Annotated in this window: 49 protein-coding genes and 3 pseudogenes (1 of these 52 cut by a window edge); 9 read left to right on the top strand and 43 right to left on the bottom strand. The window is 59.7% G+C overall.

The window, feature by feature from the left end:
* From ASC74_RS15130 to ASC74_RS15325, 40 genes and pseudogenes are all read right to left on the bottom strand, one after another.
* Positions 1–1156 carry the 5' portion of an ATP-binding SpoIIE family protein phosphatase gene (locus ASC74_RS15130; protein ID WP_056742082.1) on the bottom strand. The gene continues 551 nt to the left of window position 1, outside the view, so the window shows 1156 of its 1707 coding nt (coding positions 1–1156); its start codon is at positions 1154–1156; its stop codon lies off the left edge, out of view.
* A gap of 5 nt (positions 1157–1161) precedes the next feature.
* The gene (locus ASC74_RS15135) at positions 1162–1461 is read right to left on the bottom strand and encodes an STAS domain-containing protein (protein WP_046046382.1); all 300 of its coding nucleotides are present in this window, start codon (positions 1459–1461) and stop codon (positions 1162–1164) included.
* Between the two features lie 96 nt (positions 1462–1557).
* A complete protein-coding gene (gene fliJ, locus ASC74_RS15140; RefSeq protein WP_056742083.1) occupies positions 1558–2007 on the bottom strand; it encodes a flagellar export protein FliJ in 450 nt (149 codons plus the stop codon).
* A 6-nt stretch (positions 2008–2013) separates the two neighbouring features.
* Positions 2014–3372 carry a flagellar protein export ATPase FliI gene (gene fliI / locus ASC74_RS15145; protein WP_056742084.1) on the bottom strand — a complete coding sequence of 453 codons (1359 nt, stop codon included), beginning with the start codon at positions 3370–3372 and terminating at the stop codon, positions 2014–2016.
* Positions 3362–4171 (bottom strand): flagellar assembly protein FliH, encoded by an 810-nt coding sequence (fliH, locus tag ASC74_RS15150; RefSeq protein ID WP_056742085.1) that lies wholly within the window; start codon positions 4169–4171, stop codon positions 3362–3364. The genes fliI and fliH overlap by 11 nt, the downstream gene beginning before the upstream one ends.
* 7 nt (positions 4172–4178) lie before the next feature.
* The gene (gene fliG / locus ASC74_RS15155) at positions 4179–5198 is read right to left on the bottom strand and encodes a flagellar motor switch protein FliG (RefSeq protein ID WP_007948903.1); all 1020 of its coding nucleotides are present in this window, start codon (positions 5196–5198) and stop codon (positions 4179–4181) included.
* Complete coding sequence (gene fliF, locus ASC74_RS15160) at positions 5191–6978, bottom strand: flagellar basal-body MS-ring/collar protein FliF (RefSeq protein WP_056742086.1); 1788 nt, start codon at positions 6976–6978, stop codon at positions 5191–5193. The genes fliG and fliF overlap by 8 nt, the downstream gene beginning before the upstream one ends.
* 14 nt (positions 6979–6992) lie before the next feature.
* Positions 6993–7322, bottom strand: coding sequence for a flagellar hook-basal body complex protein FliE (gene fliE, locus ASC74_RS15165; protein ID WP_056742087.1), 330 nt, complete (start codon positions 7320–7322; stop codon positions 6993–6995).
* 250 nt (positions 7323–7572) lie between these two features.
* Entirely contained in the window at positions 7573–8958 is a 1386-nt protein-coding gene (gene fleR / locus ASC74_RS15170; protein WP_056742088.1) for a sigma-54-dependent response regulator transcription factor FleR, read from the bottom strand.
* A 5-nt stretch (positions 8959–8963) separates the two neighbouring features.
* Positions 8964–10169 (bottom strand): sensor histidine kinase, encoded by a 1206-nt coding sequence (locus ASC74_RS15175; protein ID WP_162247443.1) that lies wholly within the window; start codon positions 10167–10169, stop codon positions 8964–8966.
* A 128-nt stretch (positions 10170–10297) separates the two neighbouring features.
* Positions 10298–11773 (bottom strand): sigma-54 dependent transcriptional regulator, encoded by a 1476-nt coding sequence (locus tag ASC74_RS15180; protein WP_056742090.1) that lies wholly within the window; start codon positions 11771–11773, stop codon positions 10298–10300.
* A gap of 173 nt (positions 11774–11946) precedes the next feature.
* Positions 11947–12243 carry a hypothetical protein gene (locus ASC74_RS15185; protein ID WP_056742091.1) on the bottom strand — a complete coding sequence of 99 codons (297 nt, stop codon included), beginning with the start codon at positions 12241–12243 and terminating at the stop codon, positions 11947–11949.
* A gap of 10 nt (positions 12244–12253) precedes the next feature.
* Positions 12254–12649: a flagellar export chaperone FliS gene (gene fliS, locus ASC74_RS15190; protein WP_056742092.1), complete on the bottom strand. Its 396-nt coding sequence runs from the start codon at positions 12647–12649 to the stop codon at positions 12254–12256.
* Positions 12650–12779: 130 nt separating this feature from the next.
* On the bottom strand, positions 12780–14177 hold the full coding sequence (gene fliD, locus ASC74_RS15195; RefSeq protein ID WP_056742094.1) for a flagellar filament capping protein FliD: 1398 nt from the start codon (positions 14175–14177) through the stop codon (positions 12780–12782).
* 83 nt (positions 14178–14260) lie between these two features.
* The gene (locus tag ASC74_RS15200; RefSeq protein WP_056742096.1) at positions 14261–14626 is read right to left on the bottom strand and encodes a flagellar protein FlaG; all 366 of its coding nucleotides are present in this window, start codon (positions 14624–14626) and stop codon (positions 14261–14263) included.
* Between the two features lie 73 nt (positions 14627–14699).
* A pseudogene (locus ASC74_RS15205) lies at positions 14700–15541 on the bottom strand (flagellin domain-containing protein).
* A gap of 272 nt (positions 15542–15813) precedes the next feature.
* Positions 15814–16083 (bottom strand): hypothetical protein, encoded by a 270-nt coding sequence (locus ASC74_RS15210; RefSeq protein WP_056742098.1) that lies wholly within the window; start codon positions 16081–16083, stop codon positions 15814–15816.
* Positions 16080–17372: a motility associated factor glycosyltransferase family protein gene (locus tag ASC74_RS15215; RefSeq protein ID WP_056742099.1), complete on the bottom strand. Its 1293-nt coding sequence runs from the start codon at positions 17370–17372 to the stop codon at positions 16080–16082. Before ASC74_RS15215 ends, ASC74_RS15210 begins: the two co-directional genes overlap by 4 nt.
* 97 nt (positions 17373–17469) lie before the next feature.
* Entirely contained in the window at positions 17470–18396 is a 927-nt protein-coding gene (locus ASC74_RS15220; RefSeq protein WP_056742101.1) for a ketoacyl-ACP synthase III, read from the bottom strand.
* A 229-nt stretch (positions 18397–18625) separates the two neighbouring features.
* Positions 18626–19678, bottom strand: coding sequence for a pseudaminic acid synthase (gene pseI / locus ASC74_RS15225; protein WP_056742103.1), 1053 nt, complete (start codon positions 19676–19678; stop codon positions 18626–18628).
* Positions 19679–19748: 70 nt separating this feature from the next.
* Positions 19749–20837, bottom strand: a pseudogene (pseG, locus tag ASC74_RS15230) (UDP-2,4-diacetamido-2,4,6-trideoxy-beta-L-altropyranose hydrolase); the annotation flags it as partial.
* A complete protein-coding gene (pseF, locus tag ASC74_RS15235; RefSeq protein ID WP_056742215.1) occupies positions 20834–21529 on the bottom strand; it encodes a pseudaminic acid cytidylyltransferase in 696 nt (231 codons plus the stop codon). The gene pseF and the pseudogene pseG, both read right to left, overlap by 4 nt.
* 4 nt (positions 21530–21533) lie before the next feature.
* Complete coding sequence (pseC, locus tag ASC74_RS15240) at positions 21534–22697, bottom strand: UDP-4-amino-4,6-dideoxy-N-acetyl-beta-L-altrosamine transaminase (protein ID WP_056742106.1); 1164 nt, start codon at positions 22695–22697, stop codon at positions 21534–21536.
* The gene (gene pseB / locus ASC74_RS15245) at positions 22694–23695 is read right to left on the bottom strand and encodes a UDP-N-acetylglucosamine 4,6-dehydratase (inverting) (protein ID WP_056742107.1); all 1002 of its coding nucleotides are present in this window, start codon (positions 23693–23695) and stop codon (positions 22694–22696) included. The genes pseC and pseB overlap by 4 nt, the downstream gene beginning before the upstream one ends.
* A 30-nt stretch (positions 23696–23725) precedes the next feature.
* Positions 23726–26659 (bottom strand): TIGR00180 family glycosyltransferase, encoded by a 2934-nt coding sequence (locus ASC74_RS15250; RefSeq protein ID WP_056742109.1) that lies wholly within the window; start codon positions 26657–26659, stop codon positions 23726–23728.
* Positions 26660–26712: 53 nt separating this feature from the next.
* Positions 26713–27450 carry a cephalosporin hydroxylase family protein gene (locus tag ASC74_RS15255; RefSeq protein ID WP_056742111.1) on the bottom strand — a complete coding sequence of 246 codons (738 nt, stop codon included), beginning with the start codon at positions 27448–27450 and terminating at the stop codon, positions 26713–26715.
* Between the two features lie 17 nt (positions 27451–27467).
* Positions 27468–28538, bottom strand: coding sequence for a class I SAM-dependent methyltransferase (locus ASC74_RS15260; protein ID WP_056742112.1), 1071 nt, complete (start codon positions 28536–28538; stop codon positions 27468–27470).
* Positions 28528–29385, bottom strand: a complete 858-nt coding sequence (locus ASC74_RS15265) for an NAD-dependent epimerase/dehydratase family protein (RefSeq protein WP_056742114.1) — start codon at positions 29383–29385, stop codon at positions 28528–28530. The genes ASC74_RS15260 and ASC74_RS15265 overlap by 11 nt, the downstream gene beginning before the upstream one ends.
* Positions 29382–30608 (bottom strand): class I SAM-dependent methyltransferase, encoded by a 1227-nt coding sequence (locus ASC74_RS15270; protein ID WP_056742116.1) that lies wholly within the window; start codon positions 30606–30608, stop codon positions 29382–29384. Before ASC74_RS15270 ends, ASC74_RS15265 begins: the two co-directional genes overlap by 4 nt.
* Positions 30605–31165, bottom strand: coding sequence for a dTDP-4-dehydrorhamnose 3,5-epimerase family protein (locus ASC74_RS15275; protein ID WP_056742118.1), 561 nt, complete (start codon positions 31163–31165; stop codon positions 30605–30607). Before ASC74_RS15275 ends, ASC74_RS15270 begins: the two co-directional genes overlap by 4 nt.
* Entirely contained in the window at positions 31162–32244 is a 1083-nt protein-coding gene (gene rfbG, locus ASC74_RS15280) for a CDP-glucose 4,6-dehydratase (protein ID WP_056742120.1), read from the bottom strand. The genes ASC74_RS15275 and rfbG overlap by 4 nt, the downstream gene beginning before the upstream one ends.
* Complete coding sequence (gene rfbF, locus ASC74_RS15285) at positions 32226–32999, bottom strand: glucose-1-phosphate cytidylyltransferase (RefSeq protein ID WP_056742122.1); 774 nt, start codon at positions 32997–32999, stop codon at positions 32226–32228. Before rfbF ends, rfbG begins: the two co-directional genes overlap by 19 nt.
* 1096 nt (positions 33000–34095) lie before the next feature.
* The gene (locus tag ASC74_RS15290; protein ID WP_056742124.1) at positions 34096–37686 is read right to left on the bottom strand and encodes a glycosyltransferase; all 3591 of its coding nucleotides are present in this window, start codon (positions 37684–37686) and stop codon (positions 34096–34098) included.
* Between the two features lie 124 nt (positions 37687–37810).
* Entirely contained in the window at positions 37811–39379 is a 1569-nt protein-coding gene (locus tag ASC74_RS15295) for a flagellar hook-associated protein 3 (RefSeq protein WP_056742125.1), read from the bottom strand.
* 13 nt (positions 39380–39392) lie between these two features.
* Positions 39393–41444 (bottom strand): flagellar hook-associated protein FlgK, encoded by a 2052-nt coding sequence (flgK, locus tag ASC74_RS15300; RefSeq protein WP_056742127.1) that lies wholly within the window; start codon positions 41442–41444, stop codon positions 39393–39395.
* A gap of 23 nt (positions 41445–41467) precedes the next feature.
* Positions 41468–42769: a flagellar assembly peptidoglycan hydrolase FlgJ gene (gene flgJ, locus ASC74_RS15305; RefSeq protein ID WP_056742129.1), complete on the bottom strand. Its 1302-nt coding sequence runs from the start codon at positions 42767–42769 to the stop codon at positions 41468–41470.
* An 11-nt stretch (positions 42770–42780) separates the two neighbouring features.
* Positions 42781–43869, bottom strand: coding sequence for a flagellar basal body P-ring protein FlgI (locus tag ASC74_RS15310; protein ID WP_056742131.1), 1089 nt, complete (start codon positions 43867–43869; stop codon positions 42781–42783).
* 27 nt (positions 43870–43896) lie between these two features.
* A complete protein-coding gene (gene flgH / locus ASC74_RS15315; RefSeq protein ID WP_056742133.1) occupies positions 43897–44592 on the bottom strand; it encodes a flagellar basal body L-ring protein FlgH in 696 nt (231 codons plus the stop codon).
* Between the two features lie 52 nt (positions 44593–44644).
* Entirely contained in the window at positions 44645–45430 is a 786-nt protein-coding gene (flgG, locus tag ASC74_RS15320) for a flagellar basal-body rod protein FlgG (protein ID WP_056742138.1), read from the bottom strand.
* A gap of 45 nt (positions 45431–45475) precedes the next feature.
* Positions 45476–46216, bottom strand: a complete 741-nt coding sequence (locus ASC74_RS15325) for a flagellar basal body rod protein FlgF (protein ID WP_056742140.1) — start codon at positions 46214–46216, stop codon at positions 45476–45478.
* Positions 46217–46697: 481 nt separating this feature from the next.
* Here ASC74_RS15325 and ASC74_RS15330 point away from each other — a divergent pair, with 481 nt between their 5' ends.
* From ASC74_RS15330 to ASC74_RS32685, 3 genes and pseudogenes are all read left to right on the top strand, one after another.
* Positions 46698–47816 carry a DegT/DnrJ/EryC1/StrS family aminotransferase gene (locus tag ASC74_RS15330; RefSeq protein ID WP_056742142.1) on the top strand — a complete coding sequence of 373 codons (1119 nt, stop codon included), beginning with the start codon at positions 46698–46700 and terminating at the stop codon, positions 47814–47816.
* Complete coding sequence (locus tag ASC74_RS15335; protein ID WP_056742144.1) at positions 47813–48571, top strand: WbqC family protein; 759 nt, start codon at positions 47813–47815, stop codon at positions 48569–48571. The genes ASC74_RS15330 and ASC74_RS15335 overlap by 4 nt, the downstream gene beginning before the upstream one ends.
* Before the next feature lie 129 nt (positions 48572–48700).
* Positions 48701–48799: pseudogene (locus tag ASC74_RS32685) on the top strand (hypothetical protein); the annotation flags it as partial.
* 44 nt (positions 48800–48843) lie between these two features.
* On the opposite strand, the gene ASC74_RS15340 reads toward ASC74_RS32685, so the two are convergent.
* Positions 48844–50403 carry a sigma-54-dependent transcriptional regulator gene (locus tag ASC74_RS15340; RefSeq protein ID WP_056742147.1) on the bottom strand — a complete coding sequence of 520 codons (1560 nt, stop codon included), beginning with the start codon at positions 50401–50403 and terminating at the stop codon, positions 48844–48846.
* Positions 50404–50683: 280 nt separating this feature from the next.
* Between ASC74_RS15340 and phhA the strand changes: the two genes are divergently transcribed.
* From phhA to ASC74_RS15370, 6 genes are all read left to right on the top strand, one after another.
* Positions 50684–51469: a phenylalanine 4-monooxygenase gene (phhA, locus tag ASC74_RS15345; RefSeq protein ID WP_056742149.1), complete on the top strand. Its 786-nt coding sequence runs from the start codon at positions 50684–50686 to the stop codon at positions 51467–51469.
* 103 nt (positions 51470–51572) lie between these two features.
* Positions 51573–51929 carry a 4a-hydroxytetrahydrobiopterin dehydratase gene (locus ASC74_RS15350; RefSeq protein ID WP_008030478.1) on the top strand — a complete coding sequence of 119 codons (357 nt, stop codon included), beginning with the start codon at positions 51573–51575 and terminating at the stop codon, positions 51927–51929.
* Positions 51929–53122, top strand: a complete 1194-nt coding sequence (locus tag ASC74_RS15355; protein ID WP_056742151.1) for an amino acid aminotransferase — start codon at positions 51929–51931, stop codon at positions 53120–53122. Before ASC74_RS15350 ends, ASC74_RS15355 begins: the two co-directional genes overlap by 1 nt.
* A 277-nt stretch (positions 53123–53399) precedes the next feature.
* The gene (locus ASC74_RS32395; RefSeq protein ID WP_008156098.1) at positions 53400–53531 is read left to right on the top strand and encodes a hypothetical protein; all 132 of its coding nucleotides are present in this window, start codon (positions 53400–53402) and stop codon (positions 53529–53531) included.
* A 75-nt stretch (positions 53532–53606) separates the two neighbouring features.
* Positions 53607–53804 (top strand): hypothetical protein, encoded by a 198-nt coding sequence (locus ASC74_RS15365; protein WP_056742154.1) that lies wholly within the window; start codon positions 53607–53609, stop codon positions 53802–53804.
* Between the two features lie 105 nt (positions 53805–53909).
* Positions 53910–55124 (top strand): MFS transporter, encoded by a 1215-nt coding sequence (locus ASC74_RS15370; RefSeq protein ID WP_056742156.1) that lies wholly within the window; start codon positions 53910–53912, stop codon positions 55122–55124.
* On the opposite strand, the gene arfB is transcribed toward ASC74_RS15370, so the two are convergent.
* Complete coding sequence (gene arfB, locus ASC74_RS15375) at positions 55121–55534, bottom strand: alternative ribosome rescue aminoacyl-tRNA hydrolase ArfB (RefSeq protein ID WP_008010994.1); 414 nt, start codon at positions 55532–55534, stop codon at positions 55121–55123. The genes ASC74_RS15370 and arfB overlap by 4 nt on opposite strands.
* A gap of 167 nt (positions 55535–55701) precedes the next feature.
* Positions 55702–57123, bottom strand: coding sequence for an amino acid permease (locus tag ASC74_RS15380; RefSeq protein ID WP_056742158.1), 1422 nt, complete (start codon positions 57121–57123; stop codon positions 55702–55704).
* Positions 57124–57671 lie beyond the last annotated feature (548 nt).

Here is a 57671-nt window from a genome sequence, read left to right on the forward strand (position 1 = left end):
CCTCCAGCAGACTGACCTCGACCATGCTCACGTCATCACGGGCCTCGCCGCGAAAGTCCCGCAACGCCTGCTCGATCTCTTCGAACAACTCATCAGGCTGACGATTGGCCACAAACACCTGCTGCAATCGCTCCACACCAAACAACTGTTCGTTGGCATCGCAGGTATCGATCACCCCGTCGGACAACAGGAAGATCCGATCCCCGACCGCCATCGGAAACACCTCGGTGCGGTCATCAAAGGATTGCGGGCTCAGCACGCCGAGCGGCAAATGCCGAGCCGTCAGGGGCGTGCGCTCACCGCTGGCGATGCTGTGCAGATATCCGTCCGGCATTCCGCCGTTCCAGACCTCCACCGAGCGTCGCTGAAAACTCAGGCACAGCAGCGCTGCACAACAGAACATGTCCACCGGCAGGATGCGCTTGAGCTTGGCATTCATCTCGCGCAGGGTTTCGGACAGGCCGTAACCCTTGGCGGTCATGCCATAGAAAACTTCGGCCAAGGGCATGGCACCGACCGCGGCCGGCAAACCGTGACCGGTAAAATCGCCGAGCAGCACGTGCATGTCGCCGGCCGGGGTGAACGCGGCCAACAGCAGATCGCCGTTGAACAACGCATAAGGCGATTGCAGGTAGCGGATATTGGGTGCATTCAGGCAGCCGGAGTGGGCCACCTTGTCGAACACGGCTTTGGCCACCCGCTGCTCGTTGAGCAGGTAGTCGTGGTGCCTGGCGATCTGGTCGCGCTGTTGCAACACCGTGGCCTGCAACCGCCGTAAGCGATCCATCGCCTTGATCTTGGCGGCGAGGATCACCTGGTTGTAGGGCTTGGCCAGAAAGTCGTCGCCCCCAGCCTCCAGACAGCGGGCCAGCGCTTCGCTTTCGGTCAGCGACGTTAGGAAGATGATCGGCACCAGGGTTTCCCCTGCCAATACCTTGATCTGCCGCGCCGCCTCGAAACCGTCCATCACGGGCATCATCGCGTCCATAAGCACCAGTTGCGGCCGTTGCTGGCGAAACGCTTCAACGGCTTCGGCACCGTTGGCGGCCGTCAGCACCTCATGCCCCTGACGACGGACGATGGTCGACAGCAGCATGCGATCGGCCGCGCTGTCTTCGGCGATCAGGATCGTCAGCGGTTCGAACGGCGACTGCATGCCGTTCAACTGATGTCGAACAGTTTGTCGAAATTGGAAATGGCGAGGATCTTCTTCACGTCGGTGCTGCTGTTGACGACACGAATATCGGAATTGTCGCCACCAGCGTGATCACGCAGCAAGAGCAACATGCCCAGCGCCGAACTGTCGAGGTAGGTCGCTTCTTTCAAGTCGACGACAACTGCGGAGAGCTTCTTGTCCTCATAGGACTCACGAAATTCCTGATGCTTGGCGAAATCGAATCGTCCCTTGACCGATATCGTCAGCTTTTGACCATCTTGGGAGACTTCTGTAACAACTGGCATTTAACGGCTTCCTTGTCATTGGTGAACGTACGTGTACAAGGTTTAGCACTTGGCGAGGGCAGGAGCAAGGCGGGAAAACGGTTGAACCCTGCCTGATCAATAAGGATCCTGACGCGGCAACCGCTGGGACAACTCATCCAGCAGCTTTTGCTCGCGCCGGTCTTCCAGCCGCCGCGCCTCATCCCTGTAGCGCAACACCAGTTTGCGCAAGCCTTCGACCCGGGCAAACGCCTGCTGCCAGGATTCCCGCGCCTTGTTCAGGTTGTTTTGATGCCATACCAGGCTTTGTCGCTGCTGGTCGATGGCGGTACCCAGTTGCGCCAGGAAGCCTTGATAACCCAGCAGCCATTGGCCAGACACGCCACTGCTGCCGCGCACGATCCACTGCTCTTGATAGTCGAGACGAAAGGCTTCGAGGTCGGCGAGTTTGCTTTCGGCCAGACGGACTTGCCCCTGAAAGTGCCCCAGACGCAGGACCGCGGTTTTCTCGGCCTTTTCGGCCATTTCGACCACGGGGGCCAGGCGCGAGGCTCGGCTCTGGGCCATGGCCGGTTAGCCGCCGGCCGCGGGAGCGAAAATCGTGCCGAGATAGGCTTCGCTTTCGCCCAGGCTGATGCTGTCGTTCAGGCCCTGGCGCAGGTATTTCACCAACTGCGGTTGCAGGGAGATCGCCAGGTCGGTTTCCCGATCACCACCGGCCACATAGGCGCCGACGCTGATCAAGTCACGACTCTGCTGATAACGCGACCACAGTTGCTTGAAATACTGGGCGCGCATCATGTGTTCCGGCGTAACCACCGACGGCATGACCCGGCTGATGGACGCTTCGATATCGATGGCCGGGTAATGACCTTCCTCGGCCAGGCGCCGGGACAGCACGATGTGCCCGTCGAGCACGCCTCGCGCGGCGTCGGCAATCGGGTCCTGCTGGTCATCGCCTTCGGACAGTACGGTGTAGAACGCGGTGATCGAACCGCCGCCCTTCTCCGCGTTACCGGCCCGCTCCACCAGTTTCGGCAGTTTGGCGAACACCGATGGCGGATAACCCTTGGTCGCTGGCGGCTCGCCGATGGCCAGGGCGATTTCCCGCTGGGCCTGGGCGAAACGGGTCAGGGAGTCCATGAGCAACAGGACGTTCTTGCCCTTGTCGCGGAAATACTCGGCGATTCGCGTGCAATACATCGCCGCGCGCAGACGCATCAGCGGCGCATCGTCCGCCGGGGACGCCACCACCACCGAACGCTTGAGGCCTTCTTCACCGAGGATGTGCTCGATGAATTCTTTAACTTCACGACCTCGTTCACCGATCAGCCCGACGACGATGATGTCGGCCTCGGTGAAGCGGGTCATCATGCCCAGCAACACACTCTTGCCCACGCCCGTACCGGCGAACAGGCCAAGACGCTGACCGCGACCGACCGTCAACAAACCGTTGATGCTGCGAATGCCCACGTCCAGCGGCTCGCTGATCGGTTCACGCTTGAGCGGGTTGATGGTCGGGCCGTCCATCGGCACCCAATCTTCGGCCTTCATCCCGCCCTTGCCGTCCAGCGCGCGACCGGCGCCATCGAGCACCCGCCCGAGCATGCTCATGCCCATCGGCAGACGACCGGTATCAGCCAGAGGAACCACACGGGCACCGGGCGCGATGCCGGCAACGCTGCCGACCGGCATCAGAAACACCTTGCTGCCGGAGAAGCCCATGACTTCGGCTTCGACCTGCACCGGATGATAACTGTCGTCGTTGATGACCATGCAGCGGCTGCCCATGGCGGCGCGCAAGCCCTCGGCCTCGAGGGTCAGGCCGACCATGCGCAGCAAGCGGCCTTCAAGGATCGGCGCGCCTTCCAGCGCCGTGGCCTCGGCGTAGCTGCCGAGGCGCTTGGCGAAGCTGGTGCGATCAAGGCGCATCGGGAACGTCCAGATCTGGTTCGACCGGCGCGACCGCTGGCTTGTCGCTGATCGGCAGTTCCAGGCTCAGATCCGGCTCGGCCGGGTGCAAAGCCTGTTCGTGCAATTGATCGAACAGCTTGTCCATAACCCGCGCAACACGGGTTTCGACCGTGGCGTCGATACGGCTGTGTTCAGTCTCGACCCGGCAACCGCCGGGCAACAACGCCTCATCCTCGACGATGCGCCAGGTTTCTTCATGGCGTTCGCGCAGGGCTTTGACCTGTTCGAAATCTTGCGGATTGATGTACAGCCGCACATTGCCCACGCCCAGCGGCAAGAGCTTGAGGGCTTCACGCATGACGTGTTCGATCTGCGTCGAGTCGATGGCAAGTTCGCGCTGAATCACCTGTTTGGTGATGTGCTGCACCAGGTCGACCAAGGACTTTTCGATCAAGGTGTCCTGCTCGGCGATAGGCTCGAACAAATGCCCCATCAACTGCTCCAGAGCAGCAATCTTGGCGGCCAGGGCCACCTCGGCTTCCTGACGGACCTTGAGCGTGGCGCTGTGGAAACCTTCCTTTTCGCCCGTGGCGAAGCCTTCGTTGTAGGCCTCCTGGCGAATGCTTTCGAGTTCTTCGAGGGTCAGTGGCTGGACTTCATCCAGTGGCACTTCTTCCATTTCCGGCGGCTCGGGCTCAGGTTCCGGCTCGGGTTCCGGCACGAACGGATCGAAACTGGGCAACGACCAGACGTCGAAACCAGCGACGTCCTTGCCGCGGATCAGGTCGGTGTTGGACTCATCATGTTTGGACGACATAGTGACCTTAGATCATCTCTTCGCCGCCCTTCCCGCCGAGAACGATTTCTCCGGCTTCGGCCATACGGCGGGCAATGGTGAGGATTTCTTTCTGCGCGGTTTCCACGTCGCTGACGCGCACCGGGCCTTTGGCCTCGAGGTCGTCGCGCAACAGTTCGGCCGCCCGTTTGGACATGTTCTTGAAGATCTTCTCTTTGACGCCTTCGTCCGAACCCTTGAGGGCCAGCACCAACACGTCGGAGGACACTTCGCGCAGCAGCGCCTGAATACCGCGATCGTCGACATCGGACAGGTTGTTGAACACGAACATGAGGTCTTCGATCTGACCGGACAGGTCTTCGTCGACTTCGCGAATCGAGTCCATCAGCTGACCTTCGATCGAGCTGTCGAGGAAGTTCATGATATCCGCCGCGCGCTTGATGCCACCCAAGGTGGTGCGCGAGGCATTCGAGTTGCCGGAGAACTGCTTCTCGAGAATCTGGTTGAGTTCTTTCAGGGCCGCAGGCTGCACGGTATTCAGCGAGGAAACCCGCAGAATGATGTCCAGACGCACCTTGTGGTCGAAGTTACCCAGCACTTCGCCCGCCTGGTCCGGATCGAGATACGCCACCACGATCGCCTGGATCTGCGGGTGCTCGTAACGGATCACGTCGGCGACGGCGCGCGGCTCCATCCACTTCAGGCTGTCGAGGCCACTGGTGTTGCCGCCCAGCAGGATGCGGTCGATCAGGCCGTTGGCCTTGTCTTCGCCCAGGGCCTGGGTGAGCATTTTGCGCACGTAGTCGTCGGAGCCGACGCCGAGGCTGGTCTGGTCGCCGACGATGTCGACGAACTCGCTCATCACCTGCTCGACCTGCTCGCGGTGCACGTTACCCATTTGGGCCATGGCCACACCCACACGCTGGACCTCCTTAGGCCCCATGTGGCGCAGCACTTGGGCGGCGTCGGTAGAACCCAGGGACAGCAGCAGAATCGCGGCTTTGTCGACCTTGGACAGTTTGGCGGCAACGGCTCGGTTATCACTCATCTGCGTTAATCCACTCTTTCACGACCTGGGCCACGCGACCCGGATCTTCTGCCACCAGACTCTTGATTGCGTTCAACTGTGCGTCATAGCCTTCGCTCGGGCTCGGCAGCAGAATGCTGGTCGGGCCACCGAGACTGACGCGGTCGTTGGCCAGTTCGCCGTCCAGGCCGCCCATGCCACCCAGCTCGACGTCACTGCCCAAGCCTGCAAACTGCTTGCCTTTGCCACCACCGGTGATGTTGTTGAGCACCGGACGCAGCACACCGAACACCAGCACCAGGATGAACAAGACACCCAGCACTTGCTTGACGATGTCCCAGAACCACGGCTGGGAGTAGAACGGAATTTCGGCAATCACTTCACCGCGCTCGGCGGAGAACGGCATGTTGATCACGCTGACGCTGTCGCCACGGCTGGCGTCGAAGCCGACGGCATCCTGTACCAGGCGAGTGAAGCGCGCCAATTCATCGGCGGTCCACGGCGCACGAGTGGTTTCACCGTTGGCCGCGTTGATCTTGACCTGGTCATCCACCACCACCGACACCGACAGGCGATTCAAGCGGCCCTGCTGCTGTTTGGTGTGGCTGATGGAACGGTCAAGCTCGAAGTTCTTGGTGGATTGTTGACGCTTGTCCGCCGGGTACGGTGCAAGCATAGGCTGGCCGGTGGCCGGGTCCATGATTTGCTGACCGTTGGCATCCAGCAGTGGCTGGCCCGGCTGCACCATGCCGGCCGACGCGGTAGCGCCACCGGTGGTTTGCGGAGCGGAGGCAGGCGACGGCGGCTGGTTGCTCAGGGCTCCCGGCACACCTTGCGGGCCATTGCTGGCGGTACGTTGTTCGTTGACCGACTGCTCGCTGCGCAACGCCGGTTGGTCCGGGTTGAATTGCTCGGAGGTCGACTCGACGGCACTGAAATCCACATCGGCCGAGACTTCGGCTTTATAGCGATCGTTGCCCAGCACCGGTTGCAGAATGTTGTGCACGCGCTGAGTCAGCATGCTTTCCATGCGACGGCTGTAATCGAATTGCTTGCCGGCCATGGTCAGTTCGGAATTTTCCGCCTGATCCGACAGCAGGTTGCCCTTCTGGTCGACGACAGTGATCTGGGATTTGCTGAGTTCGGGAACGCTGGTGGCCACCAGGTTGATGATCGCCAGTACCTGGCCAGGCTCCAGCGAGCGACCGGAGTACAGTTCCACCAGAATCGAAGCGCTCGGCTTGCGCTCGTCGCGCACGAACACCGAACTTTTCGGAATCGCCAGGTGCACGCGGGCACCCTTGACGTTGTTCAGGCTGGAAATGGTGCGGGCCAGTTCGCCTTCGAGACCACGACGATAACGGGTCGCTTCCATGAACTGGCTGGTGCCCAGGCCCTGGTCCTTGTCGAGAATTTCAAAACCGATGTTGCCGTCGCTGGGAGTGACACCAGCGCCCGCGAGTTTGATTCGCGCACGGGAAAGGTCATCGGCCTTGACCAGCAAGGCACCGGAGTTCGGTTCAACGGTATAGGGAATGTCGGCTGCGGCCAGGGTATCCATGACCTGTTTGGCGTCCATACCGGCAAGGCTGCCGTACAGAGGCCGGTAGTCCGGCTGCTGGGACCACAACACCACGGCAAAGCCAATCGCCACGCTCGCAGCCAGGCCGACCAACAGGCCCACCTGACGCAACATGGTCATCTCGGAGAGGTTTTCCAGGAAAGACAACCCGAACAGCGGCGGCTTGCCGTCTATTGGAGTGGCCTTGGCCGGAACATTATCGGCGACTGCTTCTGCCATGACTCAAATCGTCCTTAAACCGGCATCTGCATGATGTCTTGGTATGCCTGAACCAGCTTGTTGCGTACTTGGGTCAACGCTTGAAAAGACACGCTGGCCTTCTGCGAGGAAATCATCACGTCCGTCAGGTCGACACCGCTCTTGCCGATCTCGAAGGCACTGGCCAACTGACTGGACGCCTGCTGCGTCTCGCTCACTTTATTGACGGCCTGACCGAGCATGTCGGAAAAGCTGCTGCCACCCATTTCAGGAACAGCGGCAGTCGATTTCGACGCAGACATGGCATCCATTTGCATGGAACGCATGTCCAACATCAATCGATTGAATTCAATACCTTGGCTCATGGTCTACTCTCTCTGGCGACCCGCAATTTTTTGACACTCACTCGGCGGGTAGTGAGGTGTTAGCAACAAGGGTGCCAGCTCCGTGGCCGCTCCAAACAAAAGCCTATCGGTCCATGATTCACCACAAAACCATTGTGGGAGCGAGCCTGCTCGCGATGAGGGTGTGTCAGTCGACATTTATGTGCCTGATACGCCGCCTTCGCGAGCAGGCTCGCTCCCACATTTAGATCGGCGTTACTTGCGTCAACTTTCAGGTGGCGAACAGGTACGCTTCCACGTCCATGCCGGCGTCGCGCATCTGCGCCAGCTTGTAACGCAGGGTGCGCGGACTGATGCCCAAGCGCTCGGCGGCTTCTTTGCGACGGCCGCGTTCGGAGCGCAAGGTGTCGATGATCATCTGGAACTCACGGCGACGCAGGTCATCACCCAGCGCCCCGCCTGACTCGGACTCGACCTCCACGGTTCGCACGGACGCAGGCACCAAGGCTGGCAACGGCGCACAGGCGACCGGCCCGGCCAGACAGAAATCCTCAGGCTGTATCAATCCGCCCTGCTGCAGGATCAGCGCCCTCTGAATCGCGTTATCCAGTTCACGCACATTACCCGGCCACGGATAACCGATCAGGCACGCCTGAGCCTCAGGCGACAGCCTTGCCGCGGCATGCTTCATTTTATTGACGTACTTGGCCAGAAGACGCTCGGCCAATGGCAGGATGTCGGCGGTACGTTCGCGTAGCGGACGCCAGGCCAACGGAAACACCGACAGGCGATAGTAAAGGTCTTCGCGAAAACGCCCCGCTGCCACTTCACCGGCCAAGTCACGGTTGGTGGTTGCCACGACCCGAATATCCAGCGTGATCGGCTTGCGGGCGCCGACTCGCTCAACTTCGCGCTCCTGCAATACTCGCAGCAACTTGGCCTGGAGCCCGAGGGGTATTTCGGAAATTTCATCGAGCAGGATGGTCCCGCCATCAGCCTGTTCAAACTTGCCGGCCTGCGCCGCGATGGCGCCGGTGAACGAGCCCTTTTCATGACCAAACAACGTGGCTTCGAGCATGTTGTCGGGGATGGCTGCGCAGTTGATCGCAATGAACGGCTGACTGGCGCGGTGAGAGTGCTGATGGATGTAACGCGCCAGCACTTCTTTACCGGTCCCGGACTCACCGGAGATCAACACCGTGGAATCACTGCGCGCCACCCGAGCGGCCAATTCCAGCAATTGCGCACTGGCCGGCTCGAACGCTACAGGGCCCTCACCCTCGGCCGCACCGAGACTGCCCAGCGCATGACGCGCCACCAGATCGAGCAATGCCTTGGGCTCGAACGGTTTGACCAGGTAATCCGCCGCGCCCTGGCGCATCGCATCGACCGCCCGCTCCACGGCACCGTGAGCTGTCATCAGCAACACCGGCAACTGCGGCTGACGAGTGCGCAGCAATCCGAGCAGTTGATGGCCGTCCATGCCCGGCATGTTGACGTCACTCAGCACCAGGTTGAACGCCTCATTACCAACCGCCGCCAGCGCTTCTTCTGCCGAGCCTACCGCCGTGTAGTCGTGCCCCGCGAGCAGCAGCGTATCCGCCAGTGCTTCGCGTAGCGCGCGGTCATCCTCGACCAGTAAAACCTTGATTGCCATGTCCTTCACTCCGCTCTCTGAGCGTGGGGCTTTTCACCGGAAAAAAGCGGCAGTATGACCTGCGCGCAAGTGCCGCGACCCAGCCGCGAGCGCAGCTGCAATTCTCCCTGATGGGCACGGGCCACTGCCTTGACCACGGTCAGGCCAAGGCCGGTCCCGGTGGTTTTAGTGGTAAAAAACGGCTCGCCGAGTCGTGCCAGCACTTTCGTGTCGATGCCACTACCGCTGTCACTGACAGAGACGCGCAAATTGTCGTCACGGGTATAGAGGTGAACCTTCAAGCGGACGTCACCGGCACTGGCCTGGATGGCGTTCTCAATCAGGTTCAGGATCGCCCCGACCAGGGTGTCACGATTGCACAGCAATTCACCTGCGTGACTGTCGCACTGCCAGCGAATCGGCAGGTCCTGCACATGGGTCAATGCTGCCGCCTGCAGCGACTGCATCAGCATTTTGGGCGTGACGCGATCGGTCAGCGGCAGCTCGCCGCGCGCAAACACCAGCATGTCGCGAACCTGATGCTCCAACTCATGCAGACGCTCTTTCAGGCGCCCGGCAAAACGCTGCTGGGTCTCGACCGGCAACGCTTGCTCGGTCAAATGACTGGCGTAGAGCAAGGCAGCGGACAAGGGCGTACGAATCTGATGGGCCAGCGAAGCGACCATTCGGCCGAGAGACGAGAGCCGTTCATGGCGGGCCAACTGATCTTGCAGATGGCGGGTTTCAGTCAGGTCGTTGAGCAACACCAACTGGCCGGGCTCGGCATCCAGTGAGCGAGTGGAGATCGACAATCGCCGACCGTCCTTGAGCGAGATTTCGTGACCGTCGTCTTCACGGGGCGCAAAGCAGCGGGCAATGACATGACGCCACAGCTCGCCTTCGAGGGGCAGACCGAGCAGTTCGCAGGCAGCGGGGTTGGCTTCGCGCACGATGCCTTGGGCGTCGATGACGATGACGCCGCCGGGCAACAGATCGAGGAGGTTTTGCAGCCGGTTGGCCAGGCGTTCTTTTTCCGCCAGTTCCTGCATGCGCTGAGCGCTGACCACCGCCAGCTCACCCTTGAGCTCGGTGACCCGGGCTTCGAGCATGCTGTAGGAATCGGTCAATTGGCTCGACATCTGGTTGAACAGTGCAAACGCCTGCTCAAGGCCAAGCCGGCTCGCCTGCTCTACGGACGACGGTTGTCCCGAAGCGTCAGGGACAGGAGACATCTGGGCGGCTTGGGGCATCGTGCTCTCTCGCTTGGCTGACCGTCAGTTAAACGGAACGTTGCGAGGGATGTAGCAATACCCGTGCCTAAAAAAAACCGCCTACAAATGAAGGACTTGAAAAACAGGCGTCAATCATCCGCCTGTTCATCACCGTCACGACGGCTCATCCCGTACTTGCGCATCTTTTCCACCAGCGTGGTGCGACGAATGCGCAGGCGTTCGGCGGCACGCGCAACGATGCCATTGGCATCATCCAGCGCCTGCTGAATCAGCCCTTGTTCCAGACCACCGAGGTAGTCCTTCAGGTCCAGACCTTCCGGCGGCAGCATGGCGCCGGCAGAGAAGTCAGGAGCATGACCGTTGATGGCCACGCGCTCTTCTAGATCGCTACGCAGGCTGTCGACCAACTGCTCGTCTTCATCGTCGACGTAACGGAATTTCTTCGGCAGCTCGACCACGCCGATCACCCCGTATGGATGCATGATCGCCATGCGTTCCACCAGGTTGGCGAGCTCGCGGACGTTGCCCGGCCAGCCATGACGGCACAGCGACATGATCGCCGCGGAGTTGAAACGGATCGACCCACGCTTCTCGTGCTCCATGCGCGAGATCAACTCGTTCATCAGCAGTGGAATGTCTTCGACACGTTCGCGCAGTGGCGCCATCTCGATCGGGAACACGTTCAGGCGGTAGTACAAGTCTTCGCGAAAGGTACCGACCTCGATCATGCTTTCGAGATTCTTGTGGGTCGCGGCAATGATCCGCACATCGACGCTCTGGGTCTTGTTGCTGCCCACGCGCTCGAAGGTGCGCTCCTGCAATACGCGCAGCAGCTTGACCTGCATTGGCAACGGCATGTCACCGATTTCATCGAGGAACAGCGTGCCGCCATTGGCCAGTTCGAAACGCCCGGCGCGGCTGGTGATTGCCCCGGTGAAGGCGCCCTTCTCGTGGCCAAACAGTTCGCTTTCCAGCAACTCGGCCGGGATCGCCCCGCAGTTGACCGGTACGAACGGCGCGTCACGACGCTTGGAGTGATAGTGCAGGTTGCGCGCGACCACTTCCTTGCCGGTCCCGGACTCACCGAGGATCAGCACACTGGCGTCGGTGTCGGCGACTTGCTGCATCATCTGACGGACGTGTTGAATCGCCCGGCTGGTACCGACAAGACTGCGGAAAAGATTGGGTTCACGGTGACGGCCGCGCTCGCGCGCCTGGTCGTACATCTCGCGATAGACCTGGGCACGGTGCAGGGAGTCGAGCAGTTTGCTGTAGCTGGGTGGCATTTCGAGGGTCGAAAGCACTCGGCGACGCTGGTCTTCAGGCAAGTCAACGGAAGAATTATCGCCCATTAACAAAACCGGAAGGAACTCATCCCAGGTTGAGAGTGTCTTTAACAAGCCCACGAGTGCACCAGGAGCATTGACCGTCCCGATGAGGACACAGATTACTTCACGACTTGATGACAATGAGCCGACAGCCTGCTGCCAGTCATGGCTACCGCAGGGTAAATTTTCTTCGCCAAGAAAATTTAAAATCACCGCCAAGTCGCGGCGGCGGACGCTATCGTCATCAATCAGCAGAATTTTGGTTTCACGCCACATGCAATAGCAACTTCCCTAGTCAACTCAATGCCCAAAATGATGGGGCAAGCTAGACGCTTGCAGACACGTTGTGCCTGTAGACGCCTGAAATCTGGAACCAGCCACTAGTTAAGTCAAAAAACCGTGCACAGTCAAATTTATGGCGCACTATGTTTGGATTAACCGAGGATTAATTAACCAAACAGATGGTAAACCTTTGCCGCGTTCTGTGCTTGGTGGATCTGCGACATCTCGTCAACTATCGCTTGCCGCTCCCCTGTCGCCGCCTCAAGAAGCTGTTTATACACCCCCAACAACTCCTCAAGATTGTCGCGCAACGCGGCCTCGTCCACCGAAGCTTCACTCAAGACGTCTTCCATGCAGGAACGGCAAGCCAGGTCCAATTCACCAATGGCTTCCCAGTTACGCTCGGCCAAAGCACCGACCAGGCCTTCACGGGTTTGTTCGATTCGCTGCAATACAAGACTCATGGTGATCTCCTTAAAACTGCGGACCCGGCTCGGCGATAGCATCCCAGCCTTCTTTGACCGTGCGAAGCAAATCGGCGACCTCATCCAGAATCGTTGAGTCATTCCGGATATTGGCGTCTGTCAGGCGCTTGATCATGTAGACATACAAATTGTCCAGGCTGCCGATCGAATCGGCAGCGTTCTCACGATCCAGACCTTCGCGCAGACCACCAACAATTCCAATAGCCTTGCCGATGGCCAGACCTTTGTTGGCGATTTCCTTGCGCTCCATCGCGCCTTTGGCCTGAGCGATACGATCCAGGCCACCTTCCATCAACATCTGCACCAGACGATGAGGGCTGGCTTCGGAAGTCTGAGCCTGGGCACCGATCTTCTGATACTGCCGAAGGGCTAACATCGGGTTCATGCTGTACCTCGTCACAACTCAAAAGTTTGTATAACCAGTGTATCGACGTCGCGTCAAAAAACTTTAGGCCAAAGCAAAAAAGCCCGGCACGCTTGAAAAAGCTGCCGGGCTTTTGTCGCTTTGACGTTTATTAACCGCTTTTTTGCGCGTTCATGGCTTCAAACATCGACTTGATGTTGTCCGCAGTCGCCTTGAGCTTGCCAACCAGGGTATCCATCGCGTTGTACTTTTTGCTCAATGCCTCAGTCAGCGAGGCGATGCGCGAGTCCAGGGCAATTTGCTGGTTGGACAGGTTACTCGTCACGTTGTTGAGGCTTTTCGTGCGCTTGTCCAGCAAACCGTCCGTGGTGACGTAAGGATCAACCGCGGCGTTCATGCGCGCCAGCAGACCCGTGTCCCCGTTAAACAGTGACTGAATTTCCCCGCCCAGCTTCTTGTCATTCATGGCAGCGGAGAACTTGGTGGCGCTGAACTCCAGGGTTCCGTCGGCCTGCAGGGTATTGATGCCCAACTGCGAAAGTACCGACAATTTGCTGCTGGAGCCCGCCGGCACCGTCACCAATTCGTTGCGCACCGCCGACAGCAAAGCACGCGCCGTGGCATCGCCGGTCAACGGCGCCGTCACGGTCAGGTTGCCATCGGCATCCTTGGTGGTCTTGGTCAGCGAGTTAACGGTTTTGACCAGATTGTTGTAAGAATCGACAAACGTCTGCAACGAGGCCTTGAGGCCATCCGTATTGGTTGCCACCGACACTGTGGACTTGCCGACACCCACCAGCGAGAAACTCAAACCACTGACAGCCTGGCCAACGGTGTTGGACTTGCTGGTCATGCTCATGCCATCGACCGTGAAGGCCGCATCATCCGCCAGCGCGGAAACATATCCGCCGCTGCCGGCAGTCATCGGCAGCTTGCCATCGGCAGCCAGCGAGGCAATCCCGCTGACGACAATGTCCGAGCCCTTGCCGGTGGTGGTCGAGCCGATAACCATGCGCGAACCACTGCCATCGTTGACGATGTTGGCACTGATACCATTGGCTTGCAGCTTGCTGTTGATGGCATCCCGGACGGTCTGCAGCGTGGAGTTCGCAGGTACGTCAACGGTGTAGTCAGTGCCATTCTGATTGATGGTCAACGTACCCACCGCAATTGCACTGCTAGCGCCACCGGCGAAGGTAGCCGTGGCGACTTTGGAACTGGTGGCCAGCTTGGTGACGTCAATAGCATAGTTGCCGGTGACGGCACTGTTGTCCGAAACAGCCGTGACAAATTTGGTATCGGACGAGGTCGCAGCAAAACCCAGAAACGCCGGGGTAGTTTTGCTGTTGAGGTTATTCATTGCGGTCTGATAGGCCTGCAGCGCAGACTTCAACTGACCCACTGCGGAAATCGAAGCCGTGTTGGCGGTCACCTGTTTGGTGATCTGGTTCTGCTTTGGCTCTTTATCTGCAGCCACCAGCGCCTTGACGATCGCTGCCGTATCAATACCGGAGCCCAGACCCAGACCCGGTAGAATTGGACTTGCCATGTGCTTCTCCCTTTCAGTTTGTCGCCGGTCTTTTGACCACTACAAAGCCCAAAAGAACGTAGCAACAAGTTTCATGCCAGTTGTCAGGCTTTAGTGCTGAACAACAGACTGCTCGCATCATTCAAACTATTGGCCAGCCTAAGGACTTCTTCGTTGGGGATCTGACGAACCACTTCACCGGAGTCACTGGCAATCACTTTGACCACTACTTTTCCAGAAGGCTCGTCAATCGAGAATTCCAGATTGCGCTTGACCGACTGAACAAATTTTTCAATTTCCTGGACGGCCATTTTCAGTTGGTCCCGTTCGGTTACCGCGTCCTTCTTTTCATCCTTGACCGGTGCCACGACAGCAGCATCGGCTCGAGGCTTCTGCGCTGGAGTATCAGCAACAGTCGTCGCTGGCTTCACCGCCGGATAAGACAAGTTCAGCTTCACGCTCATATCCATGTCCATCACCTCTTAAAGTAAAAAAGCGAGAGAGCACGACCAGCGCACTCCCCCGCCAAAACTCACCCAGCTATTACTGAAGCAGTTTCAGTACAGCGGATGGCAGTTGGTTGGCCTGGGCCAGAACTGCGGTGGAAGCTTGTTGCAGAGTTTGCTGCTTGGTCAGCTGAGCGGTTTCTGCTGCGAAGTCGGTATCCTGGATACGACCTTGAGCGGCAACGGAGTTCTCAGACATGTTCTGCAGGTTGTTGGTGGTGCTCTGGAAGCGGTTTTGTACAGCACCCAGGTCAGCACGAGTGTTGTTGATTGTCTGCAGGGCGGTATCGATTTTGTCGATGGCGGCCAGAGCAGCAGTGTGAGCAGCTGCGTCGCTGGTGCCGGAGATAGCGATGGTACCGGTACCCACACCCAGAGCACTGGCGGCGAAGCTGCTGCTCATTACAACGCTGATCTGCTGGTCTGCACCGGTCATTGCGCCAACCTGGAACTGCATGGTACCGGCGGAGCCGTCCAGCAGGTGCTTGTTGGTGCCGAAAGTGGTGGAAGTAGCGATACGAGTCAGTTCGTCGGACTTCGCAGAGAATTCCTTGTTCAGCGCAGCACGTTCAGAGGTGCTGTTCGAGTCGTTCGTGGCTTGCAGAGCCAGTTCACGCATACGCTGCAGGATGTTGGTCGATTCAGCCAGTGCGCCTTCAGCGGTCTGGGTGATCGAAACACCGTCGTTGGCGTTTTTGATCGCTACGGCAGAACCGGTGATCATGGTTTGCAGTTTGGTAGCGATTTGCAGGCCAGCAGCGTCGTCTTTAGCGCTGTTGATACGCAGGCCGGAAGACAGGCGAGTCATCGAAGTGCTGAGTGCATCGGRAGAGCGGTTCAGGTTCTTCAAGTAGTGTTGGTGTTTACGGTTAAAGCCATGACGAAATCCTCGTTGGTTGGGTACTGCGGCTTCCGGCCCTGGCAACCGCCGGGTGTGGCCTAGAGAACCTTCGTAATAGTTATCGTCGGGTTTGGGTGTTGCTTGAGGGGATTTTTGAAAATATTTGCCATCACACTGCCACCCCTCAGTAAACAAGGGGTTAGCGGGCGCAAGGAATGGAAAAGTGACGCCAGAAAAGCACCGCAGACTGTGAACTGGCTCACAGTCGCGGTGTAGAGAGCGGGGAAAAAGCAGAATCGACAGTTCGGGTTTAGCGCCCTTCAACCATTCTCAACAGCTCGACCACTTCATATTCCAGAAAGTCGGCCAGGCTCAACCAATCCTGACGCTCCTGACAGTCGAGCATGCTCATGAGTGTCTGCGCCCACTGTTGTTGCACTGAGGCCGTCGCCCCATCGAAGGTCGACATGCATTGGGCAAACAGATCAACCATCGCCACAGCGGCCTCGACATCGCGCCCCAGCCGAAACAATGAAGCGCACTGACCGGCGCTTGTACTGAACTCGACGACCTGACTCATTGCACGAACTCTGGATTGAACGTCGTACCGGCGATCATTGCGCCCGCCCGACTGCTATTGAAGAAACGCACCTGAGGATGCCCGCCGATGTAACGCTCCACCTCACACAGGTAACTCCGGAAGTTGAGCTGTGTCTTTATTCGCTGCCCATTGCCGTCCAGTACCCAATTCTTGGCAACACCCAGCTGCGGCCCCAGTTGGCCGTCGCTCCAGCCAGCGTGGGTCTTGTTCATCGGAAAGGCGAAGTCGGCACCGAACAGGGTAATGCGCGAGCCGCCCATCTTGACCGCCAGATCGATGGCCGGATGAATCACGCTGCCACCGACAAACAACTCGGCTCGCAGGATCTGCTGGCGTATCTGGTTATAGATCGGACTGGCGGAGTAACCCACATAACGCTTGCCCTGCCAGGCTTCCAGCACTGAAGTATCGGTCATCGGCAAGTACACCAGCCGGGTGCCGGCCGAGTCCTGGGCAGGTAAATGGTAGGCGCTGATTTTCACATCGATGGTGACCACCACATCGGGCTTGATGCCCCGCTCCAGCAAAGGCCGATAGGCCGTGTCGACGCAGATGAACAACGGGCGATCGGCTTGCCCGCGGATTTCCCGCAGGCGCTGGAAATGCTGCTCCAGGCTCGGCCCCGTCGCGATGACGTAGATTTCCTCACCCACCCGTGTATCAAACAGCTCGGCGACATCGCTATCCGTGCGTAGCAACGGGAGACTGACTTGCAAGCGTTCGACGATCTGCGGATCGTCGGCCTTGAAGTCACGATTGTTAAAGCTCAGGTGTATTTCGCTGATCAGGCGATCGCGAATTTTTGCGTTGAAATCATCGGCCAGCACCAACTCCGACGGCAAGGCGAAAAACGGTAACTGGATTTCCGCCAGATCGCCGGCATACAGCAACTCAACTCTCGGATCGCCAAGCCACGGCTGTTGATCAAGCAATTGCAGCACCAGCGCAAACACCGCGCCGTTGAGGATGTGCACGTACAAACGCTCAAGCCCGGCGCGCGCCAGCAGCTCCATTTGCAGATCGCCAAGCCCGGTGCCGTAGACATGCACCACCGGACTGTCGGCGGGCAGGCTGTCGGCCTGAAGCCTGGCCTCACGGGTGCGGTCATGGCGACTGGTCAGCTGAATGCCATTGATACTCAGCGTCGAGCCCAGGCCTTCCACCAGCTCAGCCTGCAACAGGCTTGTGTTCTCAACCTGCAAGCGCGCAGACAGCATTGGCCAGCGATGCTGTATGACTTCGACGTTGCGCTCAAAGAACTCACTCATGGAGCCTCGCTTTTCGTTCAGGCAAAAAAATAGCGCTCAAGGTTACACCTTGAACGCTTTTTTTGTGCCTGGCTTTCTTTGATTAAAGAGCCTGGAATCAAGGGCGATAGATGATCGCCGAGCCCCAGGACAATCCAACGCCGAAACCGCTCAACGCGACGCGCTTCCAGTCAGAGTCCAGGACATGTTTTTCCAACAGCAACGGAATGCTCGATGACACCGTGTTGCCGGTCTCGACCATGTCCTTGATGAACTTCTCCGGTTCACCTTCAAAGCGTCGTGCCACCGCGTCGACAATCGCGGCACTGCCCTGGTGAATGCAGAATGCGTCGATATCGTCGGCCGTCAGGCCCGAGTCGCCCAGCAGCTCATGCAAATGCGCCGGGACTTTAAGCAGCGCAAAATTGAACACCTGACGGCCGTTCATGAAGAACACGCCATCGGTCACCTTCAGGTGCGGTGCGCCGGAACCGTCGGTGCCGAACTTGGCCTTGCCCAACTGCCATGGCGCGTCTTCGCCCATCCAGGTGGCGGTAGCCGCATCACCGAAGAGCATGGTGGTGTTGCGGTCTTCCGGATCGACGATTTTCGAGTACGGATCGGCAGTCACCAACAGGCCATTCTTGAGGCCGGCGGCTTCCATGAACCCCTTGATCGCATAGATGCCGTAGACATAGCCGGAGCAGCCCAGGGAAATATCGAACGCGGCGACGGTGGTCGGCAGTCCGAGTTTGTCCTGAACGATGGCAGCCGTGTGCGGCAGGCCTTCTTCGTCGCCGTTCTGAGTGACGACGATCAGTACGTCGATGGATTCACGTTTCAAATCGGGATTGTTGGCGAACAGCGCGTTGACTGCTTCGACACACAGGTCCGAAGTTTCCTGCCCGGCGTCTTTGCGCGGCAGAAAGGCCGAACCGATTTTGCCCAGGATGAATTCTTCATCCTTTTCGAATTTTGCACCTTGCGCGTAATTGTCCACGCCGGCTACAGGAACGTAGCTCGCAATGCTTTTTATGCCAATCATTACGGCTTCCCAATAATAAACAGCCCAATACCACCGCTCGCAACGAATCGAGGGGCGCCGACAAACAGAGAAAAATGTCGCCCCGAAGGAGCGACAGACGGGAAGAATAAAAGGCTATCACTGGGTCAAAAAGACACCAGGCGCCACCTCCCCAATTAATACAATACAGTGAAGATGCGCGTTATGACTCGCAGGTCACGCTATTTTGCCGAATCTGGCCGATAAGGCGTTATTCGACCAACGACCAATCCAGCGGCGTTCCGCGCTTGATGGCCTGGCGGGCGCGGCGGCCCAGAAGGCTTTCAGTGTGTTTGGGGGCTAACCCCTGACCAGGACGAATGGCCCGCAGATTGGCGGCGGTGAAGGGCTCGCCGGCCGCCATGTCCTGAGTCACATACAGCGAACGGCGATACACCACCGACTTGCGCTCGGCTTCCGTCACGCCGTAATGCACATGGCCCATGGCCTGCCAGGCGCGTTCGGTTTCGATCACCAGACTGGCCAGCTCCGCAGGCTCCAGAGAGAAACTGGCATCCACACCACCCGCCGCACGATCAAGGGTGAAATGTTTTTCCACCACCGTCGCCCCCAGTGCCACCGCGGCGACAGACACTCCGACTCCCATGGAGTGATCGGACAGGCCAACTTCACAGCCAAACAATTCGCGCAGGTGAGGAATCGTCCGCACGTTGCTGTTGGCGGGTGTCGCTGGGTAAGTGCTGGTGCACTTGAGCAACACCAGATCCCGGCAGCCGGCCTCACGAGCGGCACGCACGGTTTCGTCGAGTTCAGCGATGCTGGCCATGCCGGTCGAAATGATCAAAGGCTTGCCGGTGGCGGCGACCCGCCGAATCAGTGGCAGGTCGGTGTTTTCGAAACTGGCGATCTTGTAGGCCGGTACGTCGAGGCTTTCGAGGAAGTCCACCGCCGTGTCATCAAAGGGAGTCGAGAAGGCGAGAATGCCCAGCTCCTTTGCGCGGGCAAATATTGGCGCGTGCCATTCCCAGGGTGTATGAGCCTTCTCGTACAACGCGTACAGCGAAGAACCGGCCCAGAGGCTGTTCGGGTCCTTGATGAAGAACTCACCTTCGGACAGGTCCAGGGTCATGGTCTCGGCGGTGTAGGTTTGCAGCTTCAAGGCATGTGCCCCGGCCTTGGCTGCGGCCTCGACGATCTGCAGCGCCACGTCAAGGGACTGGTTATGATTGCCACTCATCTCGGCAATGATGAACGGTGGCGCATCGGCACCGATGGTGCGATGGCCAATCTTGAAGTTAGTCATTGCGGTGATCCTTTGAAACGCGCGTGAACGCGCAATTACTCTGAGTGAAACCGGCCCCGAACAGCCGTCAGGCATCGTCCAGGGACGCCTTGCGAACCTGCAGTACCGCACCGGCGAGCGCTGCCGCAACCCGCTGCGCACCACGCCCATCGACCAGCTGCCGCGAGTGTTCGGCCAGACTCTGGCGTAACCCCTGATTGCCCGCGAGAAAAGCGATGGCCTGACGCAACTGCTCGACACTGACGTGCTCGCGGTTGCCTAGATACACATGGGAACCCAAGGCCGCCATGATTTCACCGTTGGCTTGCTGATTGTTCGAGACCGCAATGCAGATCGTCGGCAACCCCATGGCCGCCCGCTCCCAACTGGTGCCGCCACCGGCACCGACAAACAGGTCAGCCTCGGTCATCAAACGATAAAAGTCGCTGACAAAACGGTGTAATCGCCAGTTTGGACGACTGGCTGCAAGTGCCTGCATCTGCGTCCAGGCCGGGTTGTCGACACCGGCGACGAAATCGACTTCCAGATCATGCAAATCCGCCAGCGCCAGCATCGCGTGGTGGGTCTGCATCGCCGCATCGAAGCCGCCAAAGTTCACCAGCACCCGTTTGGCCTGAGGTTTGATCGGGATCGCCGGGCAACAAAACTCGTCGCGCAACATCGCGAAACGTGGCCCCAGCAACGTCTGGCAATTGGGCGCCACCCGCGAAGCATAGGCCTGCGGTGTACCCGAAAGATTCTGATTGAGCAGCAAGTCAACGCTGTACGTGCGAGTGGCGAGGTCGTCCACCGCGGCAATCCGTGGCGCCCAGCGGCGGGCTGCGGTTTGCCAGTGATGATCGAGGCCGTAGTGATCGACGACAATCCAGTCGAAGGCTGGATGGCTTTCCAATGCTTGCCCTAACGCAGCAATGTCCGCCTGCCATGGCAGCATGGATTCGATCGCCTGTTGCGGGTCTTCATCGGGATAGCGATCCGGTAGCGCGAAGGTCTCGAAGCCCTCGGCGGCGAGACTGTCCAGCCGATGCCCAGGCAGCAGGCGACACGCGAAAGCAACGTGCGCGCCCTGCTTGCGCAGCGCTCTGGCCAGGGTCAGGCACCGGGCGATATGGCCGCTGCCAATGGTCGGCGACGCGTCGGCGCGGATCAACACTCTCATTGCAGCTCCCCCCCGGCCCTCAACGCGGCGTAGAGGTATTCGGCACGTTTCCAGTCTTGCGGGGTATCGATGTCCTGCACCAGATGCCGTGGCAGAATCACCGGCAGGCTCGCCGGGGAGAACATGACATCGCCGCGCAACCAGGCTTCGCTGCGGCCCCAGTAGAACTGGCCGGCGTCCTGAAAGGCTTCGGCCAAATCCTGGGAGCGGGTGTTGCGAAATTCCGGGTAGAGCGAGGTCAATGCGCCCTGCGCATCGAGGACCAAGGCACGCTGCACCGCAAAGCCGAAACTGCTGACAGAAAACGCGAAAGACTTGTCCGGATGCTGCTCCAGCAACTCACGACCGTGACGCAAATAACGCGCCTGCAACAAGGGGGCGGTGGCGTAGATGCAGCAGGCATAGTCGAACGCTTGCAATTCATTCAAGGCATGAACGATGACCGCTGAGGTCCCGGTGAAATCATCCGCCAATGAAGCAGGACGCATGAACGGTACCTGAGCGCCGTTGGCCCGCGCGACGTCAGCGATTTCTTCATCGTCGGTACTGACGATTACCTCGTCGAACAGGTTCGAATCCAGCGCCGTGCGGATCGAGCGGACAATCATCGGCACGCCGTCGAACGGCTTGAGGTTCTTGCGCGGAATTCGCTTGCTGCCACCACGGGCAGGAATAATCGCAACACTGCTCAGGACACTACTCCTCAAGGACCAGCCGCCGCAGTTGCTCGACGATATAGTCCTGTTGTTCATCGCTCAGCAGAGGAAACAGCGGCAGGCTGATCGCCTCGGCGTAATAGCGTTCGGCCTGAGGAAAATCCCCCTCGACAAAACCCAGTTCACGATAGTAGGGCTGCAAATGCAGCGGAATATAGTGCAGGTTTACACCGACACCGGCCGCTCGCAAGCCTTCGAATATTTGTCGATGGCTGAGGTTGATACGATCCGTCTGCAACCGCACCACGTACAGATGCCACGCCGATTCCGCCTCTGGTTGAGGGCTGGGCAAGGTCAGCGGCAAGTACGCCAGCAATCGGTCATAACGGGCCGCCAGTTCACGCCGACGCTCGATGAAGCCATCAAGCTTGTTCAGCTGTGACAGACCGAGGGCTGCCTGCAAATCGGTGATCCGGTAGTTAAAGCCCAATTCCACTTGCTGGTAGTACCAGGGACCATGGCTGGGTTCGGTCATCTGCGCCGGATCGCGGGTCATGCCGTGGCTGCGCAGGCGCTGTAAACGCTCGGCCAGCTCCGGGCGATTGGTCAGGACCATGCCGCCCTCGGCGCTGGTGATGATTTTCACCGGGTGGAAACTGAACACGGTCATCGCCGCGAATTCACCGCAACCCACCGGACGCCCGGCATAGGATGCGCCGACCGCATGGGACGCATCCTCAATCACCGTAAAGCCATAGCGCTCGGCCAGCTCGGCGATCATGCGCATGTCACAGCTCTGACCGGAAAACGCCACGGCCACCAGAACCTTCGGCAGCGTGCCGTCGCGCTCGGCAGCTTCGAGCTTCGCCGCCAGGGTAAAGGCATCAAGGTTCCAGGTCAGCGGATCGATGTCGACGAAGTCCACGTCGGCGCCGCAATAGCGACCGCAGTTGGCCGAGGCCAGAAAGGTGTTCGGCGTGGTCCACAAGCGGTCACCCGGCCCAAGTCCGGCTGCCAGGCAAGCAATGTGCAGCGCGGCGGTCGCGTTGCACACCGCCACCGCGAAATCGGCCTGACAACGCTCGGCCATGGCCTGTTCGAAGCGTTCAATGGTCGGCCCTTGTGTCAGCCAGTCGGACTGCAACACGGCAACTACCGCATCGATGTCTGTCTGATCGAGGCTTTGCCGACCATAGGGAATCATACCGACAGCTCCGCGTGCAGGTCTGCGATCTGGCCGATCGACAAGAAGTGCGGATTAGTGTCGGAGCGGTATTCGAAATCTTCGCTCACCGGCTTGCCCTGCTCGCCCAATTTGTCCACGGCGAAATCCACGTCGACGCTGGTGAAACGGATCGACGGTTGAATCGTGTAGTGATCGGCGAACTCCAGGGTCATGCGTGCGTCGTCCAGCGGCACCATCAGCTCATGGAGTTTTTCGCCCGGACGAATCCCGACGTTCTTGTGCGGCAAATGCTCGGCCATGCCCAGCGCCAGATCGACGATGCGAATCGACGGGATCTTGGGCACAAAAACTTCGCCGCCGTGCATGCGGGCGAAGCTGTCGAGTACGAACTGCACGCCGTGATCGAGGGTGATCCAGAAGCGCGTCATGCGTTCATCGGTGATCGGCAACTCTGTCGCGCCCTCGGCCATCAGCTTTCTGAAAAACGGCACTACCGAACCGCGCGAGCCGGCCACATTACCGTAGCGAACCACGGAAAAACGGGTTTGCTGTTCGCCGGCAATATTGTTGGCGGCCACGAACAATTTGTCCGACAGCAGCTTGGTCGCACCGTACAGGTTGATCGGGCTGGCGGCTTTGTCGGTGGAGAGCGCTACGACTTTCTTCACGCCATTATCGATGGCCGCCGCGATGATGTTTTCCGCGCCGTTGACGTTGGTGCGAATGCATTCGGTGGGGTTGTATTCCGCCGCCGGCACGTGTTTCAGCGCCGCGGCGTGTACCACGTAATCAATGCCGCGCATGGCCTGACGCAAACGCTCGGCATCGCGCACGTCGCCCAGAAAATAGCGCATGCACGGTGCGTTGAACGTCTGCTGCATCTCGTACTGCTTGAGTTCATCGCGCGAGAACACCACCACCCGCTTCGGCTGATATTGCTCCAGCAACCGACGAATGAATTTGCGCCCGAACGAGCCGGTGCCGCCAGAGATGAAAATCGATTTACCGTTGAACATGCCTTGAGTCCTTTTACCTGTCAGCCAGGCTTATGCGAGCAACTGCGCCCAGTTCACACTGCAGGCGTCGCCGAGGGTAAAGCCCTTGCCGGTCAAGGCCAGGTTGATGTTATAGGCCGGGTCTTGCGCGAAGCGTGACTGCCACTTGTCGCGCAGCGCCGCACTGACCTGTGGCGCCTGCGCCAGGGTACCCGGATGGAGAATCTGCACTTGCGGTGTCCAGACCGTCAGGAACCCGGCATCGGCGACTTTCAGGCACAGATCGATATCGCCCAGTGTCTCGTCGAAATGCTCTTCATCCAGACCGCCAACGGTTTCATAGAGATCTTTGCGAACCATCAGGCAGGCCCCGGAAACTGCCGAGTAATTCTGCTCGACCACAAGGCGCTGCATATAACCGGTGGCCTCTTTCTTTTCACCCATGAACGCAGAACCCACGTAGCCATTCAACCCCAGGATCATCCCGGCGCCTGTCACCTTGCCTTCATCGTCCACCAGTTTGCCACCCACCACGCCGACTTCCGGACGCTGTGCCTGATTGAGCAGCGATTCGACCCAGTTGGCATTGACCACCTGCGCGTCGGCCGCCAGCAGCACCAGGAACGCTCCCTGCGCTTGGCGACTGGCGAGATTGTGCAAGGCAGACACGCTCAACCGTTGCTCGGCCCGGATGACCCGAATCCGGCCGCGACCGTTTTGTTCCAGATTGTCGAGCCACGCGAGCAACTCAGGGGACTGACTGTGGTTGTCGGCGATCAGCAACTCATGATTCTGGTAACGCGTACGTTGCAACACGCTGACGACGCACCGCTGCAAATCAGCCACGTTGTCTTGGGCGGCAATGATGATCGACACACGAGGGCGGTCACTGTGACGGTAATCCACGCGGTACACGCCAGATGATTCGCTGCTGACCTGAGCCTGATAGCCACGGGTAGCAAGATGGCGAACCAGGGTCTGACGCTCATGCTCGTTGGCTGCCAGCGCGGGTGCCTGACAGATCAGCAAGGGTTCAGAGAGGTGGGCGAGGCCTGCCAGGCCACCGCTCTCGATCAGGCGCAACAGCAGATCGAACTCCGCAGCCTGACTGAATTCGCGGCTGTAGCCACCGGCTTCGACCCACACGTCGCGCCGAATCAACCAATGTCGCGCCATCAACGAAGGAACGCTTTGCAGCAGGTCCAGGTTGAAGTCCGGGCGGAAAACCGGTGTCAGGGTCCCGCTGGCCTGACGATGGACTTCATCGGCGCAGACGGCCCGACACTCAGGCGCGGCGAGCAATTCGACGCTGGCCTGAATCAGACCGCTGGAGGTAAACTCATCGCCCGCCTCAGCCAGTAACAGCCAGTCGCAACGGGTGTTCGGCACCACCTGATTGATCTTTTCGATGTAGTTGTCAGCACTGACCTTGACGAAATGCAGGGTATTTTCAACGCGGGTGGCCGAGGTGATTTCGCCTGTGGTGAACACCACGATCTGGAACGCGCGGAAATGGCTGTCCAACAGACTGTCGAAAGTCGTCTGTAATTTGTCGGCATCGTTGTTCAGGTCCAGCAACAAAATGCAGAACCGCGGACTCCCCCCCTTCGCGGCCAGATGACGGGCAATAGACGCGGCCTGCTCTTTATCAGGTCCTCGCGCCTCCAGCCAGTTCAGCAATTGCCCGGTAGGCATTTTGTCCAGCAACACTCGGCTGTCCTGGGTCGATACCGCATCCAGACGTCCAGCCCAGGCCGAGAGCACGTCGGCCTCATCGCTCTCGCCATCGTTACGCAGCGCCAGCGCCAGGCGCTTGACGACCTTGCGGTTGAACGCATTGCACGACAGCGCCTTCCACAGGCGAGCCTTGATTGTTCGCTCGGTGTCGTTGCCATGGGTGCGCAGCAGTTGTTCCTGCTCCAGCAGCACCGCTTCGAGGCGTTCAAGCTGCAGCTTGCCCGCGGGCATGGCGTGCAAGAGGAATTCGAACTCGGTCAGGCGATCGAAAAAGGGCTGGTTGTAGAACGGCATTTCGACGAACTGAGTCGGGCCGAATTCGCGGACCGGGCCCTTGAACGGATCACTCCAGGTCGAATGAAAAATCGGCTCGGTGGTCAGTGAACGTCGCTGCAACAAGCACTGCGACATGGCCGCAAAACTGTCCAGCGCGAATGCGCGGGTCTGCGCCTGATCGCGACCGGCAATCGCGGTCGGCACGGTGGACAGAAAGTCGGCAAACTTCTCCCGCTCGGCCACGGATTTGGCATCGGTGAAACTGAGCACAAACACCACCTCGGTGTTGTGTTCCGAAGCGCCATAGTTGGCTTCGCGCACCACGTAAGGGATCGGCAGAATCCGGGCCTTGGCCGACGCCAGCAAGTAATACACATGGCCGATTTCCTGCCATTCGAAGCTCAGCTCTTCAGGCATCAGGTCGTACCACTGACGCAGCAGCGCCGTGCGCGTGACGGCGAAGAACGGCGGAATGAACTGGCCCATGTAATCGAGCACCCGATCTTCGGCGCGCTCGCTGGCGTAGTCTTCCTGAACTTTCTTGTCGCGACGGTAGTAGGTCACTCGGGTCGCGTCGGTCAGGTACATCATGCAGTAGCCATGACACATGCCGTAGTCCGGGTTCGCCTCCAGAAATTCCACCGACTCGGTCAACGCACCGTGCAGCAGGAAATCGTCGTCGGCGGCAAAGGCCATGTACGGTGTGGTGACCAGGCCAATGCCGTGCTTGAGCTTGGCCTGGAAACCCAGGTAGGAAAATTGCGGCAAGTGCTGGTACTGAACGTGCGGATAGGCCTCGGCGACCCCTGTGTCCGGCGCACTGGAGGAGTCCAGCACAATGATCGTGCACGGATAATTGCTGTAGTACTGCAGCGTACGGCGCAAAAACGCTGGCCGGTTGTGGGTGGCCAGCAGCAGCGTGAAACGCTCGCCCAGTGGTGCAACTTGTTCAGAACCGAAATGACCTTGCATACCTTTCCCCGCAGCCGGCGACGCGCCCGATGAACTCAATGACATGACGTTGCTTAACGAACCCGACGCAGGTAGCCGTCCGGAGCGACGGTGATCAGCAGCTTGTTCTGCAGCTGACGGTCGATCTCGAAGTCGCGGTTTTCTTCCAGGTATTTCCACACGGCAGTCTTCGGGTTGTCGCCCGGGCCCCACGGACGATCCGGGAAAAAGTCGGCCGGCATGTCTTCAACCACGGTGTCCATGACCACGCAGTAGCTGTCCACCGACACCAGTGGCGCGTACAGGCGCAGTTCTTCCAGCACGTGATCGTGGGTGTGGTTGGAGTCGAGTACCAGAATGACTTTCTTGCCTTCGGCAGCGGCGCGCACTTGTTCGGCGATGGCCGGATCAATGCTCGAACCTTCGATCATCTTGATGCGCTTGCTCATCGGATGGCTTTCGATGGCTTCGCGGTTGTGCGGACGAATGTCGAGGTCGATGCCCAACACTTCACCGTGACCTTGCAGCTCCAGCAGCGATGCGTAGTAGATGATCGAACCGCCGTGGGCGATACCGCACTCGATCACCAGGTCGGGTTTGACCTGCCAGATGATTTCCTGCATCGCCATCATGTCTTGCGGCAGCTGAATGATCGGACGGCCCATCCACGAGAAGTGGTAGCTGTACTTGTGTTTGGCCGACTGGTTGAAGAAATCCTGGGCCAGACCGGTGAGTGTCTGGTCATCGCCCTGACGCGCGATTTCTGCCTGGCATTCGGCTTCGAAGGCTTTATTGATGGTGTTGTCGGTCATCTGAAAATTCTCAATAGTCACTGGAACGAAGCGCTGTCGACGGCGTGATAGACGTAGCGTCCACCGGTCATCCGCTTGATTTCTTCGAGGTAGTTGGAGTTCATCACAAACAGATGGGCGCCTTCGGGCAGGGCATCCATGGCCTCTTGCGGCGAGGACACCCGCACGCCGCTCAGAGGCAGATAACGGCCCTGCTTGGCCGGATTGATATCCACCACACGATCCACCGCCACACCGGCCCGTTGCAGGAACAGCGAATAGATCACGCCTTTGGACGACGCGCCCCAGATCGCCGAACCTTGTTCGGGTGCGGCCTGAATAATCTGCACCGCGCGCTCAAGACTGCCGGTGAAACCTTCGGGCAGGTCCAGGCGCGGCACCGTTTGCTCCGGGGTCAGGCGCAAGGTCGAAAGGTCGGCCACGATGTACAGGTATTGGCCACCGAACAGGTGACCAGCCTCATGCACGGTGCCGAACATCCGGCGCAGGTCATCGAGGCGGAAGTAGTTGACGTGCTCGTAGAACAGGTCGAACCAGGCGCGGTGATCGATGATCCAGTCGAAGCACGGCACTTCGATGTAGATCTGTCCGCCCTGATTGGCGTCGGCCATCTCGGCGAGGAAGCTCACCGGATCCTGAATGTGTTCCAGCACATGACGCAGCACGATGGCGTCCGCCGCCAGACCCAGCCCGCGCGTGAACGGGGCCTTGATCACGTCGACATTGTCGCCTTCGTAGGCCGGGTCGATGCCGGTGATGGCATAGCCCAGACCTTTGAGGAGTTCTAGAAAATAACCTTTGCCGCAGCCGACTTCGATCAGTTCCCGGCCCTTGAAGTGCCGGGCAATGATCCCTTCGACATCGCTCAGGTGCTTCTGGAACTGACCGGAATGCGCCTGCTCGTTCTGGTAATCGGCGTCGTAGCTGAGCTTGTCGGCATCGAAGGCCTGGTTGAAGATCAACCCGCTCTGCTCATCCTGGACCAACACCATGTCGGCAGAGGCCGAAGCCCTGGCCGATTGCGGGTCGGCAAAGGTGCGATTCTGCAACACGGGCAGGTCGGCGACCCGATACAACTCATGCGTCATGCTCTGCTCCCAGTAACTGTTGCAAGCGGTCCGCCACGCCCCAGAACGCCATCGGTTCATGGGTCGGATAGGGATAGTGACCGAGGTTCAAATGGATCGATGCGCCACGCTCACGCAGCCGTTGCTCGACCAGCGCCCGGACCGAAACCGGCTGGCCGCTGGAACAATTGATCACGCCATTGAAGTCCCGCTGTTGCAGGATCGCCGCGAGGTAACCGGCGGCCGTATCGATCGCCAGGTAATCGCGCAATTGTTCACCGGCCGACATGTTGAAACGTTCTTCCCCGGCATCGATCGCCCGGTCCAGCGCCGCCAGCAAACTGTTGGGGTTCTGTCCGGTGCCGTGCAGGTAAAACAGCCGCGCCCATTGCAAGGTGAACGGTTGAACCCGCTGCAAATTTTCGAGGAACACGCGCAGGGAGTTTTTTGCCAGCCCGTAAGGATTGCTCGGCTGCGGCGCACTCTGCTCACTGAGCGGCCCACTCTGCATGCCGTATTCGAAACAGGTCCCGGTGACCAGCACCTGCGACACGCCCGCCTCGACCGCGCCCTTGATGAACCGGTAATCGGCCATCAGGTTGTGCTCGAAGTGAAACAGCGCCTGATAGTTCGGCAACCCTGGCCAGGCCAGGTGCGCCAAGGCATCGACGCCATCGGTCAGCGCAGCGATGTCCAGGTCGGCGGCGTGAATATCCGCTGCGATGAACTCCACGGCATTGATCCACGACATGCTCGCGGCGATTTCGACGTTGCGCGCCACGGCCCGGACCTGACAGCCACGGGCGAGCAAGGCAGCGACCAGATGCCGGCCGACGAACCCGGTGGCACCGGTGACCAGGACCTTCACAGCACGGTCAACTCAGGCACGGCGATGACGAATCGGCCATCCCACTCGCGAACCTGAGCCAGTTGCTGACTGACTTCGTGCAGCAGGTTCCACGGCAGGACCAGGACGTAGTCCGGCTTCTCGATGTCGATCTGCGCCGGCGAAACGATCGGGATACGACTGCCCGGCAAGTACTTGCCCTGCTTGTGCGGGTTGGCATCGGCGACCCAGGCCAGCAGGTCCGGCTTGACCCCGGCGTAGTTGAGCAAGGTGTTGCCCTTGGCGGCGGCGCCGTATCCGACCACACGCTTGCCGTCGGCTTTCGCCTGCAACAGGAAACGCAGCAGTTCGTGTTTGATGCGTTCGGCGGCCGGCGCGAGGGTCGTGTAGTACTCGGGGGTTTTCACACCGGCGGCGAGTTCGGCCTGCAACTGTTGCTGAACCGCTGGTAGCACGTCGCGGCGAACGCCATCAGCACGCTGGACGAAGACACGCAGCGAACCGCCGTGGGTCGACAGCTGACTGACATCGAACACTTCCAGACCGTTGCGCGCGCACAACGTCTGTACGGCGGTCAGTGACAGGTAGGAATAGTGCTCGTGATACAGCGTGTCGAATTGCTGCCCGGCCATCAGCGTCAGCAGCTGCGGAAACTCGAACGTCGCCACGCCGGTCGGCTTGAGCAAGACCGCGAAACCACCGAGGAAATCATTGATGTCCGGTACGTGGGCCAGCACGTTGTTGGCGGCCATCAGGTCAGCGGCCCAGCCTTCGGCGCTCAGCTGCGAAGCGGTGTCGCGGCCGAAGAACAGCTCATGAATCTCCAGACCTTTTTCCCGTGCCGCTTGCGCGGTGCTGCGGGTCGGCTCGACGCCCAGACAAGGGATGCCGCGCCCGGCCACGTACTGCAACAAGTAACCGTCGTTGGCGGCGATTTCCACCACGCGACTGTCGGCGGTCAGGCCAAAGCGCTCGACCATCTCGCCCACATAGCGCTCGGCATGGGCCAGCCAGGTGCTGGAGAACGAACTGAAATAGGCGTACTCGGCGTCGAACAGGCTGTCGGCGCGGGTGTAATCCTCGGTCTGCACCAGCCAGCACTGCTGACACACCGCAACCTTCAGCGGCACCCATTGCTCGGCTTGTTCCAGCTGATCAGCGCGCACGTAGGCGTTGGACGGCGGCGAAGTGCCGAGGTCAATCAGCGGCAAAGCCAGCGGAGTAGCGCAACCACGGCAATTCATACACGCACTCCAGCGAAGTGTTCATCGAGCAAGGGGTGGCTGGAATCCCTGGCCGACAGATTATTGACAGGCAACGGCCAGGCAATCGCCAGCCGTGAATCGTTCACCGATAAACCACCCTCGTGCGCAGGCGCGTAATCAGCGCTGTGCAAGTAAAGCAATTCGGCGTCATCGGTGAGGGTTTGGAAACCGTGAGCAAAACCGGCCGGGATCAACAGGCTACGACCGTCGCCGGCCCGCAGGTGTTCGGCGTGCCAGTGCAGGAAGGTCTCGGAGTCCGGGCGCAAATCCACCGCCACGTCCCAGACTTCACCACGCAGGCAGGTGATCAGCTTGGCTTCCGGTGCGCTGGCGTTCTGATAATGCAGACCGCGCACACTGCCGCGTTCGCGGGTGCAGGAATGGTTGATCTGGCGGATATGAAACGGCTGGCCGAAGGCGCTCAGGCTGCCTTCGCAGAACAGCCGCGCGAAGTGCCCGCGCTCATCTTCGAAGCGTTTGTGTTGCACGCTGAACAGCCCGGCCAGCGGCAATGGTTTCAACAGAAACTCGCTCACAGCGCGCCTCGGTACAGGTTCAGCTGACCCAACGTGATGGCGCGCATGTCGTCGCCGTTTTGCCACGCCAGGTGCCAATCGAGGGTATGGGTCAGGCATTGCTGCAACGACCAGCGCGGCTTCCAGGCCAGCCGTTGACGGGCGCGACTGCTGTCCAGACGCAGCAGACCGGCCTCATGCAGATCACTCGGTTCAATACGCAATCCGCGTGCTTGCGGCCAGCGGTTGGCGAGCATTTCGACCACTTCGCCGACGCTGCACATGTCCGCTTCGCTCGGGCCGAAGTTCCAGGCGCCAGCGAACTCGGGACCTTGCTCGTAAAGGCCGGCAGCCAGTTGCAGGTAACCGGCCAACGGCTCCAGCGCGTGCTGCCAGGGGCGCACGGCTTGCGGGTAGCGCAGAGTCACCGGCTCATCCGCCGACCAGGCCTTGAGCACGTCGGGGATCAAGCGCTCCGGCGCGAAGTCACCACCGCCCAGCACGTTGCCGGCCCGGGCCGTGGCCAGCGCAAGACCGTGTTCGGCATAGCGCTCTGCCGGGAAGAACGACGCCGCGTAAGACTGGGCCAGCAACTCGCAGCAAGCCTTGCTGCTGCTATAGGGATCATGTCCGCCGAGGGCTTCGTCTTCGCGGTATGGCCACAGCCATTCTTTGTTCGCGTAAACCTTGTCGGTGGTCACCAGCACACACGCGCGCACACCACCGACCTGGCGGATCGCTTCAAGCAGATTGAGCGTGCCCATGACGTTGCTGGAGTAAGTCCCCAGCGGGTCGCGATAACCTTCACGCACCAGAGGCTGAGCTGCCAGGTGCAGGACGATTTCCGGTTGCACCTCGGCAATCAGTTCCAGCAAGGCGCCCAGATCACGCAGATCACCGCGTTGATCGTTGATGCCTTCGGCCACCCGCGCCAGCTCGAACAAACTCGGCTCGGTCGACGGATCAAGCGAAAATCCGCTGACGTCGGCACCGAGGCTTTGCAGCCACAATGTCAGCCAGCTGCCTTTGAAACCGGTATGGCCGGTCAACAGAACCCGCTTGCCGCGCCAGAATTCCGGGCTCAGTCCCATAGTTTCCATGGGGCCTCCCCGCTCTGCCACAACGCCTCAAGGTGATTCTTGTCGCGCAGGGTGTCCATCGGGTGCCAGAAGCCGTCGTGCTGAAAGGCCTGCAACTGCTCCTCGGTGGCCAATGCGGCCAGAGGTTCGGCTTCCCAGGAGGTTTGATCGTCAGCGATATACGGCAGCACTTTGGGCGACAGCACGAAGAAACCGCCGTTGATCCAGCCACCGTCGCCGCGCGGTTTCTCGGTGAAACCCAACACTTTGTCGCCGTCACGCTCCAGTGCGCCGTAACGTCCCGGGGGTTGCACGGCGGTCACGGTGGCGAGCTTGCCGTGGGCCAAATGGAAATCCACCAGGGCTCCGATGTTGAGGTCCGAGACACCGTCGCCGTAGGTAAAGCAGAAGGCCTGTTCACCTTCCACATAACGCGCGGCGCGGCGCAGGCGGCCACCGGTCATGGTGTCGTCGCCGGTGTCGATCAGCGTGACGCGCCACGGCTCGCTGTAGTTCTGGTGAACGTCCATGCGGTTGTTGCACATGTCGAAGGTGACATCAGAGGTGTGCAGAAAGTAGTTGGCGAAGAAGTCCTTGATCGCATACCCCTTGTAGCCCAGGCAAATCACGAAGTCGTGGATACCGTGGGCGGAGTACTGCTTCATGATGTGCCAGAGAATTGGCTTGCCGCCGATTTCGATCATCGGCTTTGGCTTGAGGTGCGACTCCTCGCTGATGCGCGTGCCCAGGCCACCCGCCAAAATAACTGCCTTCATCGTCTCCCCTCTTGTTCTTCACAGGGCTCAGCCAAGCTGTATCAAGCTTTTGCGGGCCTTCTGGCTAAAACCTTTTTGCCGTTCATAGCGCCTCCGGACAGGCCGGGAGTGCTCGTTTTATGGCGATGCAAGGGGGACTTGCAGGAAACGCGCCAGCTCCACGCGTCCATCGGGCAGCACTTTTCGCATAAAAAAAGGCCGGACATCACTGCCTAATGCTGTTCACTTAAGATTGGAGTACATATCCGTTTCTGCGGTGATGGCTGATTACGGTTTCGCTTTTACAGCGAGTCACTTGGAAAAGCCCCAAGTAACCAAGGGCTCCTGCCCCACCATTCGGTGCCTCGCCTAGGCTCGGCATACCCTCACTCCGGCATTGCTCCGGGGGCCCGCCGCCATCGGCCATCCATGGCCGGGGGCGGCTACCGCGGCATCCTTGCCGCGGTGCCCCCTGCGCAATACCTGCGTTCGGCCTCTGGGAAAGGGGCAGACAGATCAAAATCAAAAGCCAAGCGAGGCGGCCTGATAGCCGACCTGATGTCTGTCAAGGTCATCGGCGGTGGACACCTATGTCATGCCCGCCAAAAATCCAACTGTGGGAGCGAGCCTGCTCGCGAAGGCGGACTTACATTCAACATTGATGTCGACTGACAGGGCCTCATCGCGAGCAGGCTCGCTCCCACAGGGGAAATGCGTACGCTTTGAAGAGACAGGCCGGCCGGTAGGCCGCCTCGCTTTGGCTTTTGCGGTGCCCGCACCCTCGAGAGGCCGAGTGGAGGTTCTGCGCAGTGGGCAACCCGGCAAGGATGCCGCGGTAGCCGCCCCCGGCCATGGATGGCCGATGGCGGCGGGCCCACGGAGCAGGACCGGAGCGAGGGCATGCCGAGCCACAGCGAGTGACTCGCTGTAAAAGCGAAACCAATAGCCGCCGTGACCGCAGAAACGGATATGTACACAAAAAAGAAAAGACAGGTCGGCCGCCTCGCTCTTGATCCACCGCCCGCTCGCGACCCATGTGTGTGTGTGCCTGGAAACACCAAGCTTAAGTGAACAACATTAGGACATCACTGCCCGGCCTTTCGATTTAAACGATTGATCAGCTCGCGATCCATCCGTCGTACCACAGCTGCAAGTTATCGCCGCGCAGCATGTAGTCACGCATCACCGCTTCGCGCAGCTCGTCGCCCATACGATAGCTGGCCTCGGGATCGGCCAAGTGCATGCGAATTGCTTGCAGCCACTCCTCGGTGCTGTTGCTGACGACCCGTGTGCACGGCAAATAGCCGCGATAGGCTTCGGTGTCGGTGCAGATCACCGGATAGCCGCAGGCGCCGTATTCCAGCAGTCGCAAGTTGCTCTTGCAGTCGTTGAAGATGTGGTATTCCAACGGCGCCAGCGCCAGGTCGAGGTTAAGGCTGGCCAGCTTGGCCGGATACTCCTGCAGGCCCACCGAGGGGTGGAACTCACGCACGTAAGGGAGCAGCGCTTGCGGGCACATGCCGAAGAACACCCAGTCGACGACATCGGCCAATTCACGGACCACGTCGGCAATGATCTCCAGGTCACCGGCATGGCTGGTGCCGCCGCCCCAGCCGACGCGCGGCTTGGCACCGGTGCGGCGCAGGGAAACGCGATTGCTCCACAAGTGCGTGGCCAAGGTGTTCGGCACCACGCGAATATCGTGATGCATGCCGTTCAACGCATCAGCCAGCGCCTGGGTCGACACCACCACTCGATCACACAGGCTGATGCCACGACGCATGGCTTTTTCGAAATCCTTGGGCCGATGTTTCAGGTGGCCGTTTTTTTCCGGCACGTCGATGATGTAGTCGTCGAGTTCAAAAATGCGCAAGGCTCGGGAATACGTTTTGACCCGCTCGATTTCGTTCACCAGCGCATCGTTGTAGCGCCCCTGCATCACCACCGTATCCGGCGATTGACGCTCCAACTCGATGATCGACGGCATTTCGAAAGCTTGAACACCCGTGACCAGGCCCGCCGCCTCCAGCTCCAGAAACGGCTGCACCACGCGGTAATGCCCGACCGCCGATTGGTTCACCGGCAAGGCCAGAACCCGCGGCAAGCTGCGGCTGCCGAACGGACTCCAGCCCAGGCGCATGCCAGGTTCCAGGCAGAAACTCGAACCGGTAAGACTCAAGTTGGGGTTGTAGGCTGGATCCCGGGCCATGTCGGGCAACCACTTGCGGTAGATCGTCTGCTGCTCGCGACCGAGCTGCTCCTGGCGCGCCTGTTCGCCCCCCTGTTGCAACGAAACCGCCGGCTCCACCAGCATCAAGCGGGCATGAGGCGTCCAGACCACCAGATAACCGGCCTTGGCCACTCGCAAGCCCAGGTCCACATCGTTGAATGCCAGGCTGAACGAACGCTCGTCCAGCCCGCCCAACTCCTCGAACACCTGCTTGCGCACCAGCAGGCAGTCATCGCTGACCGCACTGTAGTTCTGCACTACCTGCAGACGCTGCATGTAACCACCGGACTGCATTGATTCGCCGATAAACGGCGCACCCACCGGTCCGCGCAACCCGAGCACCAGTCCGGCATGCTGGAGGGTGCCTTGGGCGCAGACCATTTTCGCTCCGACGATCCCGACTTCGGGGCGCTGGGCCTGACTCATCAGTGCGTCCAGCCAGTCGGCATCAGTGATCACGCTGTTCGGCGTGAGCATCAACAAGTAGTCGCCACGAGCCTGGGCGGCGGCGAAGTTGTGAATCGCCGCAAAGTTGGCCGCATGGGGGTAACGCAGCACTCTCAGCTTGTCGCTGCCCAACTGCGCCATGCCATCCAGCCAGGCGCGAGCCTCGCTGGTGAGACTGGCGTTGTCGACGATCAACACTTCGTAGTTCGGGTAAGCGGTTTTTTCCAGCAGGCTCGCCAGGCAGCGCTCAAGCGCCGTCAGCTGGTCCTTGGTGGAAATGATGATGGACACCAGCGGTTGCCGGGCGTGGCGATAATCCACCTGATTGATCAGCGCTTCACTGCCGGCCCGCCAGTCGAATGCCACACCCAGCCGTTGCAGGTGCGCCTCCAGCAGTCGCGGGTTTTCAGCGGCCACGGCGGTCGAAGACAACCACGAGGCGTAGCTGAAGGACGACTCCACCAACACTTCGCCAATGTGTTCGATGGTGTGGGGGCCGGCGCTTTCGACCATCCGCCAGAGCAAGTCTTGAGGCGCCAGTTCCTGAAAGTCGGCACTGAAACCGCCCCGAGCCAGAAAACCGTTGCGCTCAAACGCCAACGCACGCCCGGTGTAAGGGTAGCTGCGCATCAGGTCGAGATTGAAATCCGGTTTGAACACCGGCTCACGGGAGATGCCGTCCACCAGCGCGCCTTCATCCGCGTAGCAGCACAACATATGTTGACGCTCGACGATGCGCTCGGCCATCAAGAGCAGCGCGGCCTCGGTCAAGCGATCGCCGGCACGCAACAGGTAGAACCAATCGGCCCCCTCCAGTTGCGGCAAGACACCATTGAGCTGCTGCGCCCAATCCGCCTCCAGCACCAGGTTCAGCACCCGCCCGTCCAGCCCCGCTTGAGCGCCCGCACTGGACAGCACCACCACCGCTTGAGCGCCGTAACATTGCGCGTTGATGCTTTCCAGCGTCAGTTCCAGGGCCTGCCGGTCGCCGGCGCCGTCGATCACGATCGGAACGATTGTCGGGCGGCGTGGCCACGCGTGCGTCTGCGCCAACAGCTGCCCAAGGATCGCAGGCTCGCGCCGACACTCCAGCCACTGCGCATACAGCTGCCCGAAGCTGCGGCTGTCGCTGCCGACTCTGGACTCTTGGACGGCCTGGCGAGCGACGAGCAAATGGCCGAGGGAAAACTCCTCCCACACGCGTTTTTTCGCATCGACACCCGGCAGCGCGGCGCAGTAACGGATCCAGCCGGAAAACGCTGTCCCTTTATCGCCGCGCTCGTTGAGCATTTGCGTCAGCCATTGACCTTCGACCAGCATTTGCTGCTGCACGGCCGCCTGGCATTTGAAGCTGTCCGGGTGCAGGCGCTCGACACTCTGCACCTGACTGGCCACTGCCAGGTTGCCGCGCCGCAATAGGCAAACGAACAGGACCAGATCCAGCAAACCGGCAAAACCCACCTCCGGTTGCAGCAACGCCGGCAGCAATTCGCGGACATCGGCAGTGCGCATCAGCACGTTGCTCAAGCCACCGATGAAGTTCAGCGGACGGACCTCAAAGAAGTCCAGCAGATCGCCCCCCTTGAACAACGCATTGCCACCGGCCATCGCGGTGTTTTCCAGACGGTGCGGCAGGATGTGATCATCGGCATCACACAAATAACGCTGGGCACCGACCAGGCTGACATCTTCGTACTCGCTCAGCAGTGCGGCCTGAGTCGCGATGCAGCCAGAGAACAATCGATCATCATCACAAAGGAATTTGATGTACTCCCCGCGACTTTCCTCCAGGCACCGCAGCAGGTTGCCCGCAAAGCCCAGGGGCTGAGGGTTTTTCAGATAGCGCAGCGGGAAACGGGTCGGGGCCGAAATCCCTTCGACGATGCTCGCAATCTCGTCGCCAGGACTGTCGTCGCAGATGATGATTTCGAGGGATTCGTAGCTCTGACTCAGGACACTTTGCAATGCCGCATGGAAAAAACGCGGATTGAAGGCTGGGATGGCGACACTGACAAGGGGAGCTGAACTCACAGGAAAACTCTCGACCGCAGAGTGCTCCAGCCCTGGGGCCGGGCATGCTGACCCGGTTGGAAGAAAATGCTTGCACCCGACGGCCGAGGGGTCTTCTCGTCCGTCGAGTGGTTAGCGGTCAAACTCAGATTTTGTTGAACAGCCCCAATTGACTGATTTTGCTGAAGGCCAGCTGTGAAGCCTGCAACATGGTTTGTTGCAGGGTCAGGCGGCTGAGCACTTCGGCCGGATCGGAGTCCTGGATCGACGACGTGGTGGTCTTGTTGGCCATCGTCAGGCTTTCGTTGGTCGAGCTCTGGATGTCCAGTGCCTGACCACGAGCACCGATCGACGTCAGCGAACCGAGTACCTGGTTGCTACCGCTGCCGATGTTGGCAATCGCCGAATCCAGCGAGGCGCGAAAGCTCTGTTCGGCGGCGGCAGAACCATCGATCGGCGCCTCAAGTGCGGTGCGCAGCTTGCTGATGGTGTCGAGGATGTTCTGGGTCTGGTGGGTGTTGGGTTGAACCACATACTGGTCACCCGCCGCCGGCGTACCACCGAAGGTGAAATCCACACCCGCGGCCGTCGCTGTCGAACCCGCCATGGTCCCGGTAGACACCGGCTTGCTGTTAGCGGTCAACGGTGAGGCATACAACTCATAGTTCGTGGCGCTGGTGAACTTGAGAATCGCCCCGCCATTGGGGAATGCCGCGTTGTAGTTGGCTGCGTTGCTGACAGTGGCGCCCGTCACGACGGCGGTCGATGGATTGCCGGCGCTGCGGGTGGCACTGAAGGTGTCTGGCTTGGCGCCCAGATTGAAGATATGCCCGGCAATCACAGTATCCGGGGTGGTATCGCCTGGTTTCAGATTGATGTTCAGACGCAGATCGACACCGCGGAAAGATACCTGTGTGCCACCGGCCGTCTTGGGATCGAAGACACCGTTGTTGGAAGCTTCAGCCGTTACATCGTTGCCGCCGGAATCCGTGACCTTGAACTGAGTGCTGCTCAGGAACTCGATCGCATAGGGCTCGCCACTGCGGAACTTGTCGTTGTAAGTCACGCTACCCGACACCTGACCGTTGGACAGGTCGACCCGTCCGTCATTCACCGCCGGTGCCGTCAGCGTGGTCTGGGTGCGACTGGTGTTGAGGGCCTGCTCGAAAATGCTGAAGCCGGTGTCATTGCTGGGCATGGTCAACGCATCACCCACCTGAAGGTTCAAGGTGGTCTGGTCGCCGTGATAGCTGTAAGTGCCATCGGCATTGCGCGAGTACGGCGCAGTACCGCTGTTGGACCCGCCAAACAGATACTGGCCGTTTTCATCGCGGCTGTTCATCAGGCTCAGTAACTGCGATTCGAGCTGCCCCAATTCGGAGGCGTTGGCCTTGCGCTCGGAATCGGTATAGCCGGCGTTGCCCGCACCCAGGGCCAGTTCGTTGGCACGCTGCAGCACGTTGTTGATGCTGTTGAGAACGGTCTCGGACTGACCCAGCGTATTCTTGATCGTCGTGATGTTGGTCGAAAACTGGTCGAGCATTGCACTCTGCTGACCCAGTTGCAGCAACCGCGAAGCGCCAACCGGATCATCGGCGGCCGTACGCACGCGAAGGTTGTCGCTGGCTTCCTGACTGGTATTGACGACGTTGTTGAAGTTCTTCTGGTAGTTCGCAGCGCTGCGCTCGTAGAACTGGGGGGTAGAAATACGCATGATCTACGACTCCTTAAAGGCTGTTGATCAGAGTGCTGAAGATTTCCTGCGCAGCCTTGATGATCTGCGAAGAAGCTGTGTAGTACTGCTGGTACTTGACCAGATTGCCGGTTTCCTCATCCAGGTCGACACCGGATAACGAGTCACGGGCGCCCTTGGCCTGCGTCAGGATCGCGGTTGTCGCATCGGAATCGTTTTTGCCCTGGGCGGCCTTGGCACCGACGTTTTCCACCAGCTTGCCGTACGCGTCCGAAAGGCTGATACCGTTGCTGGTACCACCGGTTTCCACGGTCTTGCGAGTCTGCAGGTCGATGACGGCCAGACCATTACGGTTGTCCTTGGAACTGGCACCGGTCAGCGACACGGTGAAACTGTCCAGGTCTTTCGGCGAACCGTCCATGGTCATTTCAAACGTAAAGGTGCGCTGCACCGGCGGGACGCTGCTGTCCATGATCGGGTTGCCGCTGGCATCGACCATTTTCACCGCCACGCTCAGGGTGTTGCTTTGCCCCGGAACAATACTGCCAGTAGCGATTTGGGTGCCCTTGGCATCCTTGACCGAATAGGTCTGCGAAGCACCACCGGCAGGGCCGAAGATGATCTTGACCGGTGTCGAGTTTTTGATCCCCGACTGGATGATTGCGCTGTCGGCAGGGTTGTAGATATTGAGCGACGACTTGAGGTCAGGCTGCTTCAGAATGCTGCCGGTCCCGGTATTGCCCGAGCCGTTGACGCCGGTCAGAGGGGCCGCGACCGCAAGACGTTTAGGGTCGGTGAGCACCGTCTGGATCTCGCTGGCGCCGCCACGGGTGGGCGTAACCTTGAAGCTGTCGCCCGTGCTCATGCCCGCCCCGCCCAGAGACAGCGCGAAGCCATCGATCACCGGTGCCGGGGTGGTGCTGATGTTGAACGAACCCATATCGGTGCCGTCCGAGCGAAGGACGCTGTAGTCCGTGGCGCTGGTGAACGTGACCTGATAATCGTTGGTGGTCAGCTTGCCCGTGTCCTTGATGGTCACGTTCAGATTACCCGACGCAGGGTTGTTGCCCGCGGCGGCAATACTGCGCTGACTGATCAGGGTGGCACTGTTGATATTGCCGAACAGGGCCGCACCGAACTCACCGTTCTTGTCGATGCCCTGGGCAAGCTGGCTGTTAATCTGGTCGGCGACCACCAGGGCTACTCGCCCCAGTTCATTCATCGCAGGGTCGAGCACTTCGCTGCGATAGCGCAGCAGGCCACCCATTTCACCACCCGAGATCACCGAGGAGATGTCGATGGTGCTTGAACCACGGTTCATCTGAATAGTGGAACGGCTCGGATCATTCTTGCCAGGCACCACTTCCAGGGTGGTGGAGGTATTGCCTATGACCAGCGGCTGACCGCTGCCCAGGTAAATATCGTAGTTGGAGCCGCTCTGCGTGACTTGTGCACCGACCAGCTCGGACAGCTGCCGGACCGTCTCGTTGCGCTGATCCAGCAGGTCATTGGGCTGACCCGTGCTGCCGGAGGATTCGGAAATTTTCTGGTTCAGCTGTGCAACGGTGGCCGCCAGTTTGTTGACTTGCGAAGCCATGTCCGTGAGGTTGCCATTGATGTTGGCATTCTGCTGGTTCAGCTGACTTGAAATCGAATTGAAGCGATTGCTCAGGGCCTTGGCATCGCTGAGCAGCAGCTGCCGTGCCGCGTCATCGGTCGGAGCCGAAGAGACGTTCTGCATGGAACTGAAAAACTTGGTCAGCGCGCTACTGATGCCGGTGCTGCTGTCGGACAGGAGTTTATCTACCGGCGAAACCTGCGCCAGGTAGGCGGCCGAATCACTGTTGAGCGACGTGGCGGTCTGCAGTTGGGCGTCAAGGTAGCTGTTGTACACCCGACGTACATCGGCCAGCGTCGTACCAGTGCCGATGTAGACATTGCCGAACTGCTGCGAGGCTTTGGTGCCCTGCACGGTCTGCTGACGCGAGTAACCCGCGGTATCGACGTTGGCGATGTTGTTACCCGTCGTCATCAACGACGATTGGCTGGCTGACAGCCCCGACATCCCGATGTTGAGCAAACTCATGGTTCAGACCTTATAGCTTATGCCTATAGAGGCGTGGTGGTAGCGCCCGCCGCAGCGTAGTTCTGGTAACTCGTCATCTGCTTGGCTATCTGCGAAATCTTGCTTGCGTAGTCCGGGTCGGTTGCGTAACCGGCCTTTTGCAACTCGCGCACAAACTGTTCTGGGTTATCGGCCGACTTCACAACATCTTGATAGCGATTGTTGGTTTGCAGCAGCGTCACAAGGTCATGGAAGCTGTCCTTGTAAGAGTCATAGGAACGGAACTGAGCCGTTTCCTTGACCATCTCGCCATTCCTGAATTCGCTGGTGATCGCGCGCGCCGAATCGCCTTTCCAACTGCTGCCGGCCTTGATGCCGAACAGGTTATGGCTGCTGCTGCCATCCTGGGCGCGCATGACCGATTTGCCCCAACCGGTTTCCAGGGCAGCCTGCGCCACCAGGTAACGCGGATCGACACCAATGCGCTCGGCGGCCTCTTTGGCCATCGGCAGCATGGTGTTGACGAATTCGTCGGCGGAGCTGAACGCTTTCTTCGCCGGTGCCAGCGGTATTTGCGCCATGGCACGACCATAAACCTGCAGGCGCCCGCTGGATGTCGCATCCGTTTGCGAAGCCAGCCAATCGCCGTTGTACAGGGGACCGGCACCGGTCTTGGTGTTCTGCGGCATTTGGATGTTGTTCTGCGCCGTCGCGGCGGTCGTGGCAGTGGTCGATGCCGACGGCACCAGCCCTGCGAGCAAGCGGTCGGCCAGTTTCGGCGGCAGCGCCAGGCGTCGCTGATTGATCAGCGCCATGTCATTGCGATGAGCGCCCTCGCCCGCGTTGGCTGGCGACTTCACCGAGCGCGAAGCCCACAACGGACGCTCGCCATTGAGGCGCGACAGCGGCCCGTTGGTGGCGACCGTGCCGGCGGCAATCGGGGTTTCCACGGCGGCTTTCGCGGCAGCTTGCTTGGCGGCTGACGCGGCAGCGGCCTCGCCCGGGGCCAGCGGTTTGTTCTTCGACATCTGACGCATCAGCACGTCAGCCAGACCAATACCGCCACCCTCACGGGACATGGAAACGGCCAACTGCTGGTCGTACATTTCCTGGTATTGCTTGGCTGCCGGCGTGTTGAGCGGATTGTCCTGGCCCAGCGTTTCAGTGGCCGAGCGCATGGACTTGAGCATTTCACCGAGGAACAGCGACTCGAACTCCTGCGCCACCTTGCGCATGTTCGCGTCACTGTCCTTGTCGCCGACCTTGAGCTGGTTCAGTCGATTGAGGTCCGAATAGGAACCCGAATCGTTGCTGCTGACCCCCAATCCGCCCTTGCGCATATCCATGGTCGCCGTCCTCAGATCACGATCAGGTCGGCTTGCAACGCGCCGGCCTGTTTCAGTGCTTCGAGGATGGCCATCAAGTCACCCGGTGCCGCGCCGACCTGGTTCACCGCACGCACGATTTCGTCGAGGGTGGTGCCCGGACCGAACTTGAACATCGGCTTGGCTTCCTGCTGGGCGTTGACCCGCGAGCGCGGCACGACCGCCGTCTGCCCATTGGACAGAGGGCCGGGCTGGCTGACGATCGGGTCTTCGGTGATGGTCACGGTCAGGCTGCCGTGGGTCACGGCGGCCGGGGAAACCTTGACGTTCTGACCGATCACGATGGTGCCGGTCCGCGAGTTGATGATGACTTTCGCCACCGCCTGACCCGGATCGACTTCAAGGTTCTCGATGATCGACAAATAGTCGACGCGCTGACTCGGATCGAGTGGCGCACTGACGCGAATCGAACCGCCGTCGATGGCCTGGGCAACGCCAGGGCCGAGCATATTGTTGATCTTGTCGACGATGCGCTTGGCCGTGGTGAAGTCCGAACGATTGAGGTTCAGCGTCAGGCTGTTGCCCTGGTTGAAACCGCTCGGCACCGAACGCTCAACCGACGCACCGCCCGGGATACGACCGGCCGACGGAACGTTGACAGTGATCTTCGAACCGTCACGACCTTCGGCATCAAAACCGCCGACCACCAGGTTGCCCTGAGCGATCGCATAGACGTTGCCGTCGATACCCTTGAGCGGCGTCAGCAGCAAGGTGCCGCCGCGCAGGCTCTTGGAGTTACCGATGGACGATACGGTGATGTCGACCTGCTGACCCGGCTTGGCGAACGCCGGCAAATCAGCACTGATCGACACCGCCGCAACGTTCTTCAACTGGACATTGCCCGAACCCGGCGGAACCTTGATGCCAAACTGCGAGAGCATGTTGTTGAAGGTCTGCAGGGTGAACGGGGTTTGCGTCGTCTGGTCGCCGGTACCGTTTAGCCCGACCACCAGGCCGTAGCCGATCAATTGGTTGGAACGCACGCCGGAAATACTGGCGATGTCCTTCAGCCGCTCGGCTTGCGCGTTGAACGCTGCGGACAGCATCAGGGCGGCCACCATCAGGTGTTTAAGATTCAACGTAGCCACCTAGAAAGGGAACAGCGGGCTGAGGAAGAAACGATCGAACCAGCCTGGCTGACTCGCATCGGCAAACGAACCGGTGCCCGAATAGGTGATGCGTGCATCGGCGATACGGGTCGACGAAACGGTGTTGTCAGTCGCGATGTCATCGGCGCGAACAAGCCCTGCAATCCGCACCAGTTCATCACCGGTATTGAGGGTCATCCACTTCTCGCCGCGCACAGCGATGATGCCGTTGGGCAACACGTCGGCGACGGTCACGGTGATCGAGCCGGTGAGGCTGTTGCCCTGCCCGGCCTTGCTGTCACCCTTGGTCGCGCGGTCGCCGCTGTAGCTGGCATCCAGACTCAGGTCGCCGCTGCCGAGCGGGTTATTCGTGTTGGGCGTACTGCCGAACAATGAGGACAGGCCAATGCTGGTCTTGCTGTTCTTGCCGACCTGGGAATTGGCGTTTTTGCTGGCCTGGGTCTTCTCGTTCAAGGTAATGGTGATGATGTCGCCGACCCGGAACGCCTTGCGGTCGCTGTACAGATTCTGTTCGAAACCGGCCTGGTAGATCGAGCCGTTATTGGCCGCCGCCGGCAGCGGCGTGCGCGGTAACACCGGGGCGTAGTAAGGGTCATTGGGCTTGGGCGTCGGACCGACGCAGCCCGAAAGCGCGGCGATCCCACTCAGTGCCAGAACAGATACATAGCGATTCATGACCCTACCTCACGGTGTTGCAGGCGACCTCATGGCCGCCTCATAGACTTGATTACAGATTCTGCGTTACGAACGAGAGCATCTGGTCGGCGGTGGAGATCACCTTGGAGTTCATCTCGTAAGCGCGCTGAGTGGTGATCATGTTGACCATCTCTTCAACGGTGCTGACGTTCGAGGTTTCCAGGGTGTTCTGCAGCGTGGTGCCGAAACCGGCCAGGCCCGGGGTGCCGACTTGCGGCGCGCCGCTGGCCGCGGTTTCCAGGAACAGGTTGTTGCCCACAGCCTGCAGACCGGCCGGGTTGATGAAGTCGGCGGTTTGCAGGTTGCCGATCACCTGGGAGGCCGGGTTGCCGGCAACGGTGATGGACACGGTGCCGTCACGACCGACCGTAAAGGTCTGGGCATCGTTCGGGATGACAATGGCCGGTTCCAGGGCGAAGCCGCTGGCGTTCACGATCTGACCGTTGGAGTCCAGGTGGAACGTACCGTCACGGGTGTAGGAAGTCGTGCCGTCCGGCTGCAGAATCTGGAAGAAACCGCGACCGTCGATGGCCATGTCCAACGGCTGCTCGGTGGTTTGCAGGCTGCCGGCGGTGAAGTTTTTCTGGGTGCCGACAATGCGCACACCGGTACCCAGTTGCAGACCCGACGGCAGCTCACTGTCCTGAGTCGACTGGGCGCCTGGCTGGCGTTTAATCTGGTAGAGCAAGTCCTGGAACTCGGCGCGGTCACGTTTGAAACCCGTGGTCGACACGTTGGCCAGGTTGTTGGAAATGGTCGTCAGGTTGGTGTCCTGGGCGGACAGACCTGTTTTGGCAACCCATAGAGCCGGAAGCATTCGATTCTCCTCGTGCGCCTGTTTTACGGCGCGACGTTCTGATAATTAGCTGATCTGCAAGACCCGAGCCATGGCCTGGTCGTCTTCTTTGGCGGTGTTCATCATCTTGATGTGCAGTTCGAACTGCTTGGCCAGGGCCAGTACCGAGGTCATCTCTTCCACGGCGTTGACGTTGCTCGACTCAAGGAAACCGGACACCAGTTTGACGTCGGCATCGGCTTGCGCCGGCTTGCCGTCCTTGGTGTGGATCGAACCGTCCAGGCCTTTGGTCATGTTCTTGAAGTCTGGGTTGACCAGCTTGATGCGGTCGACTTCCGCCATCACGCGAGGACCTTCGCCCATCGCACGAATGCTGATAGTGCCGTCCTCACCCACTTCGATTTGCTGCTCGGGCGGCACGGCAATCGGCCCGCCATTGCCCATCACCGGCATACCGTTGCCGGCCCGCAGCACGCCCAGGGCGTCGACGTTCAGGCTGCCGGTGCGCACGTAGCTTTCGCCGCCGTCCGGGTTCTGCACGGCAATCCAGCCATTGCCTTGCACCGCGACATCGAGGTCTCGACCGGTTTCCACCAATGCGCCAGGGGAAAAATCGGTGGCCGGACGTTCGGACAGGGCAAACGCACGCGCCGGAAAGCTGTCACCGAACACCGGCATCGAACGCGCCTGCTCCAGGTCTTTCTGGAAACCGTTGGTGGAGATGTTCGCCAGGTTGTTCGCATGAGCCTTCTGCGCCAGTGCATTCTGGCTGGCGCCGGTCATTGCCACATAAAGGTACTTGTCCACACTCTTTCCTCTGCATGCCGGACGTTTGCCGCCCACCGCTGTACTGCTGAGCCATAAGCAATTTGCAGACCAACTTTTTTCTGGCGGTGCAGGGCCCGGCAAACAAAGGACTTGAGGGGATCAGGAGGGATTGGAGGATTGTATCGAAGACGAAAAACCGGCGGTGTTATGCCGGTAAGTGGCAAGTGTCAGCCTTTGATCGCTCCCACGCTCTGCGATTCATTAGACTGGACATGCGCGTTTCGACTACCCAGTCACTAACGCACAAACATTGTTCGTCAAGGGCTACCGCACACAAACACAACACCAACCTATTGGCACGGAGGGAGTTGGCCGATTTTTTGCTGGAGTACCCACACATCAAGAGCCAGCTGTCGGATTCATGGCACTGCAGCCCGCCGATATTGACCGCAATGCAACGCCACGTCACAGGTACTCCCGAGCCGTGTGCCATTTTTCAGTCACCCCGAGCAGTGTACCCATGGCCAATCCCATTACCGTTACCAGCCCGCTAATGCCTCCTCTGGAAGAGTTCACGCCTTACCTGCAGCGCATCTGGGACAGTAAGCGCCTGACCAATGGCGGCCCCTTCCACGAACAACTGGAAAAGGAGCTGGCCGAATACCTCGGCGTCCAGCATATTTCGCTGTTTTCCAACGGTACCCTGGCATTGGTGACAGCACTCCAGGCGCTGCGCATTACTGGCGAAGTCATCACTACGCCCTACTCGTTCGTGGCCACCTCTCACTCGCTGCTGTGGAACAATCTCAAGCCGGTGTTCGTGGACATCGATCCGGTCACCAAGAACCTCGATCCACGACGTATCGCCGAAGCCATCACCCCGGCTACTACGGCGATCCTTCCAGTTCATTGCTATGGCATTCCCTGTGATGTCGAAGGCATCCAGGCCGTCGCCGACACCTATGGACTTAAAGTTATCTATGACGCCGCACATGCCTTCGGTGTCCGACACAACGGCGAGAGCATTCTCAACAACGGCGACCTGTCGATTCTCAGCTTCCACGCCACCAAGGTATTCAATACCTTCGAAGGCGGCGCCATCATCTGCCCTGACGAAAAGATCAAACGGCGCATCGATTACTTGAAGAATTTCGGTTTTGCCGATGAAGTCACGGTCATGGCTGCCGGTATCAACGGGAAGATGAACGAGCTGCAGGCAGCATTCGGCGTACTGCAGTTGCGCCACATTGACGAGGCCCTCAGGCGCCGGCAAAAGGTGTTTGAGTATTATCAGAGCGCTCTGGAAGGCATAGAGGGTATCAGCCTCCTGGAGCAACCGCAGGGGCTGGACTGGAACTATGCCTATTGTCCGATCCTGGTCGACAGTGAGCGCTTCGGGGTGAGCCGGGACGAGCTGTACGACCGCTACCGCGCAGAAAACATCCACGTGCGCCGGTACTTCTACCCGCTGATATGCGAATTTCCGATGTACCGCGGCCTTCCCAGTTCGGATCTCTCTCAGCTGGGGAATGCCTATGAGGTGTCCCGCCAGATACTGTGCCTGCCGATCTATCCGGATCTCGATACGAAGACCCAGGCGCAGATCATCGAGGTGCTGATCAAGGCCCGGGCGGTATGAGCCTGGCCCGCACCTCGAATGTCTGCGCCCCGGCAGCTGACCAGCAATACCGGATTGCAATCATGCAACCTTACTTCCTGCCTTATCTGGGTTATTTCCAGCTGATCGCCGCAGTCGACTGTTTTGTCATCTTTGACAATGTGCAGTTCATCAAGAGGGGCTGGATCGAACGCAACCGCTATTTGCTGGGACAGGAGCCGAAGTGGTTCGGGGTGCCGCTGACCAAAGGCAGTCAGACTCAGCAGATCATGGAAAAGCGTATTGCCGAGACATTCGCCCCTGACGATATCCTCAACAAGCTGAGCTTCGCCTATCGCCGCGCGCCCCACGCTCCGCGCATGCTGGCGTGGCTGGAAGCGCTGCTGGTCGAGCCTGCTCAGGGCATTGCCGAACTCAACGAGCGGATACTACGGGCCTGCTGCTGCCTGATCGGGCTGCAAACGCCGATCATCCGTTCCAGCGCTCTACCGATTTCCGCTGACAGCAAAGCCCAGGACCGGATACTCGAAGTGGTTCAGGCCAGCGCTGGCACCCACTACCTCAATCCCTTCAATGGCGGTCATCTCTACCAGGCCGAAGCATTCCAACAGGTCGGTATCACCCTTGAGTTGCTCAAGGCCAACTTACCCGACTACCGACAGGGATCGAGTGAACAACCCTTCGTGCCCGGCCTGTCGATTCTCGACGCTTTGATGTACAACGACGCGCAGACCGTGGGGGCGTGGGCAAAACGTGGAGAGATTGTCCGTGCCTGAAGCCATCGCCGGTTATTTCGAACTGGAGCTGCGCAAAGGGCAAAATTCTTACCCGCACGCCGTTGCCTGGCCCTCAATTCGTTTGGCGGTCTGAACAACCTGAACAGCACCGACACCTACGTGCGTCATGTGCACCGGGACATGCGTTCCTGGTCAGCCGAGTCCATGCAGATGGCCCAGGCGCTGGTGCTACTCGACGACTTCATCGTCGACAATGGCGGGACGCAGAGCGTCCCGGGCTGCATTCCCACGCAGAGCGTGGGAACGATCAGTCAGGTGTTGTCTTTACCGACCTCGTACTCACGCAACTTGTTGGCAATGGTGGTGTGCGAAACCCCCAACCGCTTGCCCAGTTGCCGACTGCTCGGGTGCTCGGAATACAAACGCTCCAGCACCGCTTTTTCAAAGCGCCCGACAATCTCGTCCAGCCCGCCCTCGAGTGAAAAGTCGCCAAGTGGCTGACGCACGCCGTAGTCCGGCAAGCGAATATGTTCGGCCTTGACGGTCCCGCCCTCGCACAAGGAAACCGCCTGGAACAACACGTTTTCCAACTGCCGAACATTGCCCGGCCAGTGGTAGTGACTGAGCCGTTCCATCGCCGCTGGCACCAGTTTCGGCAGCGGGCAACCGATCTGCCGACTGGCCTGATCGAGGAAGTGCTCCACCAGCGGCGTCAAGCCATCGAGGCATTCACGCAATGGCGGAATGTGCAGCGAAAGCACGTTCAAGCGGTGATACAAATCCTGGCGAAACTCGCCGCGTGCACACAACTCTGACAGGTCGACCTGAGTCGCGCAGATCACCCGCACATCCAGATAAACCTCTTCATCGCTGCCCACACGACGGAAGCAACCGTCCTGCAGGAAACGCAGCAATTTCACCTGCAAACGTGGGCTCATTTCCCCGACGCCATCGAGAAACAGCGTACCGCCCGCCGTCAGTTCCAGCAGCCCGAGCTTGCCTTCTGCCCGCGCCCCTTCGAAAGCGCCGGGGCCGTAGCCAAACAACTCGGTCTCGGCCATCGACTCCGGCAGACCGGCGCAGTTGAGCGCCATCAACGGTGACTGCCCCCGCGGACTCGCCAAGTGGCAGGCTCGCGCCAGCAACTCTTTACCGGTGCCGGTTTCGCCTTCTATCAATAGCGGCGCATCCAGCGGCGCCATGCGTCGGGCTTCGCGCACCACCGCGGCCATCACCTTCGAGCTTTGGAAAATGCTGTCGAACCCGCGCAGTTCCTGTTTGCGCACGTTATAGATGCGCTCACCGACCCGGTCGGCGCGGTGCAGCGTGAGTACCGCGCCGGCCATGGCTTCGCTGTCGTCATGCTCCGATTGCAGTGGCGCGATGTCGGCGAGAAACACGTCGCCCTTCACCTTCACCCGCAACCCGTTGATCCGCGACTTGTTGGCGCGCACCAATTCCGGCAAATCGAAATCCTCGGCGTAACGCGACAGCGGAATCCCCGGCACCTCATCTACCCGCACGCCTAGCAACTGCGCCGCCGCACGGTTGGCCGCGACGATCGAACCGCCCATGTCGATCGACAGCACCGGAAATTCCAATGCGCCGAGCAACGCATTGAGCTCCATGTGCCGACGCTCGCTGGGCATCAGCCCTACACGCTTGACGCCGAACACCCCGGCAATCGCTTCGAATTTCGGACGCAATGCCTGAAACTGAATGTTGATCAGGTTCGGGCAATGCAGGTAGATCGCGTTGCCATGCTCACCGCCGACCTCGCCGCGAGCGACGTTGATCCCGTACTCGACCAGCAGGTTGAGAATGTCGCGCAGAATACCGATGCGGTTTTGGCAGTGGACTTTGATACGCATATAAAGGCCCGAAACAGAGGTGATCGAGGGCCTGAGCCAGGAATTTTCTGCGCAGGCGCCAACTTAGTCGTCAAGATTATGTGACACCTGCACACCATTTCAAACCCGGAAATCGCAATCCCTGCGCCATAGCGGCTGATCCGTAACGAAAACTTTACGAAAATCGATGAATTTTCCTACGCACGACGCGACTCGCGTGCTGCAACACTGCATTTCTTGAGGTATTTCTAGGTCCATAGCAGGACATAACAAGAACGAAATCCCCTAGCAGGAGAGCAGCATGAAGCAGACGCAATACGTGGCTCGCAAGCCCGATGCGCAAGGTTTTATCGACTACCCCGCCGAAGAACACGCGGTGTGGAACACGCTGATTACTCGCCAACTGAAAGTGATCGAGGGCCGTGCGTGCCAGGAATACCTGGACGGTATCGAAAAACTCGGTCTGCCCCACGACCGCATTCCGCAACTCGGTGAAATCAACAAAGTCCTCGGTGAAACCACCGGCTGGCAAGTTGCCCGGGTACCCGCACTGATCCCCTTCCAGACCTTTTTTGAATTGCTCGCCAACAAGCAGTTTCCGGTGGCGACATTTATTCGTACCCGCGAAGAGCTGGATTACCTGCAAGAGCCGGACATTTTCCACGAGATCTTTGGCCACTGCCCGCTGCTGACCAACCCTTGGTTCGCCGAATTCACCCACACCTACGGCAAACTCGGCCTACAGGCTACCAAGGAAGAACGCGTGTACCTGGCGCGTTTGTACTGGATGACCATCGAGTTTGGCATGGTCGACACACCAAAAGGCCTGCGCATCTACGGCGGCGGCATTCTCTCCTCGCCGAAAGAAACCGTTTACTGCCTGTCGGACGAACCTGAGCATCAGGCCTTCGATCCGCTGGAATGCATGCGCACGCCGTATCGCATCGACATCCTGCAACCGCTGTACTTTGTCCTGCCGAACCTCAAGCGCCTGTTCGACCTCGCCCACGAAGACATCATGGGCATGGTCAAGCAAGGCATGCAGCTAGGCTTGCGCACCCCAAAATTTCCGCCAAAGGCTGCGTGATCCGCAGCTTTTAGAATCAAGTGAGCCTGTCAGGAACCGACGCTTTGGTTTAGCGTGGTGAATTGACGGCCGAATTCCAATAATTCGATTTCAGGAACCCATCATGTCCACATTGAACCAAGCCCATTGCGAAGCCTGCCGCGCCGATGCCCCTCAGGTCAGCGACGAAGAACTGCCGGTACTGATCAAGCAGATTCCTGACTGGAACATTGAAGTGCGCGACAGCGTGATGCAGCTGGAAAAAGTTTTCCTGTTCAAGAACTTCAAGCACGCGCTGGCGTTCACCAACGCCGTCGGTGAAATCTCCGAGGCTGAAGGTCACCACCCGGGCCTGCTGACCGAGTGGGGCAAAGTCACCGTGACCTGGTGGAGCCACTCCATCAAGGGCCTGCATCGCAACGACTTCATCATGGCCGCGCGCACTGACGAAGTGGCCAAGGACGCCGAGGGCCGCAAATAATGCATTTCGACGCCATCGGACGAGTACCCGGCGACCCGATTCTCGGCCTGATGGAGGCTTATGCGCAGGACCCCAATCCGCGCAAATTCGACCTCGGCGTGGGCGTCTATAAAGATGCCCAGGGCCTGACACCGATTCCCCAGTCCGTGAAGCTCGCCGAGCAACGTCTGGTGGATCGCCAGACCACCAAAACCTACATCGGTGGCCATGGCGAACCGGCGTTCGGCAAGGCCATCGTTGAATTGGTGCTGGGTGCCGATTCCCCGCTGATCGCCGAACAACGGGTCGGCGCGACACAAACGCCGGGCGGCACCGGCGCGCTGCGCTTGAGTGCCGACTTCATCGCTCAGTGCCTTCCGGGCCGTGGCGTGTGGCTGAGCAATCCGACCTGGCCAATCCACGAAACCATTTTCGCGGCGGCCGGAGTCAAGGTCAGTCATTACCCGTACGTCGGCAGCGATAACCGCCTCGACGTCGAGGCGATGCTCGCGGTACTCAATGAAGCGCCGAAGGGCGATGTAGTGCTGCTGCACGCCTGCTGCCATAACCCGACCGGTTTCGATTTGTCCCATGACGATTGGCGCCGGGTGCTGGACGTGGTGCGCAGTCGCGATTTGGTGCCACTGATCGACTTCGCCTACCAGGGCTTCGGCGATGGCCTGGAACAGGATGCCTGGTCGACGCGGTTGTTCGCTGCCGCGTTGCCGGAAGTGCTGATCACCAGTTCCTGCTCGAAGAACTTCGGCCTGTACCGCGACCGCACCGGTGCGCTGATTGTCTGCGCGAAAACCGCTGAAAAGCTGGTGGATATCCGCAGCCAACTGGCTAACATCGCCCGCAACCTGTGGTCGACACCCCCGGATCATGGCGCTGCTGTGGTAGCAACCATCCTCGGTGATCCAGAGCTGAAAAGCCTCTGGGCCGACGAAGTGGAAGCCATGCGTTTGCGTATCGCCCAACTACGCAGCGGTTTGGTTGAAGCGCTTGAGCCTCATGGTTTGCGCGAGCGCTTTGCGCACATCGGCGTGCAGCGCGGGATGTTTTCCTACACCGGTTTGACGCCGGACCAGGTCAAACAGCTGCGTGATCATCACAGTGTTTACATGGTGGGCACTGGCCGTGCGAACGTTGCCGGGATCGATGCAACGCGTCTGGATCTGCTGGCTGAGGCAATCGCCGAAGTCTGCAAATAACCATCAAGCACTGCAAGTCCCCTGTGGGAACGAGCTTGCTCGCGAATGCGGAGTGTCAGTCGACATCATCGTTGCCTGACACACCGCTTTCGCGAGCAAGCCCGCTCCCACATTTGAATGGGTGTCGCTCCCTCTTGCAGACCTGTCTAGACAATCCCATCCGTCGCAACAATTGGATATAAAAGTCTTTTTGTCATTTCTTCTGCTGTATCCTCCCCAAGCTTTTTAAAAGCGCGGATCTACCAGATCTATCAACAGACTTTGCGAGGAGCGCGATATGCACGAGATCCCTAATCTCCCCTTCCCAAGCCTGCACGAAACTGAGCAGACGCCCACGCAACAAGCCGGTGCCCAACAGCCCGAGCCAAAAGAAGCCACTGAACGCCGCAAGGCCGACAGCGAAGACTGATTCACCTGCAATGCCAGACCGTGTGGAAAGCGCTAACATGCGCTTTCCACACCGCCTGAACCCTTGAGCCCCACCATGACCGACGACTTCACCCCTCCTTTTGATGAAGAGCTGCAGGCCAGCGTCTTGATCGGTACCACCGAGAAGATGATCGAGATCTGGAATCGCCTTTCCCCCGAGAAACGCGCCGCGCTGCTCGCCCGCTTCGGCAGCGAAGAAAACGCCCTGGCCGCCCTGGTCACCACGCACCTGGTCGCTCCTGCCAAACCCTGATTCATCCCCGTCCGGCAAATAGTTTTACTTTTTCCACGACCCGCAGCCGCTCGCGCCGCTATCATAAGCAGCCTATCTATCCTGCTTTCCCGTGGATCTTTACCCATGTCTGAAAACCAGCGCCCCCTGGCGGTCACGCTGCAAGTCGTTTCCATCGTCCTGTTCACCTTCATCGGCTACCTGAATATCGGCATTCCCTTGGCCGTGTTGCCGGGCTACGTCCACAGCGATCTGGGCTTCGGCGCGGTCATCGCCGGCCTGGTGATCAGCGTGCAATACCTGGCCACCCTGCTCAGCCGTCCTTATGCCGGGAAAATCATCGACAACAAGGGCAGCAAACTCGCCGTGATGTACGGCCTCGCCGGCTGCGGTTTGAGCGGCGTGTTCATGCTGATTTCGGCCTGGACCCAGAGCCTGCCGACCTTGAGCCTGATCAGCCTGTTGATCGGCCGTCTGGTGCTTGGCAGCGCGGAAAGCCTGGTGGGTTCCGGTTCGATCGGCTGGGGCATCGGCCGGGTCGGTGCGGCGAATACCGCCAAGGTCATTTCCTGGAACGGCATCGCCAGTTATGGCGCATTGGCGGTCGGCGCACCGCTGGGCGTGCTGCTGGTGAATCAGCTGGGCTTGTGGAGCATGGGCGTGAGCATCGTGTTGCTGGCCGCCCTCGGTCTGGTGCTGGCCTGGCCGAAGACCGCCGCGCCGATTGTGGTCGGTGAACGTTTGCCATTCATGCATGTGCTGGGGCGCGTGCTGCCACATGGTTGCGGTCTGGCGCTGGGCTCCATCGGTTTCGGCACTATCGCGACGTTCATCACGTTGTATTACGCCACGCAGCATTGGGACAACGCCGTGCTGTGCCTGAGCCTGTTCGGCGCCAGTTTCATCGGTGCGCGGCTGCTGTTCGGCAACCTGATCAACCGCCTCGGCGGCTTTCGTGTGGCGATTGCCTGCCTGTCGGTGGAAACACTGGGGCTGTTGCTGCTATGGCTGGCGCCGGACGCTCATTGGGCACTGGCCGGTGCGGCGCTGAGCGGGTTCGGTTTCTCGCTGGTGTTTCCCGCACTGGGCGTAGAAGCGGTCAACCTGGTGCCGGCCTCCAGTCGTGGCGCGGCAGTCGGGGCTTATTCGCTGTTCATCGATTTGTCGCTGGGGATTACCGGGCCACTCGCGGGTGCGATTGCCGCCGGTTTCGGCTTTGCCTCGATTTTCCTGTTCGCCGCGATTGCCGCGTTGAGCGGTCTGGCACTGAGCGTTTACCTTTACCGGCAGGCGCCGAAGCATCTCAATGAAAAGTACCGGGAAGAACGAGCAGCGCGCTAAAAATCGACCTTGCCACGCCCAGCCTTGATGCTGCCGCGTTTGGTCTTGGACTCGAGCCGACGCTTCTTCGAACCGAGGGTTGGTTTGGTCGGACGACGTTTCTTTTCGACCTTGGTGGCACTGAGAATCAACTCGGTCAGCCGCTCCAGCGCATCCGCGCGATTGGCCTCCTGCGTGCGGTATTGCTGGGCCTTGATGATCAACACCCCTTCGCTGGTGATGCGACTGTCGCGCAGCGCCAGCAGCCGCTCCTTGTAGAACTCGGGCAAGGACGAGGCCGGAATGTCGAAACGCAGGTGCACCGCGCTGGAGACCTTGTTGACGTTCTGCCCTCCGGCGCCCTGGGCACGGATGGCGGTCAACTCGATCTCGGCATCCGGCAGATGCACGTTGTTGGAAATCACCAGCATGGAAAAGCGTCCGGATTCAGGGCGCTCAGGATACCGCGAATCAGATACTCAGCACGTCGAAGATCCCCTGTGGGAGCGGGCTTGCTCGCTCCCACAGGGGATTTGTGTAAATCCCGAAAACTACAAACCCGGCACATGGCCGGGTTTGTTGTTTCTGCGCTTTGTACTTACTTGGCAGCGGAACCCGCAGCCTGCAACGCATGCCGATCACGACGCTTGTTCTTGATGCCGTAGCAGATCCACATGAACGCGACCCACACCGGAATCGCATACACCGAGATCTGGATGCCCGGAATCAGCAGCATCACGCCAAGGATGAACACCACGAACGCCAGGCAAACATAGTTGCCGTACGGATACCACAGGGCCTTGAACAGCGGCGTCTGTTTGGTCTTGTTCATGTGCTGGCGGAACTTGAAGTGCGAGAAGCTGATCATCGCCCAGTTGATCACCAGGGTGGCAACCACCAGCGACATCAACAGTTCCAGCGCGTTTTGCGGGATCAGGTAGTTCAGCAATACGGCAATCAATGTCACCGCCGCCGAAGCAAGGATCGAACGCACTGGCACGCCGCGCTTGTCGATCTTCGACAAGGCTTTCGGCGCATCGCCCTGCTCGGCCATGCCCAGCAGCATGCGGCTGTTGCAGTAGGTGCCGCTGTTGTACACGGACAATGCCGCGGTCAGGACCACGAAGTTGAGGATGTGCGCAGCGGTGTCACTGCCAAGCATCGAGAACACTTGAACGAACGGGCTGCCGCTGTAGGAATCACCCGACGCGTTCAGGGTCGCCAGCAGGCTGTCCCATGGCGTCAGCGAAAGCAGGATAACCAACGCACCGATGTAGAAAATCAGGATCCGGTAGATCACCTGGTTGATGGCTTTCGGGATCACGGTTTTCGGCTTGTCGGCTTCAGCTGCGGTGAAACCGAGCATTTCCAGGCCACCGAAGGAGAACATGATGATCGCCATGGCCATCACCAGGCCGCTGACACCATTAGGGAAGAAACCGCCGTGGACCCACAGATTGGTCACCGACGCTTGCGGGCCGCCGTCGCCGCTGACCAGCAGGTAGCTGCCGAGCGCAATCATGCCGACGATGGCCACGACCTTGATGATCGCGAACCAGAACTCGGCCTCACCAAAGACTTTGACGTTTGCCAGGTTGATCAGGTTGATCAAGACGAAGAAACCGGCTGCCGAGACCCAGGTCGGGATGTGTGGCGCCCAGTAGTGGATGTATTTACCGACTGCGGTCAGCTCCGACATACCCACCAGAATGTACAGAATCCAGCAGTTCCAGCCCGACAGGAAGCCGGCGAAACCGCCCCAGTATTTATGGGCGAAGTGGCTGAAGGAACCGGCGACTGGCTCTTCGACGATCATTTCGCCGAGCTGGCGCATGATCATGAAAGCAATGAAGCCGCAGATGGCGTAGCCGAGGATCATCGACGGGCCGGCGGATTTCAGGACGCCGGCCGAGCCGAGGAACAGCCCGGTACCGATCGCGCCACCGAGGGCGATCAGTTGAATATGGCGATTTTTCAGGCCGCGTTTCAGCTCGCCTGAATGCGAGTTTTGTCCACTCATGAAAAGGGTCTCACGCAAGGTTTGATGATGTTCGTTAGACGTTGCTGCTCGGTTGCGATTTCAAGCAGCGCCGATCAAACCCCAGCGAAGGCAAAAGGAGTTCAGCGTTTTTACAACGGTCATGCGTCACCTGTTTGTTTTTATCTGTGACGAAATCGAACCCGACACGCTTGTGGCGCGGCGGAGTGAACAAGGCGGATAGCCTTGAGGTTTGCGCAGATGCGCAGGAGGTCACAGTTAAAACGCGGCGCATTGTACACCTGTAACCCCCTGCTGCCAGACACCACTGGATCAGCGTGTCATTTGCCGGGATTGCCTGTGTCCGCCTCGAGGGTCTCGAGCGGCTGCAAAAATAGAGTCAGACCTTTGCAGGTCATCGACGGGAGCGACGGAAAAATCGCTCCACGGGGGGAGATGGAGATGAGTCACGGCGTACATTGCGCCTCCTTCTTGTTATGCACCTGCACGACAGGCATGGGCGCATCTCACCCTTCAACCGCGCCTGAAACAAGCGGGCCAGAGCCCTGCAGATGGGTTAATTAGCTGTT

Origin of the sequence: Pseudomonas sp. Root329 (assembly GCF_001424925.1) — a bacterium.
Lineage (GTDB): Bacteria > Pseudomonadota > Gammaproteobacteria > Pseudomonadales > Pseudomonadaceae > Aquipseudomonas > Aquipseudomonas arabinosi.

Excerpts from the sequence above, each read along its gene's own strand:
- ASC74_RS15215 (WP_056742099.1), bottom strand. The coding sequence starts at position 17,372 with ATGAGTGAGTTCTTTGAGCGCAACGTCGAAGTCATACAGCATCGCTGG.
- ASC74_RS15340 (WP_056742147.1), bottom strand. The coding sequence starts at position 50,403 with ATGCGTATCAAAGTCCACTGCCAAAACCGCATCGGTATTCTGCGCGAC.
- ASC74_RS15295 (WP_056742125.1), bottom strand. The coding sequence starts at position 39,379 with ATGCGTATTTCTACCCCCCAGTTCTACGAGCGCAGCGCTGCGAACTAC.
- fliD (WP_056742094.1), bottom strand. The coding sequence starts at position 14,177 with ATGGCAAGTCCAATTCTACCGGGTCTGGGTCTGGGCTCCGGTATTGAT.
- ASC74_RS15310 (WP_056742131.1), bottom strand. The coding sequence starts at position 43,869 with ATGGTGGCCGCCCTGATGCTGTCCGCAGCGTTCAACGCGCAAGCCGAG.
- flgK (WP_056742127.1), bottom strand. The coding sequence starts at position 41,444 with ATGAGTTTGCTCAACATCGGGATGTCGGGGCTGTCAGCCAGCCAATCG.
- ASC74_RS15335 (WP_056742144.1), top strand. The coding sequence starts at position 47,813 with ATGAGCCTGGCCCGCACCTCGAATGTCTGCGCCCCGGCAGCTGACCAG.
- ASC74_RS15370 (WP_056742156.1), top strand. The coding sequence starts at position 53,910 with ATGTCTGAAAACCAGCGCCCCCTGGCGGTCACGCTGCAAGTCGTTTCC.
- pseB (WP_056742107.1), bottom strand. The coding sequence starts at position 23,695 with ATGTTCAACGGTAAATCGATTTTCATCTCTGGCGGCACCGGCTCGTTC.
- fliH (WP_056742085.1), bottom strand. The coding sequence starts at position 4,171 with ATGTCGTCCAAACATGATGAGTCCAACACCGACCTGATCCGCGGCAAG.
- rfbG (WP_056742120.1), bottom strand. The coding sequence starts at position 32,244 with ATGGAAACTATGGGACTGAGCCCGGAATTCTGGCGCGGCAAGCGGGTT.
- fliF (WP_056742086.1), bottom strand. The coding sequence starts at position 6,978 with ATGGCAGAAGCAGTCGCCGATAATGTTCCGGCCAAGGCCACTCCAATA.
- ASC74_RS15250 (WP_056742109.1), bottom strand. The coding sequence starts at position 26,659 with ATGCAAGGTCATTTCGGTTCTGAACAAGTTGCACCACTGGGCGAGCGT.
- ASC74_RS15185 (WP_056742091.1), bottom strand. The coding sequence starts at position 12,243 with ATGAGTCTTGTATTGCAGCGAATCGAACAAACCCGTGAAGGCCTGGTC.
- fleR (WP_056742088.1), bottom strand. The coding sequence starts at position 8,958 with ATGGCAATCAAGGTTTTACTGGTCGAGGATGACCGCGCGCTACGCGAA.
- ASC74_RS15330 (WP_056742142.1), top strand. The coding sequence starts at position 46,698 with ATGGCCAATCCCATTACCGTTACCAGCCCGCTAATGCCTCCTCTGGAA.
- rfbF (WP_056742122.1), bottom strand. The coding sequence starts at position 32,999 with ATGAAGGCAGTTATTTTGGCGGGTGGCCTGGGCACGCGCATCAGCGAG.
- ASC74_RS15260 (WP_056742112.1), bottom strand. The coding sequence starts at position 28,538 with ATGACGCATGAGTTGTATCGGGTCGCCGACCTGCCCGTGTTGCAGAAT.
- ASC74_RS15355 (WP_056742151.1), top strand. The coding sequence starts at position 51,929 with ATGCATTTCGACGCCATCGGACGAGTACCCGGCGACCCGATTCTCGGC.
- ASC74_RS15270 (WP_056742116.1), bottom strand. The coding sequence starts at position 30,608 with ATGAATTGCCGTGGTTGCGCTACTCCGCTGGCTTTGCCGCTGATTGAC.
- arfB (WP_008010994.1), bottom strand. The coding sequence starts at position 55,534 with ATGCTGGTGATTTCCAACAACGTGCATCTGCCGGATGCCGAGATCGAG.
- ASC74_RS15175 (WP_162247443.1), bottom strand. The coding sequence starts at position 10,169 with ATGTCTCCTGTCCCTGACGCTTCGGGACAACCGTCGTCCGTAGAGCAG.
- ASC74_RS15220 (WP_056742101.1), bottom strand. The coding sequence starts at position 18,396 with ATGATTGGCATAAAAAGCATTGCGAGCTACGTTCCTGTAGCCGGCGTG.
- pseC (WP_056742106.1), bottom strand. The coding sequence starts at position 22,697 with ATGATTCCCTATGGTCGGCAAAGCCTCGATCAGACAGACATCGATGCG.
- pseI (WP_056742103.1), bottom strand. The coding sequence starts at position 19,678 with ATGACTAACTTCAAGATTGGCCATCGCACCATCGGTGCCGATGCGCCA.
- ASC74_RS15135 (WP_046046382.1), bottom strand. The coding sequence starts at position 1,461 with ATGCCAGTTGTTACAGAAGTCTCCCAAGATGGTCAAAAGCTGACGATA.
- ASC74_RS32395 (WP_008156098.1), top strand. The coding sequence starts at position 53,400 with ATGCACGAGATCCCTAATCTCCCCTTCCCAAGCCTGCACGAAACTGAG.
- flgJ (WP_056742129.1), bottom strand. The coding sequence starts at position 42,769 with ATGGATATGCGCAAGGGCGGATTGGGGGTCAGCAGCAACGATTCGGGT.
- ASC74_RS15180 (WP_056742090.1), bottom strand. The coding sequence starts at position 11,773 with ATGTGGCGTGAAACCAAAATTCTGCTGATTGATGACGATAGCGTCCGC.
- flgH (WP_056742133.1), bottom strand. The coding sequence starts at position 44,592 with ATGAATCGCTATGTATCTGTTCTGGCACTGAGTGGGATCGCCGCGCTT.
- ASC74_RS15200 (WP_056742096.1), bottom strand. The coding sequence starts at position 14,626 with ATGGATATGAGCGTGAAGCTGAACTTGTCTTATCCGGCGGTGAAGCCA.
- ASC74_RS15255 (WP_056742111.1), bottom strand. The coding sequence starts at position 27,450 with ATGACCGACAACACCATCAATAAAGCCTTCGAAGCCGAATGCCAGGCA.
- fliJ (WP_056742083.1), bottom strand. The coding sequence starts at position 2,007 with ATGGCCCAGAGCCGAGCCTCGCGCCTGGCCCCCGTGGTCGAAATGGCC.
- ASC74_RS15365 (WP_056742154.1), top strand. The coding sequence starts at position 53,607 with ATGACCGACGACTTCACCCCTCCTTTTGATGAAGAGCTGCAGGCCAGC.
- ASC74_RS15210 (WP_056742098.1), bottom strand. The coding sequence starts at position 16,083 with ATGAGTCAGGTCGTCGAGTTCAGTACAAGCGCCGGTCAGTGCGCTTCA.
- fliE (WP_056742087.1), bottom strand. The coding sequence starts at position 7,322 with ATGAGCCAAGGTATTGAATTCAATCGATTGATGTTGGACATGCGTTCC.
- phhA (WP_056742149.1), top strand. The coding sequence starts at position 50,684 with ATGAAGCAGACGCAATACGTGGCTCGCAAGCCCGATGCGCAAGGTTTT.
- fliI (WP_056742084.1), bottom strand. The coding sequence starts at position 3,372 with ATGCGCCTTGATCGCACCAGCTTCGCCAAGCGCCTCGGCAGCTACGCC.
- flgG (WP_056742138.1), bottom strand. The coding sequence starts at position 45,430 with ATGCTTCCGGCTCTATGGGTTGCCAAAACAGGTCTGTCCGCCCAGGAC.
- fliG (WP_007948903.1), bottom strand. The coding sequence starts at position 5,198 with ATGAGTGATAACCGAGCCGTTGCCGCCAAACTGTCCAAGGTCGACAAA.
- fliS (WP_056742092.1), bottom strand. The coding sequence starts at position 12,649 with ATGAACCCGATGTTAGCCCTTCGGCAGTATCAGAAGATCGGTGCCCAG.
- ASC74_RS15350 (WP_008030478.1), top strand. The coding sequence starts at position 51,573 with ATGTCCACATTGAACCAAGCCCATTGCGAAGCCTGCCGCGCCGATGCC.
- ASC74_RS15380 (WP_056742158.1), bottom strand. The coding sequence starts at position 57,123 with ATGAGTGGACAAAACTCGCATTCAGGCGAGCTGAAACGCGGCCTGAAA.